This window comes from Actinokineospora globicatena, from assembly GCF_024171945.1.
Taxonomy (GTDB): domain Bacteria; phylum Actinomycetota; class Actinomycetes; order Mycobacteriales; family Pseudonocardiaceae; genus Actinokineospora; species Actinokineospora globicatena.
This window is the reverse complement of sequence record NZ_JAMTCR010000004.1, coordinates 749,731-807,401: the sequence shown is the minus strand read 5'-3', so window position 1 is coordinate 807,401 and position 57,671 is coordinate 749,731. Positions and strand designations below refer to the sequence as shown.

Sequence of the window (57,671 nt, the reverse complement as noted above, 5' to 3'; positions counted from 1 at the left end):
GAACGACGGCCTGAGAAACTCCGGAGCGCTCGGCTAGCACCTTCTGGGGCAACTTGAGCGAGTTCATGCAGTCGTTGATTACCGTCGCAACTGCTACCCAGTTCTCCCTGCCGCCTCCGCCTTCCCGAATTCTCACGGGTCCGCAATCCGCGCGAGCAGCAATCGAGTCTGTTCTTCGTTGATGGCAGCGGCGTCAATCTCTTTTATTAACTTCTGATGGTGCCTGACATCGCCCAGCGACTCCAAAACCATCCCCATGCCCGAAAGATCGACCTTGACGAGCTTTCGGCCTTCGACCAAGTCGAAAAGACGAAATGGCGCGACAGTTCCAGGGTCTGGTACGACTCGAATAGTCACCAGCGGACTCGCTTCAAGCCAGAAGAGAAGTCTGGCTTGCTCCTGCGCGACACTGGTTGTCAAACCTAGTCGCCGCAAAGCAGGAAGGCCCAGATAGTACGTTCGATGCGGCCCCTGACCTAGATTTCGCTCGACACGGCCAGGTCCCGGGTGACAGTCCGTCCGCAGTTCCGGTGGGATTTCGTGGGGTGCGTAACTGACCACAGTACAAGAAGAATCTTCGAGGTATACATCCGCCTTGTCTTGAAGATCCTTGTCAGCAGGGCCTAGCCACCACTCCAACTTTTCGCGATCTCGGTGAAGACCTACGAGCATCGCGCGTTCCTTTCGCGACCTAAAGCCACACACACCGGCGAGCGTGACGAGATCGGGCTCCGAAATCGACCGCTTGCCAGCAAGGAAGCGCGAGAGATCAGATCTGTGCAAGTCGCAGCGTTCAGCTACAACCTGATGAGTATCTGACAGTTTGTCGAGCGCTTCTCTGATCATCGATCCGAGTACTATAGCCCGAGCAATGGGGATTCGGACGTTCACCACCACACCTCATATTTCGTTAGCAGAATCCGCAGTGGGCCAGCAAGATGGGCATATCTCGCTGGCCCACCCGACTCGGAGGACGACGACCTTTGTCAAAGGTCATCCGACGGACTAGGCCGACTTTGCTGTTTCCTCCCCAGTCCCGCGTGCACGGCTGTGGAGGCTAACCAGTCGGGTACACACCGCGCACGGAGCGCAGGGTGGGACAAACAGTGGCTCTGGGAGTAGCCCCGTGGTACCGCATACCGATGTGTAGACGCCATGGTTTCCGCATGTCGCCGCTTGGTTCTCGGCGACAAGATGCTGAGAACCGTTGGTAAACGTCATCGAAATGACACCAAGGTCTGCGAGCAAATGTGACGCGGGGCGGGTTTGGTAGGGGGTTCGATGGGGTCTATTCGAGGGGGTGAACGCCCACAGGATAAGCGCCACTGCCGACACGCCGAGCAGAATGATGACAAAGTATATCCCGGTACTCAAGTTCAAGCCCTCCTTTCATGGGCACGTTTTTCTCTAAGAGAACGGGCGCCACTGGAGACTGGTCGGGCGCCGCCGGAGGTGCAGCCATTCGACCAAAGCGAGATGTGCCGACTCAATGCTGACTGCACATCCGAATGGAAAGGTCATCCCGGTACTCCCGCTAAAGATCAGTTCCGCCCCTGCCTGCGGGTGGCCCGGGTTGTGCGTGACGGCTATCGGCATGTCGCGATCGTCGTGGTCGGTGTAGTTGAGCGCCGCCACACCGAGGGATGGACGCACGCTGACCCGAAACTGACTGTTGGGCACGGGTCCCGCCAGGGTTGTGCGGTACTCGTGGTCGCCGATCAGCAGGATCGTTTCCCACGTCACGTGTTCGGTTTCGAGTACCTCCTCAATGAGGTTGATCGACTCGCGCAGGCCGTTGGTCACACGGGATATACCCGTGGTGAGCGTCGCGGTGACAATCATGGGCGGGTCATCGTCGACCATCGCCGAACGCTCCCTTGCTACGGACGTACCGCTCGTCCCCGGTGGACGGGCACGACAAGTAAGCACCACCCCCGGGGAATGTCTATGCCAGTGCGGGAATACCACATTCCCGTGGCGGCATAACACCTGTTCAGGGCTACCGCCGAAATCGACAGACAGTGCGACCCCAGGCGGATGTTCACCCATTCGCGCTAACGCGCCGCGCGGTGACAAGAGATCGACTATTCTCGGCTGGAATATTCGCGCCCCGATATTCTTTTCCGGAATATTTTCATGCCGCCCACGCGGCTCGACCAGGGGATATTCCGAGCGAGGAATACCAGTATTCCCGCGTCGGCATAGTAGGCGTTCAGGTTCGGCGCCTTACTGGTTGTACCGCTCCCCGGACGGGGATCGGAACAACCGAGCAAAGGACCAATAATCGATGAGATTCACACGCTCTGATCATCTGTCCATTGGTCAGGTGGCATGGCTTCTGGGTGCGAGCAAGGCGAATGTGTGTCGTGCCGTACGGGTGGGTGTTCTGCCCGTGGTGCAGACCCGGGATGGTCTGCGGGTTCCGGTGTGCGCGGTGGCACAACTGGCGACAGTTCCGGCCGGGGGTGAGGCCCTGTGAAGCGGCAGGTAGTCGAGTGGGTCGTCACCGATCTGGACCGGGTGGCGCCGATGTCTGACGACGAGCTAGCGGACGTGGTGCGCCGGGACGGTACGTGCGGCTGGTTGATGACCATGGAGCGGACACCGGAGTGGACCGGTGACAACCGCGCCGATCGGGAGCTGGTCGCGCCGATCTGCGGGTCATGCCCGGTGCAGCGTGAGTGCCTGGAATGGGACCTGCGGGCCTACGGCTATGCCATCAGCGGGGTATGGGGGCCGCTGCCGGAGGACGAGCGGCGGGCGGTGTTCGCGCTCTGGTCACAACGGCGTGCCGACGCGGCCGGTGGGGTCGGTGGTGGCCTGTGACGACGGGATCGAGTGCGGCGCCTGCCGTGGTCGTGGGCCTGGTCGCCGTGATTGTGGTCGCACTGCTGCCGCGGGCGTGGCGTGCCTCGGCTCGCAGGGCCCGTGACGCGGCACTGCTAGCCGGTGTGGGCGGTGGGTCGGTGTCGTTGGTGGGGCGGACGGTGGCCGGGGCGCTGCTGATCGTCGGTGTGCAGTGGTTGGTGTTGACCCACCCCACCGTGACGGGGTGGGCGCGGGTGGCGGCGTTGGGGGTGCCCGCGCTGGTCGCGTCGTGGGCGTTGGTTCGGGCGCTGAGCGGGAGCACCGTTCATGAACGGCGACATCGTCGGGGGCGTCGATGAACGCGGCGATGGACAGGGCGGACCGTCTTGCCCAGGACGCGGCGGTTGCGGCGCGGGTGCGGGCCTACCGGATGCACCCGGACGTGGTGGCGTTGCGGGTGGAGCAGGTCCGTGCCCAGGTGGACCGGTTGTGTTGGGCCGGTATCGGGTTGGGGTTGGCGTTCACGATGACCAACGTCCAGCAGTTCGCCGCTAACGGGGCCGCGCCGTGGTCGTTGGTGTGGTTGGCGGCGTGGTTGCTGGATCCCACGGTGTCGCTGGTGTTGCTGGCGATCCTGCGGGCCGAACAGCTCACCGCCCGGTACCAGGTCGTGACCGGGCCGTGGGTGCGGCGGGCGAAGTGGTTCACCCTGGCCGCTACCTATGTGATGAACACGTGGGCGTCGTACGCGGTCGGGTCCCTCTCAGGGATCGTGCTGCACTCGGTACCGCCGCTGGTGGTGTTCGTGGCCGCAGAGGCGATCACCGACCTGCGCGACAAGCTCACCGAGACGGTCTCCGCCGCGTTCACCCACGCCACGCACCTACACCAGACCACCCGGCCGGACCTGGCCGTGAACGGCCCCGACGCGTTCACGGACGGCGATCCGGCGCCCGGCGACAACACCGCTGCCGTGGACGCGGCACCGGTTCATGAACGGCCAGACGATCCCGCCCCCGGGTCGCGTCGCCGGAAGTTGCTCGCCGACTACGTAGCCGACGCACGCGCCGCGTGGGCGCCCGGGGTCACGGTGACAGCGGCGTGGGCCCGATCAGTGACGGAGTGTTCGCGGGGGCTGTCCTCCCGGGTCGCCGCTGAGGTTCTCGCCGGTCTCGACTCGCCCGACATCGGCCCCGAGGTCGACGGCCCGACCACCACAGTGGACATGGGCGGGCCGGGGAAGCGGGGTGGTGTAAGCGATGTCTCGTCGTGAACTGGCCCGTAAGGTGTTCGATGCGGAGCTACTGAGCGAGGAACCCGTTGCGGCACAACGGAACTGGTCGCTGCGGCTTGGGATGACCAAGGTGACCCGACAGGCTGTTTCCGCAGGTCGCGACATGTTCGCCAGGGGGCGACCGGTGGTCTCGTACCGTTTCCGGAAGGCTCCCCGCGACCTGGGCCGGTTGCTGTGGTTCCTCGTGCGTGGTGCGGGTCGGTGGGTCGATCGGGGGTGGCGTTGGGCGTCCTACGCGGACTTGCGGGCCGATGCCCGCGCGGCACGGGTCGCCGGTGATCCGCAGGCGCGGCGTACCGCCCAGGAACTCATCCGCGCCGACGCGCGGGCCCGCTGGGTCAAGCTCGGCGCGGCCCTGCGCCGTGTGCTGATCACCGCCGCCGTCGTGACCGCCTTGGTGGTGCTGCTGGCACTGCTCGATGCCCTGGTCGACCGGGTGGACATGCCCGGGTGGCTACGGGCGCTCTACGACGTGCGAGACGCGATCACCGGCGCCGTGGTGGCGGTGTGGTCGTGGCTGCCGTGGCCGGCCACACTCGGCGCGGTCGGGGCGGCCGTGTGGGAGGGCCGTGACCGCACCCCCGGGGCCGGGTGGCTCACCCGCCCGGACCGCGCCGACTCCGACTCCTGGGTGGACGAACGGATGATCTCCAAAGCCTTGGCGCACCTGGGGATCGCACCACTGTCCGCGTTCTTCAAGAAGGGCGGGGAACTGCTCTACAGCGTCCCCGCGCGCAAGGACGGCGACGGAACCCACGCACAGGTCCGCCTACCCCTCGGGGTCACCGCAGAGATGGTCACCGACCGCCGCAAGGTACTCGCCGCCAACCTGGGCCGGGCCGCGTTGGAGACCTGGCCCACCACCGGCGAGGAAGACGGGGTGTTGGACCTGTGGGTCGCCGACAAGGGCACCCTGTCCGGCGGGGCCGGTGACTGGCCCCTGCTGCACGAGGGGACCGTGGACCTGTTCGACGGGGTGCCGTTCGGCCTGTCCCAACGCGGCGCCGTGATCAACGCACCCCTCATCGAAACCAACTGGCTGGCGGGCGGCCGACCCGGACAGGGCAAGACCAACGTCCTGCGGGTGCTGATGCTCGGGGCTGCCCTGGACCCCACGGCGGAACTGTGGACCTACGTCATGGGCGAGAGCCCCGATTTCGAGCCCCTGGCGCCTCGTCTGAGCCGCTACCGCGTCGGGATGGACGACTCAGTCGCCGCTGACGCCGTACAGGCCCTGGACGATCTCCTGCGGGAGATGGAGCGACGCGGCAAGGTCCTCGGTGAGCAACCCGGCCGACCCCCGAAGGTCTCCCGCCGACTCGCCGACAACCCACGCCTTGGCCTGCACCCACTCCTCGCGGCCATCGACGAATGCCACGAACTGTTCCAACACCCCCGCTACGGCAAACAAGCACAAGAAGCGGCCGTCCGACTCATCAAACGCGGCCGCAAATACGGCATCATCCTGCTACTCGCCACCCAATCACCCACCAAGGACAGCATCCCCAAGGAGATCACCCGCAACATCTCCTGCGGAGTCGCGTTCGCCGTGGCCGACCACATCGCCAACGACGGACTACTCGGATCCGGCAAGTACCGCGCCGGAATCCGCGCCACGGAACTACGCATGAAGACCGACCGAGGCACCTGCGTCGCGGTCGGAGTCACCGACAACACCTTCGAACTCATCCGCACCTTCTACGTGCCGTTCGAGGACGGCAGCGACATGGTCACCCCGGTCATCCACCGCGCCATGGCACTACGCGCCAACCACTCACACGCCCTCACCACCACCCGCGCCCACCTGGCGATCGAGGCCCCACCACCCGACCCCCTTGCCGACATTCACCACGTCCTCAACCACGAACCCCGCGTACGCACACAGACCGTCCTAGCCCGACTCGCAGCACTCAACCCCACCACCTACGAACCCTGGACCGCCCGCGACCTACGCGCCCTACTCGACCAACACGGCATCCCACCCCGCAAGTCCGACGGCCACATGGTCATCCGCACCAACGACATCACCACCGCCATCACCTACCGGGATCACACCAGGGAACACCCCGGGAGCCAGGGAACTCCCCCTACCTCCTCCCTGCACCAAAATCCCTCTCCTGACCAGCACAAACCCCCACCAGGGACCCACCTCCGCCACACCTACCACACCCGCACAACCCACCCGGAACCAACCTCAACGACCGGACAACCCGCCTCCCTCCCGAACCAAGAGGGGAGCGAACACCACGACGACTAGACCACGATCCGACACCCCCGGCGGCAACGCCCACCGAAAGCAGCCCGAGCCATCCAACACACCTCGCACAGCAGAGGCCGACTGGATCAGTCAGTTCGTCGCAAAACTGGCAGACAATGGATTCTTCGATGAAGAGAAAGCAAGAGATATTCAAATCATATTGCGGAGCACGTCAACGTAAGGAAATGGCCTCGACCAGCAGTGGTCGGGGCCATCTCTTTATCCGAAGTTGTCCGACTTACTTGTGACCCTCCGCGTTTTCAAACCCGCCATCAGGGAATACCAGCTGATCCGGCTTAAATCGGACACCCTTCCCGGCCTTCTTCAAGCCGATCACCGGCCAAAGTCGCCGGATGGTGTCGCGCTGGGAGTCCATATCCGCACCCAGGAATGCGTCTGCACTATCAATAGGCATTGCCTCTGCTTCACTGCTTCTCGCAAGCTCGACAATACGCTCCGTCATCTCGTTACGCACATCAACAAAATCGTCCAAGCCGATCTGGTCTGCTTTGTATGCCGCCCGCGCCTCAGCAATCTTATCCTTTGCCTGCTCGATAAGCTTCCGCTGATTGGCAGGCTTTGACCCCCCGACCGGCCGAGGAAGGCGCTTAAGCGCTTCGTATGTCAGATTGACCATGAACCTGTCAAGCGTCATACCGTCGCGAGCAACACCACCACAAGCCCATGGCTTTTGTTTGTCGCACTTATAGACAAAGTACTTGACCTTGGGTCGGTCTTTACTTCCGTACCTGAGTCCGCGCTGAAGTTGGATCACATACCCAGTCGAAAGCTTGGTCCCACACTCGTCGCACACGAGAACCCCCAGGAGCAACCTCTTTGCCTCCTTGCCGCCAGGGTGATACGACTTCTTGCCAGCCAAGATTTCTCGCAGTTCGTCGATCTCCTCGCGGGTCGCAATAGCAGGCCAAGTCCCTTTGGCAATGGGCTGCCCTTTTGGTACCGCCACTCCATTGATCTCAAGATCGCGCGAGAACACCCGCCACGCGGCATAGGTGTAGTCAACAAGCATTCGCTTCAACCGCGAGATATCAAGTTGCGAACCCGCTGTCATAGTTGCTTCTCCGCGCCTCCGCAGCGCTTGCACGATCCGGTGGAGAGACCAGCCCGCGAGTACCCATCTCCTGGCTCTGCGCCAAGTCTTCGCTTCCTCCCACACGATCTGAGTATAACCATGAGCGTAGCCGAAACGACGATGGCTTGAGCGTGGCGTAGTCCCCTGGAGTGCACGCAACTCTTTATTGTTGGAAATCAGGATCGACGTTCGTTTTCTATCCTGCCTGGCGATGACGGCCAGCACACCCGAAGTCAAGTCGTCCTTTATTTCGCGGCCAGTAGTGGCATCAAATATGCGTACGCCCGACTTTTCAGCATTGTAGGCGACTTCCTCGAAGCGCGAGGATTCACCACGAGTCAAACGCTCTTGATCGCGCACGATCAAGAAGTAGCCTTTAAGTTTCCCTGTGACGATGTCAGCAAGCAAAGCGTTATATCCTTTACGGTCATCACGACCGCCTGAAATATTCGCATCCTGATACACGCCAGATTCCCCAAGCGACGGGTCTAGCGTGAGCCCCATGCGCGCTTCGTACTGCCCACAGCGCATCTCTTGCGTGGCGAAGTCATCCCCAGAAGACTTCCGGTAGTACCGGACGCACCGCTGCATAGCGACTCCCTTGGCCTGCCCTTACCGCGCCCTGAACCTCCATCTTGGACCAGAGCTGATTAGTATGCAGGTCAAGGATGTGCTAGTGGTTGCTCTCCAGGTAGTAGACGTTGCCGCTACCCGCGCGCCACTTGTTGCCGCCGATGGAGGTGAAGGTGCCCTTGATGTAGTTGGTCAGGCAACTGCTCAGGGCGAAGTCGAGCTTGTAGCCGTTGTAGTGGCTGTAGGTGCCGCTGGCGTGGCCGACCTCGGTGCCGCCGGTGACGTTGAGGGCGCAGCCGGTGGCGCTCTTGAGGGTCTGGGCGCCCTGGATGGTGGCGAGGTTGACCTGGTCGAACGAGGTGCAGTTCGGCTTGGACCGGTCGCTGCAGTTGCCGCTGGAGGACCAGGTGATGCCGGATGAGCGCAGGCGGGACGCGGCGTCGCTGTGGGTCAGCTTGGTGACCAGCACGGACGCGGTGGTGGCGTCGGGGGCGGACACCGGGTCGTGCTCGGTGCCGGTCGAGGCACCGGCGGACCCGGTGGCCAGTAAGAGGGCGGTCGCGGCGGCGGCCAGGACGGCGGCCGCGCGGGCGATGGCGCGCATGGGAGGACCTTTCGCCGGGGACTGGGTGTGATCAACTCCGACGGCTAGCGTAATAAACACCGACGGGAAAACCCAGCGACCGTACGGAAACTTTCCCACTCAGCCGCCTTGCGGCACCCGGGTCGACACCCGCCAGTCGCGCACGGCGAGCACGAACGCGACGGCCACCAGGGCGACGGCGGCGAACAGCGCCACCGCGATCGCCGCCGGGTAGCGGCCGGTCCCGCCGAGCACCGCGTGGAACACCGCGGCCAGCGTCGCCGTGCCCACCGCCGTGCCGATGCGCTGCCCGGTCTGCAGCACCCCGCCCGCGACCCCGGCCAGTCGGTTGGGCACCGAGGTGAGGGTCAACGTGGTGTTCGGGGAGATCACCGCGCCACCACCGACGCCGGCGAGCACCATCGGGACCACGATCCACACCCCGGCAGCCGGGCCAGGCACCAAGAGCAACAGCACCGCGACGGCGGCAAGACCGACACCGACCGCCGTGAGCCCCAGCACGGTGATCAGCCGTCCCCAGCGCGCGACGAGCCTGCCCGCGACGGCGGCGGCCACCGCGGACCCGATGGCGAACGGGGTGACGGCCAACCCGGACTCCAGCGGGGTGTAGCCGAGACCGGCCTGGAAGAAGACCGCGAACACCAGCCAGATCCCGGAGAACCCGCAGAAGTAGGCGAGCCCGATGCCCGCGCCCGCGACGTAACCGGGGGTCTCGGTGAACAGCCGCGAGTCCAGCAGCGGCGCCCGGCCGCGCCGGACCACCCGCCGCTCCCACCGCACGAACGCCCAGCCGAGCGCGACGGCGACCGGGAACAGCCACCACAGCCCGACCAGTCCCCCGCTCTCGGCCCTGACCAGCGGGAACAGCACGGCCAGCACGGTCGCGCCGAGCAGCGCCGCACCGAGGACGTCGATGTCGGCGCGACCGGACGGCTTGTCCTTGGGCAGCAGCCGCATGGCGAGCACGAGCGCCACGACACCGATCGGCAGGTTGACGTAGAACACCCACGGCCAGCCCTCGGGATCGCCGAACCAGGCCAGGATCAGCCCACCCGCGATCGGGCCGACCGCCGTGGACACCCCGATGGTCGCGCCGAGCACGCCGAAGGCCTTGCCCCGCTCCGCGCCCTGGAACAGGTCCTGGATCAACCCGGAGTTCTGCGGGGTGAGCAGGCCACCGGCGAGCCCCTGCGCCAGCCGGGCCAGCACCAGCCAGGTGAGGTTCGGCGCCGCCCCGGCCAGCGCGCTGGTCAGCACGAACACCGACAGCGCGATCAGGAACATCCGCCTGCGGCCCAGCGCGTCGCCCAGCCGCCCGCCCGCGACCAGCGACAACCCGAAGGTCAGCGCGTAGCCGGAGACGACCCACTGGATGCCGCCCGCGCCCGCGCCGAGGTCGGTCTGCATGGACGGGAGGGCGACGTTGACGATGCTGACGTCGAGCAGGCTCATGAACCCCGCGGTCTGGGTCACCGCGAGCGCGCGCCACCGGCGGGGATCGGGGTCGGTCACCCCATCGTCCTACCCGTCGCGGGCGCTGTTCGCACGATCAGGTGACGTCGACCGGCACTCCGAGTTCGGCGGACCGGAAGGCCGCGTCGATCGTGTCCGCGACGTCGGCGGTCTCCTCCGGCGGCACCGGGTTCGGGCCCGCACCGCGCAGGCAAGCCGCCAGGGCCGCGTAGAACCCCAGGTAGTCGCCGTCGAGGGTCGGGACGCGGCGGCTGCCGGACGCGGTGACCACCTCGCCCCACTGGGACTCCGGGTAGGCGCCGAAACCCGGCTCGGTCGGCAGCCGACCGGACCGCGACGCCGCTTCCTGCGGGTCGAGCCCCCAGCAGTGGTACCCCACATCGGGACCCGCCACGGCGAACCGGGGGCCGACCGGCGCGGACGCCTTGCTGACCCGCAGGTACGAGCGGACCCCACCCGCGTGCGTGAGCAGGATGGTCGCGTCCTCCGGCGACGGCGCACCCGCGCGGGTCGCCTGGACCTCGGCGAAGACCGTGCGCGGCCGACCGAACAGCACGACCGCTTGGTCGATGAGGTGGCTGCCCAGGTCGTAGCGGATGTCGGCGAGGTCGGCCGGGTCGGCGCTGCCCTTCCAGCCGGACTTGACCGGCGCGGCGGCGCGCTCGAACCGCGACTCGAACCGGGTCACGCCCGCCAGGTCGCCGTCGTCGAGCAGCCGCCGCACGGTGCGGAAGTCGCCGTCCCAGCGCCGGTTCTGGAAGGTGGTGAACACCCGCCCCACGCGCGCGGCGGTGGCGGCGAGGTCGCGGACCTGCGCGCCAGTGGCGGCGGCGGGTTTGTCGACGACGACCGAGAGCCCGGCGGTCAACGCGGCGGTCGCCTGGTCGTGGTGGTGCCGGTTCGGTGACGCGACGACGGCGAGGTCGTACTCCCCAGCGCGCCGCCACAGCTCGTCGACCGACCCGATCACCTCGGTGTCCGGATAGCGCTGGCGCACCTCGGCGGCGCGACCGGCGTCGCCGGTGACGACGGCGGCCAGCCGCAGGCCCGCGGTGGCGGCGATGAACGGCGCGTGGAACGCGCTGCCCGCCAGCCCGTACCCGATCAGGGCCACTCCCGCGTCGGTCGTCATCCGCGCTCCTCCCGCTCGTTACTGGTGGGTACCCCGCCGGTGCGGCATCCCGAACCCGCCCGGACCCGCGATCGCGCCGCGCCCGGCCGCTTCCTTACGACGCCACGGGTGCACAGCTTGGTACACGCAGAGCATCGCCCACAGCTCTTGCGCCACGCCGTGCGGATCCTGCGACCGCAGCGCGACCGGTCCCGCCTCGAGCGATTCGAACAGCGCCTCGAACCGCCACCTGCTGCGGTGCAGCGCCGCGAGCTCGGCGGCGGGCGCCTGGTCCGGGTCGAGCAGCGTGGTGACCAATACCGCGTCCGGTGACTGCAGCACGCGCACCGCGAGCGAGTCGGTCACCGGATCGCCGTCGGCGAGCATCCTGGACAGGAACGAGCCGTCCGGCAGCACGTGCAGCCGGGGCAGCGCGATCGGCGCGCGCGCCCGCCACAGCAGGTCAGCGCCCCGGTTGGCCGCCGCCCGCCACAGGTCCTGCTCGCCGGCGCCGCGGTGGGCGACGACCAGGGTGCCCGGGCTGATCGTGTCGAGCACCCTGGTGCCCAACTCCTCTTGCGGCGACCCGACCGCGACATCGAGCAGCGAGCCGGTGTCGTGGCCCGCCAGCACCGAGACCCGGACCTTGGAGTGGTCGTACGCGGCGAGGTTGGCGGCGGTGTCGGGGATGTCGACCACGCCCGCGTCGAGCGTGCAGACCCGCATCCCGCGCCAGCGCGCCGCCTCGGCCCGGTCGGCGGCCGCCCGGCCGAGGAACAGCCTGCGCATCACCTCGGGCCCGAGCCGCTTGCGGGCCTTGGTGATCGACCCGGTGCTCGGCGCCGAGCGGGTCCCGGTCGCCACCCCGGCCCAGCGCATGCCCGCGGTCAGCCTGGCCAGCACCGCGTCGTACCCGGCCCCGCCGAAGAGCCATAAGGCGAGGGTGAAGTAGACCATTGTCCGCGCGGGCAGCGCGCGCGAGCGCTGCTCCCGCGCGCCCGCCGCGTCGATCGCGGCGTCGACCTCCTCGGGCGGGAACGCCTTGAGCAGCATGCCGATCGCGACCCGGTCGGACAAACGGTCCCGCGACGCCTTAGCCGCACGTGTAATTCCGCCCACAGAAAGGACCCCTCACCCAAGCCTACTTAAGGAAGTAACGACCAGTCGATCTTGTCGACGAGTGCGGCGACATGAATAGCATCGGGGAGCACCCGAGCGCCAGAGGCCCCGGACCGCGAGACAATTCCGGAAGACCTACCCTCGGAATCGTCCGGTTCGTCGACCTCCGGCCGGGCCGTGTTTTCCCTACACCCATTCGGCGGGTAAAGCAGGCCGCCGAGAAGGAGTGATCCGACATGTCCGCAAAGTCCCTCGCTGTCGCGGCCGCGTGCGCCGCGGTGGCCGCGCTGGTACCCGCGACGACCGCCCAGGCGACCATAGCCCCGGTCCGCGCCGGGTTCGTGCTGACCGTCAGCCGCGCCGGTGACCTGCCAAGACTCGGGGTGCTGCGCTGCGCGCCCGACGGCGGCTCGCACACCGACGCGGTCACCGCGTGCGCGCAGCTCTCGCAGGTCAACGGCCGGTTCGAGAAGCTCAACGTGCGCCCGGACGCGATGTGCACGCTGGAGTACGACCCGGTGACCGTGGTCGCCGTCGGCCTGTGGGGCCGCAAGCCGGTGCATTACCGCGCGGTGTTCGGCAACCGCTGCCAGCTGGCGACCGCGACCGGCGCCGTGTTCGCCATCTGAGTACCGCCCACACCGGACCGCGCGCACCCGGCCCGGCATTGCGGCACCGAACCGATGAGTAGTTCACGGTGGCTTCGACTAACCGTCATCATTCACCTCATCGGGTGGCACCACATCGAATGAGTGGTAGCGGAATTGCCCCCGTGGGCGATCGGGTATTCCCGGAGGTGACCACCGCCACCGCTGCTCGACCGAATGGCCTTACCGCCACGGGTTCGGCGGCGTGGTCCGCACACGGAACGCATTGCGGCCCCGCCGCCGGACCGTCCGCGGCGATTCTGCCTTATGGCTTTACCCTGTGACCCGATCGAGTGAGACTTGCCGGGGTCACCCGAGCGGGCGGGTAGGTTCTGCCGGGTGACCGGTCCGACCTGGGCACCGCCCGTCCACCCCGCGGTGTCCGCTCTCCCCGCGCCCTCGGTACCCCCCACCCCGCCGGTGTCGTCCGCGCCGCCCGCGCTCCCGGAGCCCGCGCCGACCAGTCTCCCGGTGCCCGCCGTCCCCGCGGCCACCCAGGCGCGATGTCCGGTCCCGACCGCCGCCACCCCGCTCATCCCCGCGCAGACCGGCACCTGGGCACCACCCGCAGAGCAGCGGACCTCGGTGCGGCCCGACGGCGTGGCCGACGTGGACGAGGCGGTGGAATTCCTCGAGCTGTTCCACGCCGAGAACCCCGGCGCGGGTCCGGCGGCGAAGCGGATCGCCTGGGTGCGCGCCGAGATCGAGCTGACCGGCAGCTACCGGCACACCACCGCGGAACTCGCGCACGGCGCCCGGGTCGCCTGGCGCAACAGTGCCCGCTGCATCGGGCGGCTCTACTGGCGGAGCATGCGGGTCCGTGACATGCGCGCCGTGCACCACCCGGTCGAGGTAGCCAAGCAGTGTGAGCAGCATCTGCGACTGGCTACCAACGGTGGCCGCATCCGACCGTTGATCACCATCTTCGCGCCGGACGCCCCCGGCAGGCCCGGCCCCCGGATCTGGAACGAGCAGCTGATCCGCTACGCGGGCTACCCGGCGGCGACCGAGGGCGGGCGCCCGCTGGGCGACCCCCGCTACGCCGCGTTCACCGACGCCGTCACGAAGCTGGGGTGGTGGCCACCGGCGCGCCGCGGCGGGTTCGACGTGCTGCCGCTGGTGGTGTCCGGCCCGGACGGCCGCCCCCGGCTGTTCACCCTGCCCCCGGACGTGGTCGCCGAGGTCGAGCTGACCCACCCGGAGCACCCGTGGTTCGCCGAGCTGGGCCTGCGCTGGCACGCGGTGCCGACGATCAGCTCGATGCGGCTGCGCGTGGGCGGCGTCGACTACCCGGCCGCCCCGTTCAACGGCTGGTACCTGGGCACCGAGATCGGCGCCCGCAACCTCGCCGACCACGACCGCTACGACCTGCTGCCGGTGCTGGCCGCCCGGCTCGGCCTGGACACCTCCCGGGAGACCACGCTGTGGCGGGACCGGGCGCTGGTGGAGCTCAACATCGCCGTGCTGCACTCGTTCGCCGAGGCGGGCGTCACCATCAGCGACCACCACACCGAGTCCGCGCGGTTCCTCAAGCACCTGGAGCGCGAGGAGAGCGCGGGCAGGCGGTGCCCGGCGGACTGGAGCTGGATCGTGCCGCCGATGTCGGGCGGGCAGACACCGGTGTTCCACCGCTACTACGACACCGACCACCTGCGCCCGGAGTTCGTCGCCGACGACGACGCGACCAGGGCCGCGCTGCACGGGATCCCGCCGACGCTGCCGGTCGGGGTGGAGCACGGCCCGCCGCTGTGGTCCTACCTGCGGGGCACCCGCTCGCCGATCAGCTGAACGGCACCCAGGCCAGCTGGGACGCGGTGTCCAGGTCCGCCGCCTGGACGCCCGCCGACGAGACCGTCCACAGCGCGCCCCCCGCGACCAGGGTCCGGCGCACCCGGCTGTCGATCCGGGAGGGCTCCGGGTGCCGGAGCGTGCCGACCTCGGTGATCTTGTCGCCCGCGACGCGCAGCACCAGGACGCCGCCGGAGCCGCGCGCGGTGTCGACCGGGATGACGACCAACCCCTTGTCCGGCCAGTGCAGGAACGCGTGCGCGTCGAACTCGACCTCGGAGTTGGCGCCGGGCAGGTGGAACTGGGTGATCCGGCTCGCGGGGGCGGCCGTGGTGTCGAACAGCGACACCTGGGTGCCGGTCACGCGCCCCTGCTCGGTCGCCTCCTGGCCGACGCCGAGCAGCCTGCCCTGGCCGAGCGGGTGCAGGTAGGCGGAGTAGCCGGTGATCTTCAACTCGCCGGTGACCCTCGGCGCGGTCGGGTCGGCCAGGTCCACGGTGTAGAGCGGGTCGGTGCGGCGGAAGGTGACCACGTAGGCGGTGTCGCCGAGGTAGCGCACGGACTGGATCCGCTCCCCCACCCCGAGCCCGCCGACCCGGCCGATCCTGGCCAGTCCGGCACCGCGCCTGGCCAGGACGCTGACCGCGCTGTCCTTGGCCGTTGTGGTGGCGACCCGGAGGTTCCCCTTGTGCTCGGAGAGCGCGTACTGGTTGACCAGCGCCCCCTCCACCGACCCGGACGCGACGTAGGTCGGCTTGCCCGGCGCGGAGATGTCGAACTGGTGGATGTCGGTGTTCTCGGCGGCCTGCCGCGCGTCGGCGGGCACGATCCCGACCCGCTGCCGCTGGTCGTCGGCGAGGTAGAGGCTGGTCGCGGTGCCGTAGAGGGTGTCGCCGTCGGCCGCGATCGTCACCGGCTCACCGGTGCCCAGCGGCGCGCGGAGGTCCACTGTGTACACGGTGAGCATCGCGGTCCCGGTGTAGCCCGAGGGCCTGCTGATCGACCCGCAGTCGACCTTCGCCTCCGTCCGCTGTCCGTCCCGGTCCAGGGTCGCGCGCGGCAACCACCGGTCGAGCGGCGCCTGCTTGATCACCTCGCGGTTGCGGTCGAGCGACTGGGTCTCCTCGCCGCCCATGGCCGGGTACTGGAATTCCAGACGCGGCCGGGAGCGGGCCACGACCCTCGCGACGGACCCGACCTGCCTGCCGTCGAGGTAGTCGCCGTCGACGGTGAGCGTGCCGGTGACCCTGGCGCCGCCCGCGAGGTCGACCATGACCAGCGAGGTCGTCATCGAGCCGCCGGAGGGGGTGTCGCGGTCCACGGCCTCGTAGCGGGGCACCGCCACCAGGGCGTGGTCGCCGTCGAGCAGCAGCGCGGTCGCCTGGCCGCCGCCGGGCATGGCGAGGCTGGCGGTGAGGGTGCGGGAGGCGGTGTCGACGACGCGCAGGTGGCCGTCCGCGACGGTGACGATCCGCCGCCCGTCGGTCTTGACCAGGTCCGGCTCGTCGGCGGCGGCCTCGTGGTTGTTGGTGCTGGAGTGGTCTGGGGTGCTGGACTGGTCCTTGCGCTGCACGGGCGGTTGGGCCTTCCCGGCGACCGGTGCCGACCCCTCCGCGGGCATCGGCACCACGCCGACGTCGTACATGCGGTTGTCGAACCCGTGGGGCGTCACCCGCTCGAGAGCGGCCTTCTTCAGATCGGCTTCGACGTCGGCGCAGGAGTCGTAGGAGACCAACCGCACCGAGGGCACGTAGGGCGCGGGCCCGGCCACGTCGACCGGCCGCTGGGCGAAGAAAATCCCCCCTGCCACGCACGCACTAGCCACGACCACGGCCCCCAAGGTGAGCCTCTTCGCTCTCATACCCGGATGGACGTACCAACCCCGGCCAACCGTTGCACTACAGTGGGACAACCGTCGGTGTTTGACCGTGTGCGGTGCGTGTCGATCTAGGTGAGTTTTCCCACAAAGGCGCACGAACCCGCACAACCGGGATACCCTAGGCGCATGACGGTCGCGTTGGAGCACGTGCTCGCGAAAGCGGGCCTGAGGGTCAGCCCGGTCGAGTTCCTCGAGCTGGTGGAGGAGGCGGCCAGGCGGTTGTCCCCGGCCAACCCGGACCCGGCCGACTACTTCTCCCCCGACCAGCGCGACGCGCTGACCGACGTCGGGCTCGACCTCACCCCGCGGCGCGGTGACGAGGTCGACTCGCGGGCCCGCGCGGTGGCCGCGCAGGCCGTGCTGCGCGACTCGGCGCTCACCGTGGCCGACGCCGCCGACGCGGTCGGGGTCGACACCAGCCGCATCCGGCACCGGTTGGCCGCGGGTCGGCTGGCCGGGTGGAAGGACCGCGGTGGCTGGCGGTTGCCCGCGTGGCAGTTCGCGCCGTCCGGGGTGCTGCCCGGCCTCGAGGTCGTGCTGGCCGCGGTGCCCGACGACCAGCCGCCGCTGGTGGTCGCCGCGTTCATGACCAGCCCCCAGCCGGACCTGCGGGTCGACGACCAGCCCGCCACGCCCCGGCAGTGGCTGCTCGCGGGCGGCTCGCCCGCCAGGGTCGCCGCGCTGGCGGCGGTGCTGGGCACCCCGGCCTGAGCTGACGAGGCCGACGAACCGAGATGTCCCGGCTCCCCCAGCCGCCCGCCCCAGCCGACCTGCGCACGCTGCTGCGCGTCGACGAGGACGTGGTGGCGCTGCACAGCGGCACGCACCTGGTGCGGGTCTTCGCCGCCGCCGGTGCCCACCGGCAGCGGTGGAACTCCTTCCGCTACACCGGTCCGCTGCCGCACGCCCGCTTCGACCCGCAGCCGCTGGGTCCCGAGGGCGGCCCGGCGACCGCGCCTGGGCACGGCGTGCTCTACTTCGGACTGAGCGTGCGCACCAGCATCGCCGAGGTGTACCAGCAGACCTCCGTGGTGGACCGGACCACCCGCAAGCCGCACATGGTGGTGTTCCGGCCGCGCCGGACGCTGCGGCTGCTCGACCTGTGCGGGCTGTGGCCGACGCGCGCGGGCGCCTCGCAGGAACTGAGCACCGGCAGCAAGTCGGTGACCCAGGCGTGGGCGCGGGCGATCCGCCAGGCGCACCCCGACCTCGACGGCGTCTGGTACCGGTCCTCGATGGACAGCGGCGAACCGGCGGTCTGCTTGTGGGACCCGCCGGGCAGTGGCGCGTTACCGCGAACCCCGGACGTCCTGCTGCCACTGGACTACCCGGGGCTCGATCTTCCGCTCGCCCGGGTCTGCGAGGAATTGAACTACACGTTGCTGTGAATCCGCGACAAGGGACCGCGGTTCCTATTCGGCGAATATCGGCCACCGGCACGCACACGGTTCACAGCCGGTGGGCGAACGCCCTCGCCCACCGGCTGTGAACGGCCCTGGGGTCCTACGCCGTCCCCGGGCCGCACCTGATCACAGGTGCCGTGACCACCACCGCAATACCTCGCGGAAACGTTGCTCGCGGTGGCGGGGCTTGCCGGAGCGAGTCAGCTCGTGACCCTCCCCGGGGAACAGGATCAGCTCGGTCTCCACCCCGTTGCGGTGCAGCGCGACGTACATCCGCTGCGCCTGCTCGACCGGGCAGCGCCAGTCGTGTTCGGAGTGGACGACGGCGAACGGGATGGTGATGCGGTGCGCGTGCGTCAGCGGGCTCATCGCCAGGTGGTCGGCGGGATCGGTGCCGCAGTAGGCCTCGGCGAACCACCAGCCGATGTCGGAGGTGCCCAGGAACGAGTCCCAGGCGTTCACCGCGCGCTCGCTCCACGCGGCGCGGAAGCGATGTCCGTGGTGGCTGGCCAGCCAGCCGGTCATCCAGCCGCCGTACGACCCGCCCATGACGCCGACGTTGGCCGAGTCGAGCTCAGGGCGCTCCAGGGCGGCGTCGAGCACCGAGAGCACGTCATCGACATCGACCGTGCCCAGGGCGCCGATGATGGCCCGACCGTGCGCCTCGCCGTAGCCCGCCGAACCGCGCGGGTTGGGCAGCACGACGGCGTACCCGGCGGCGGCGTACACCTGGGCCTCGTCGAAGAAACCCCAGCCGTAGTACATGAACGGGCCGCCGTGCACCGACAGCAGCACCGGGTGCGGGCCGTCGCCCTCGGGCAGCAGCAGCCAGCCGTGCGTGGCGTACCCGTCCGGCGCGACCCCCTTGACCTCGAGCGGTTGGCGCAGGCCGCGGGCGCGCAGCGGGGCGGAGAAGTCGGTGAGCCTGGTGGTGGTCTCGTCCTCGACCAGCACCACCTCGCCCGGGGTGTCCCAAGTGGACAGGGTGCAGACGATCCGGTCGCCGCTGGCCGCGAAGCCCTTGACGGCGGCCTGGTCCCCGGCCACCAGGGCCAGTTCGGCCAAAGTGGCCCGGTCCGCGTCGAGCGGCACCCGGCGCAGCTCGACCGCGCCCCGGTTGCGCACCGCGATGAGCACGCCAGCCTCGGTCCGCACCGGTCGCCCTGCGGTGATCTCGGCGTCGACGGTCTCGGCGTCGGTGAGCCTGCGCGGCTCAGCGGGCTCACCGTCGAGCACAAGTGGGACGGTCCACAACCCCAGGTTGCGCGCGGTGCAACGGGTATCGGGGAATTCGTCGCCGAGGAAGGCGATCGTGCCGTCGCCGAGCGGGGCGGGGTGCTCGGCGGTCCCCGCGCTGCGGGCGACCAGGACCGGGTCACCACCGTCGGCGGGCACCGCGTAGATGTCGGTGTTCAGCGTTTCCGCCACACCCCAGTCGCGCTGCGCGCGCACCAGGATGTGGTCGCCCTCGAGGGTCCACACGGCGTGGCACGGGGTGGCGAGCCCCTCGGTCAGTTGGCGCGGCGCCGAATTCGCCGTATTGCGGGATCCCGCACCGTCCACACCGGTCACCTGGTCGGTGTCGACCACGAACAGCTGCGGTGGACGGTCGTGCTGGAACCCGATGTCGTCGAACCGGTACTCCAGACGGGTGATCACCCGGGGTGCCTCGGCTGCGGCGTCCGGAGCAGTGCCGTCCGCGTTCGGCACACCGTAGCGACCGGCGTCGGGAACCCGTGCCACAAAAGCGATCCGCCGCGAGTCCGGCGCCCACACCGGGGTGCCCGCGCCCAGCGGCAGGTCGGTGAGCCGCCGGGCCTCACCGCCGTCGACCGGGATCACGTGCAGTTGGGGCGGTTCGCCCGCTTTCGCGGACCGCAGGAACGCCACCTGGGTGCCGTCCGGGGAGATCTCGGGCGCGGAATCGCGGTGTCCCCTGGTGAACTCCCGCACCTCGCCGCCCGCGAGTCCCACCCGGTAGAGACCACCGGCGTAGGAGTTGGTCGGCAGATCGGGGGCGGCGAGACCGACCAGCAGCAGGTCCCCGCGGAGGGCGGGCGCACCGGGCGCCGCCACCAGTTCGATGTCCTCTGGACGCACGCGACGACCGTACCCGAGTTCACGTTAAACCCAGGACCCCTCGATTATTCCCACTCGTCCACAGAAAAGCGGACGTGCATGGTTCGCACGTCCGCTTTTTCGGCCTTCGCCTGCCCCGGTGGCGGTGCGCTTGCGCGGCCGCCGCCGGGGATTGGTTCAGCGCCGGTGGTCGACCGGTTCACCCGTTTCGGTGGGGGATTCTCCGGCTGGGGTTTCCAGCACCGTGGATTCGGCGGTGGTGGCGGTGATCCCCCGCGCTTCGTCCCGCTTGGACTTGAGCAGGCTGGCGACCGTGGTGATGGCCAGCACGCCGACGATGACGGCGAGCGAGACGACGATGTTGGGCACCGGCACCGGCAGCGGCTGGCCGTCGTTGAGGAACGGCAGCGAGTTGGTGTGCAGGGCCTCGAGCACCAGTTTCACGCCGATGAAGGCCAGGATGACCGCCAGCCCGATCGACAGGTACACCAGCTTCTTGAGCAGGCCGCCGAGCAGGAAGTAGAGCTGGCGCAGACCCATGAGCGCGAACGCGTTGGCGGTGAAGACCAGGAATGGTTCCTTGGTCAGGCCGAAGATCGCCGGGATGGAGTCCACAGCGAACAGCAGGTCGGCGGTGCCGATGGCGATCATCACGATGAACATCGGGGTGACGAAGCGCTTGCCGTCGATGCGGACGAACGAGTTGGCGCCGTGGTAGGTGTCGGTCACCGGGAAGATCTTGCGGGCGATCTTGGTGAGGGCGTTCTCCTCGTATTCCTCGTCCTCGCCGAGCCCCTGCCGCGACAGGTTCCACGCGGTGTAGATGAGGAAGGCGCCGAAGAGGTAGAAGACCCAGCTGAACTTGGCGATCGCGACCGCGCCGACGGCGATGAACGCACCGCGCATGACCAGCGCCAGCACGATGCCGATCAGCAGCACCTTGTGCTGGTGGATCCTGGGCACCGAGAACGCGGACATGATGATCAAGAAGATGAACAGGTTGTCCACCGACAGCGAGTACTCGGTGATGTAGCCGGCGAAGAACTCACCGGCGTAGGTGCCGCCGGAGAACGCCCAGATCGCGCCGCCGAAGGCGACCGCGCAGCCGATGTAGAAGGCCACCCACCGCCCGGCCTCGCCGACGGTGACCTCGTGCGGCTTGCGGTCGACGATGAACAGGTCGATCGCGAGCAGCGCGAGCAGCCCGCCGATCGTGGCGAACCAAGCCCAGGTGGGGACGACCATGAAATCAAACCTCCGGTGTACGGGCGCGCGCCGACAACCGGAGGTCTCTTCCGCCGGGGCTAGGCCCTGGCCACCGGTCCCGGGACGCGTGGTCCGTGCTGACGACACCGGTGCGAAGGAATACTCCCCTCCGACACATTCGGTGTCCGATTCTTCCCTGTCGGAGCGCCGCGCACCAGTCGGGGCAGGTCCCCGGTCCGGTCGGATTGGTCACAACCACTCCGGACGCCGTCCGCCGAGGCGGGCGGGCCCCCGCGCAGCCTGCCGTGACCTGGCCGAACCCGATACCCCGGGGGGCCGATGTCACCCGGAGGTGGGCGCCGGGACGGCCTGGGAGCACTCTCAGGAAGAGTCCAATAAGTTCGGTGCGTGCCCTCCATCCCGCGGCCCCGGCCCCGCCAGATCGCCACCGCCCTCGTCGTCGTCGCCGTGGCGGCCGGGGCCCTGGTCTGGTTGAACACCGGGGACGAGCCGCCACCGGTCACCACGCGTGACGCCGCCCTGACGCTGCAGAGCGGTCCCGACCGCGACGAACCGGTCCGGGTCGACACGACCCTGTACCTGCCGGAGACCACACCCGCCCCTGCGGTCCTGGTCGCCCACGGCTTCGGCGGCAGCAAGGAGAGCGTCGACTCCGACGCGCGCGAGTTGGCGCAGCGCGGGTTCGTGGCGTTGGCCTGGTCCGCGCGCGGGTTCGGCCGCAGCGAGGGCCAGATCGGGCTCAACGACCCGGACTACGAGGTCAACGACGCGCGGGCGCTGGTCGACTGGCTGGCGACGCTGCCCGAGGTGACCAAGGACGCGCCCGGCGACCCCAAGGTGGGCGTGACCGGGGGTTCTTACGGTGGCGCGCTGTCGCTGCTGCTCGCCGGGTCGGACAAGCGCGTCGACGCGCTGGCCCCGGTGATCACCTACAACGACCTCGGTCAGGCGCTGCTGCCGAACTCCGCGGGCACCAGCACGGTGGCGGGGACGGCGGCGGCGAACCCGTACGGCGCGGACGGGGTGTTCAAGCGCTCCTGGGCCGGGATCTTCTTCGCGGCGGGCATGGGCGCGGCCGGGTTGGCGAACCCGACCGGGGACGCGTCCGAGCCGGGCACCGAGGACGACGGCTCGAACTCGGCGACGGCGGGCGTGGCGGTGCCGGAGCAGTCGACCGGCGGCGCGGACGAGCGGCAGCCGCGGCCGGGGTCGGCGGACCCCTGCGGGCGCTTCACCCCCGCGGTCTGCACGGCGTACTCGCAGGTCGCGACGACCGGGCGGGCCGACCAGGCGACGGTGGACCTGCTGCGCCGGGTGTCGCCGGTCTCGGTGACCGGCAAGATCACCCAGCCGACGATGGTCGTGCAGGGCGAGCAGGACACGCTGTTCGGGCTCGACCAGGCCGACGCGACCGCGCGGCAGGTCAGCGCGGCGGGCGCCCCGGTGAAGGTCGTCTGGTACACCGGCGGCCACGACGGCGGCAAGCCGGGTCCGGAGCTGCGCGGGGAGATCGCGGACTGGTTCGACTTCCACCTACGCGGCCAGGGCACTGACCCGGGGACCGGGTTTGAGTACGCGGTCCAAGGTGCGTTGCGGGCCCAGGGAGCGCCGTCGGTGCGCACGGTTAGCACCGCCTCTTACCCCGGTCTCGGCAACGCACCGGCCGCGGAACGGCGAGAGTTGGCGCTGTCCGGGCAAGAGCAGACGGTGGTGAACCCTCCGGGCGGTAACCCGGCGTCGATCAGCAGCATGCCCGGGTTGGGCTCGGTGCTGGGCAGTTCGTCGCGGTTGGCCGGTCGGATCGCGGTAGACCTACCTGGGCAGGCGGCGCGGTTCCGCAGTGAGCCGATGACCGGGCAGTTGCTGATCGCGGGCGCGAGCACGGTCGGCCTAGAGGTGGCCAGTGCTCGTGGTGGCGCACCGGATGGCGCGGTGTTGTTCGCGAAGCTCTATGACGTTGGCCCAGACGGGGTTCGAACGTTGCCGGGGTCCGCGGTCTCCGCGCTGCGCACTCCCCCGCTGCCCGCCGACGGTTCCGCTGTCGAGGTCTCGGTAGCGCTACCCGCTGTGGTGCGGCCGATCGAGGCGGATCACCGGGTCGAACTGGTGGTCTCGACCACCGACCAGGCGTACGCGACTCCCGCCGAGCCCGCCGCGTACCGGATCGCGTTGGCACCGGGCGCGGAGTTGGCGGTACCGGTGGTGACCGGGTCGCGGTCGAGTTCCGCGCCGCCCGCCGGGCCGCTGATCGGGATCGGGATCGTGCTGGGCGTGGTCGTCGTCGCGGTGCTGTGGGGTCTGTTGCGGCGCCGCCGCGAGGACGACGTCGACCCGGCGCTGACCGAGGTCCCGCTGGTGATCGACGGGCTGTCGAAGTCCTACCCGGGCGGGCTCAAGGCGGTGAACGCGCTGTCGTTCCAGGTCGAGCGCGGCCAGGTGCTCGGCCTGCTCGGCCCCAACGGCGCGGGCAAGACGACGACGCTGCGGATGCTGATGGGTCTGATCCAGCCGACCGAGGGCTCGATCCGGGTGTTCGGGCACCGGATCCACCCGGGCGCGCCGGTGCTGTCGCGGATCGGGTCGTTCGTGGAGGGCGCGGGCTTCCTGCCGCACCTGTCCGGCCGGGTCAACCTGGAGCTGTACTGGGCGGCGACCGGGCGGCCGGTCGAGCAGGCGCACTTCGCCGAGGCGCTGGAGATCGCCGGGCTCGGCGCGGCGGTGGAGCGCAAGGTCCGCACCTACAGCCAGGGCATGCGGCAGCGGTTGGCGATCGCGCAGGCGATGCTCGGCTTCCCGGACCTGATGGTGCTCGACGAGCCGACCAACGGGCTCGACCCGCCGCAGATCCACCAGATGCGCGAGGTGCTGCGCCGCTACGCCGCGACCGGCCGCACGGTGGTGGTGTCGAGCCACCTGCTCGCCGAGGTGGAGCAGGCGTGCGACCACGTGGTCGTGATGCACAAGGGCAGGTTGGTCGCCTCGGGCGCGGTGGAGGACATCGTGGCGGGCGGCGGTGAGGCGACGTTCCGGGTGGACGACCCGGCGGCGGCCGAGGCGGCGCTGCGCGGGGTCGGCGGCGTGCGCGAGGTCGTCGTCGAGGGCTCGCTGGTGCACGCGGACCTCGACGGGCTGCCGAGGTCGGCGGCGTTGGCGGCACTGGTCACGGCGGGTGTCGCGGTGGAGCAGGCGGGGCCGCGGCGCCGCCTGGAGGACGCGTTCCTGCAGTTGGTCGGAGAGGAGTCGTCCGCGTGAACGACAACGGGCACAGGCCGGACGAGACCCGGGCACCGAGCGTGAGGGACCGCGGCGTTAAGGCAACCGGATCGGCAGCGGTCACCGGATCGGCAGCCGTCACCGGAGCGGGGGTGGTCGCGGCGGAGAACGTGAGCACCGTGCACACCGACCCGGCCGCCATCGAGGAGATGGTCGACGCGGCGTCGCACGAGCACGTCGGGTTCGGCCCCGACGGCGCGGTCACCGGGTTCCGGCAGGGGCGGACGCTGCCGCTGCGGGTGGAGCTGGCCAGGCAGTTGCGGCGGCGCCGCACGCAGATGCTGCTCGGGTTCCTGGTGCTGCTGCCGTTCATCCTGTGGGCGGCCTTCGAGTTCGGCACCAGCGGCAACGCGCGCCGCTCCGGCGGGTTCGTCGACCTGGCCACCGCGAGCGCGCCGAACTTCGTGGTGTTCGTGCTGTTCGCGGCCGGGAGCTTCCTGCTGCCGATGATCGTGGCGCTGTTCTTCGGCGACACGGTGGCCTCCGAGGCGTCCTGGTCGAGCCTGAAGTACCTGCTGGCGATGCCGATCCCGCGCGGTCGGCTGCTGCGGCAGAAGGCCGTCACCTCCGGGCTGCTGTCGCTGTTCGCGCTGGTGCTGCTGCCCGCGGTGGCGCTGCTGGTCGGGGTGATCTTCTACGGCGCGGGTGAGGCGGTGAGCCCCACCGGCGACGCGATCGCGTTCTCCGACTCGCTGCTGGCGATGGTGTTCGCGGTCGCCTACATCGCGGTGAACCTGCTGTGGGTGGCGGCGCTGGCGCTGCTGCTGTCGGTGGTGACCGACGCCCCGCTCGGCGCTGTGGGTGGCGCCGTGCTGGTGTCGATCCTGTCGCAGATCCTGGACCAGATCACCGCGCTGGAGGGCATCCGCGACTTCCTCCCGACGCACTTCGCGTTCGCCTGGTCGGACCTGATCTCGACCGACATCGACTGGTCCAACATGAGCAAGGGCGCGTTCTCGGCGGTGACCTTCGCCGCGGTGTTCGGCCTGCTGGCCGCGCGCCGGTTCCGGACCAAGGACATCACCAGCTAGGTTCGGCCCCGCGTTCGAGGTGAACGCGTGCGGGGTGGGGAACGTGAGCAGGGGTATGACGGAACGGGTTGTTGTGGTGTGCGCGGGCGACGACCCGCCCGCGCAGTGGTCGGCGAGCGTGTTCCTGGCGGGGCCGACCCCGCGCTCGGCCGAGGTGCCGTCGTGGCGGCCCGGGGCCGTCGCGGCGATCACCGCCGGGTGGACCGGTCCTGGCACGCTGGTGGTGTTCGTGCCGGAACCGGCCGACGGGGTGTGGCCGGACTACACCCACCAGCGCACCTGGGAGCTGCGCTGGGGCGACCGGTGCGACGTGGTGCTGTTCTGGATCCCGCGCGGTCCGGGGATGCCCGCGTTGACCACGAACGACGAGTTCGGGCGGTGGAAGGACAGCGGCCGGGTGGTGCTCGGCACGCCACCCGAAGCGGAGAGCGTGCGCTACCAACGCGCGTACGCGAAGGACAACGGCATCCCCACCGCGGACACGTTGGCCGACACCATCGATCTCGCGTTGGCGGAACTCGCGGGTGGCGTCGACCGCGAGGGCGGTTTGCGGTTCGTGCCGCTGCGGGTGTGGCGGACCGAGGCGTTCCGGCGGTGGCGGACCACGGTCGAGCGGTCGGGCAACGAGGTCGTCGACGCGGCGCAGGTCTGGGTGTTCCCCGGGTCCGGGCCGGTGGTGTTCTGGGCGTTGCGGGTATCGATGTGGGTGGCGGCCGAGGACCGGGTCAAGTCCGGCGAGGTCGTGCTGTCGCGGCCGGACCTGGCCTCGGTGGTGGCGTACCTGCCGGGGCGCACGCCGCACGAAACCGAGGTGGTGCTGGTGCGCGAGTTCCGGCCGTCGGCGCGCACGGCGGACGGGTTCGTCCTGGAGCTGCCCGGCGGGTCGCACCAGGCGGTGATCGAGCCGGTGGCGCTGGCCGCGCTGGAGTTCGGCGAGGAGACCGGGCTGGTGGTGGCCGCCGAGCGGTTGGTGGCGCACACCTCGCGGCAGCTGGGCGCGACGATGAGCACGCACCGGCAGGCGGTGTTCTCGGTGCGGCTGACCGAGGCGGAGATGGCCGGGCTGCGCGGCGCGCCGCCGGTGGCCGACGGCACGGAGGTCACCTACCCGGTGGTCTGGCGGGTGGGCGACCTGTTCGCCGACGGCAGCGCCGACTGGACCACGCTCGGCGCGGTGGCCGAGGTGCTCCTCGGAAGTTGATCTTGAGCGTCCGCTACCGTTGTCCGGCCACCGGAGGAGGGGTGCACGCTGGACGACGTCGACTACTACGAGCTGCTCGGCATCCGCAGGGACGCCTCGGCCGGTGAGGTCAAGACCGCGTTCCGCGCCCTGGCGAAGGTCATGCACCCCGACGCGGGCGGGACGGCGGGCACGTTCCGGCTGCTGAAGTCGGCCTACGAGACGCTGTCGGACCCGCGCAGCCGCGCCGAGTACGACCGGGGCGTGGTCGCGGCCCCCGCCGCCGCCCCGACCCCGGCACCCCGGCAGCGGCGGCGGATGTACCGCGACGAACCGGCGTTCGTGCCCGCCGCGTGCGACGTGCCGCCCTCGTCGCTGCCGTGGTGGCACCTGACCAAGCACCAGCCCCGCATCGGCTACGTCCGCACCCCGGGGCACGCGCCCGCGGTGGGGATCGCGCTGACCGGGGCCGTGCTGGCGGTCCCGCTGCTGTTACCGGGGTGGCTGCCGCCGGTGCTGCTGGTGTGCTGGCTGGCCTTGGTCGCCGCGGCGATCGCCGTCGCGGTGCGGCTGGGGCGGCTGTACCTGGCGGCGACGCGGGCGCAGCGGGCCGCGCAGGCGGAGTTCGGCGAGCGCACCGTGTTCGGCGAGGCGGACGAGGAGCCGGTCGGTGAACGGCTGACGGCGGACCTGCTGGTGAACTACCTGGCCCGGCTGCCGGGGGCCCGGGTGTTCCACGGCCTGTCGCAACCCGGCTCGGTGTTCGCCGACGTGGACCACGCCGTGCTGTGCGGCCACCGCCTGGTGCTGGTCGAGTCGAAGCTCTGGCTCCCCGGCCACTACGAGGTCGACGACGACGGCTCCCTGTGGCGCAACGGCCACCCCTTCCGCGGCGGCGCGACCGACCTGTTCGACGCCGTCGCCGCCTTCACCGACCACCTCCCCGGCGTCGAGGTCCGCGGCGTCCTGCTCCTCTACCCCAGCCGCACCGGCGACGTCACCACCGACCCCACCCCCGGCAACGGCGTCTCCGCCATGACCCCACCCACCTTCGTCGACGACATCGGCACCTGGCTCGCCGCCGACTGCGCCACCGTCGACCACCACGTCCTGCGCTCCGTCCGCGCCCGAGTAGTCCGCGAACCCGCCGCCTGATCACTCCACTGTGGACTCCGCGCCGGACCCACCGGCTTCGCCCCACCCAGGCACCGCTTTCGCCACCCAGCAGCCCCGCCCACTCGGCCCCCAGCTCCGCCCACTCGCCCCCGGTTCCGCGCCGCCAGCCCTGGCTCCGCGTCCACCAGCCGCGGCTTCGCCCCGCCCAACCTCGGCTCCGCCACCCGTTCCGGAGGCCGCCCCCACGAACCCAGCCCCCACCCTGTCCCGGGGGGCGTCCCCAGGCCCAGTCTACAGGGACCCCTCTCCCCAAAAGGGTGACGGCCAAAACCTGTGGACAACTCGACCCCTTGTGGACAACGCGACCTGGGCGAACCCGCGCGACGCACAGGACCAAGCGGCGGATTTCACCAGGATGAGGCAGGTGGAGCGGGGGTCCAGACGCCGCCGAGGCGGGGCGTGGGAGAGTCGCGGGGCGGGCGGTGAGCGATCCTGGAGGGCCGATGTTGCTGGAGTTGGCGGTAGGCGACGCGTACGGGGCGGGGTTCGAATACGCGGATCCCGGGTTCGTGGCGGAGTTCAACGACGGTGCCACCTACCGGCAGCACCCGAAGCACACCGACCTGCGGCCCGGCCAGTACACCGATGACACGCAGATGACCCTCGCCATCGCCGAGCTGATGGTCGACGGTGCACTGTGGACGCCGGAGGTGTTGGCGGAGAAGTTCGTCGCCGTGTTCCACCGGGATCCGCGCGTCGGCTACGCGTCCCGGTTCCACGCGCTGCTGTCCGAAGTGCACACCGGTGCCGAGTTATTGGATCGTCTCCGGCCGGAGAGCGACAAGAGCGGTGCCGCGATGCGCGCGACACCCATCGGATTGCTGCCGACTGTCGACGACGTCCTCTACCACGCCGAAGTCCAGGCGCGCGTCACCCACGACACCCCCGCGGGCATCGCCTCAGCACAGGCCGCCGCGCTCGCCGCGCACTACTGCCACCGCGACCTCGGACCGCTGACCGGCGTCGGCCACTGGATCAGCAGCGTGCTCGACGACGACTGGGCGTCCCCGTGGACGGGACCGGTCGGCTCGAAGGGGGCGATGTCCGTGCGCGCCGCGTTGACCGCGATGGGCGCGGGCGGGTTGACCGACATCCTCCGCGCGTGCGTCGCGTTCACCGGCGACGTCGACACCGTCGCCACGGTCGCCCTCGGCGCGGCGTCGCTCGCCGTCCGCAGCGACCTCCCGGCGTCCCTTGTGGACGGGCTGGAGGACCGGGAGTACGGCCGCGCCTACCTCACCGAACTCGATGCTCGACTAACGAGGTGACTGGCACACCAGCCACTTCCCCGATTCCTCGACCATCGGGTAGGTGCGCCGGTCGGTCGCCGTGGTCGCCGAGTCGGTCGCCAGGATGGTGAAGCTGGGCGGGTCGGTCGTGTCGTCCACCGACTCCAGGGTGAACCGCGCGCCGGGGCGCAGGAAGATCTCCGCCGCCCGGGACCGGTCGCGCTCGCAGGTCAGCTGGGCGAGCACGGTGGTGTCGGCGATGTTCACCGCGTCGACGAACTCGCGCGCCGCGGCGGTCGGGTCGGCCGAGGTCGGGTCGAACAGCACGAACCCGGCGACGACGGCGGCGGCGATCACGACCACTCCCCCGCCGATGACCAGCAGGCGGGTGCGGTCTTGGGCGCGGACGACGGCCTTGGACTTCGCGGCGGGACGGGCAGTCGCGGTGGGGCGCGGACGAGCAGGGGTGGGATCACCGGACCACGTGGCCTCCGGCGGCGGGACCCGGCGCTCGTTGAACTCGCGGTTCTCGTGGCGCACCAGGGTGGTCCAGGCCTGGCCGTCCCAGTAGCGCTTCTCCACCCGGCGCTCCGGGTCGGGCTGCCAGCCGGGGGCGAGGACCTTCTCCACCTCGGCGGCCAGCGGCGCGGGCAGGTCGGTGCGGGCGCGCAGCCGCACCAGCAGCCCCCACACCGCGGCGCGCTCGTGCTCGTCGCGCAGCCGTAATCGGAGTTGGCGCAGCAGTTCGCGCAACTCGGCCGGTTCCAGGCCTGGCTCGTCGAGGCGCTGGCGGATCGGGTCGAGGTACGGCACGGCCGGGTCCGGCGGCAACGGGTCGGGCAGCGGGGGCGCGGCGGGCAGCGCCAACAAGACGCCGCGCAACTTGGGCACCCGCTCACTGATCTCCATGCCCGCCGGGGCGAACACGGGCGCGGTCTCGGCGTCGGCGGGCAACCCGGTGGCCACGGCGGTCACCACCAGCACCGGGCGGCGCAGCGCGCGGGCGTAGCGGAGCGTGGCCAGGCACCCGGGCGAGCGAACCGCCGCGGGCGAGGCCACCAGGACGAACACGTCGCAGCGCTGGACCCGCTGCAACACGCCCTCCCACCAGCGCTGACCGGTCGGCTCACCCCGGTCGAGGGAGACCTGGCGACCCAATTGGGCCAGGTCGGCGCGCAGGCCCGCTGCGACGTCGCGATCGGACGGCGCGTGGCTGACGAACACCTGCATGACTCACTCCGCGGTCAGCGACCCGACAGCGCCCGGCTGATGTCGCACACCTTCCACGCGCCGTTCTCGTCGACGAGGGGAATCCGCAACCGCACCGAGGTTGCGCCTACGGTGCGTGTCGCGAGGACGGTGAAACGGGGGTCGGACCCGCTGATGTCGACACTCTCAAGGGTAACGTTAGCCGCGTCAAGGAACGCCGTGTAGAGATGGGCGTTCTTCTCGCGATCCGAGCCGCAGACGTACTGCTGCATGGCGTTCTCGTCGCGGGTGTTGACGGCGTCGACGAAGTTGCGCGCCATGCGGGTCGCGGACACCTCGTCCGGCCCCCCGCCGAGCAGCACGACCCCCGCGGTGACGCCCCCGGCGACCAGCACGGCGGCGCCCGCGCCCAGGGCGATCAGCTTCTTGCGGGTGGCGCGCGGGCGGCGCAGCTTGTGCTTGATCCGGTCGGGCCTGCGCCGCGTCGGCTCGGGTTCCGGCTCGACGACCGGCACCGGTCCGGTGCTCGAGGGCAGGTGCTGGTGCAGCCGGGGCGGGGTGTTGCGGTCGTTGAACTCCTTGCCGTTCTGCCAGACCAGCGTCGTCCAGCTCTGCCCGTCCCAGTACCGCGCCTCGAAGTTCTCCCTGGGGTCCGGTTGCCAGCCCGGGGCCAGGATCTCCTCGATGGCGTTGGCGATGGAGCGGTTGAGCTCGGGGCGGTCGCGCAGCCGCACCAGCAGGTCCCAGACGTCGGCGCGCTCGTCGGCGAGCACCATCCGCTCGCGCAACTGGCCGAGCAGCTCGGCCTGGTCGCGCTCGTCGAGCTGCGGCGCGTCGATGCGCGCGAGGTAGGCGTTGAGGTAGGAGGTGGGGATCTCGGGCTCCTGGGGCAGTCGGGCGGGCAGGGCGCGGGCGGCGGGCAGGGCGCTGAGCGCCTTGCGCAGCCGGATCACGCTCTCCTCGGTCCGGTTGACGTAGTCAACGGGCAACTGGAGGCCGTCGGGGATGTCGCCCCGGTCGACCGGGCGCACCAGGACGGGCAGGATCGGCCTGCGCAGCTCCTTGGCGTAGCGCAGCTCGGCGAGGCACGCCTTGGAGCGCAGCGAGTCGGGTGAGAGCGCGAAGGCGAAGACCACGCACCCGCGCACGTGGCCGAGCACGTCGTCCCACCAGTCCGGACCGCCGTGGCTCTCGCGGTCGTACCACACTCGGTTGCCGAACCGCTCGAAGTCGGCGCGCAGCGTGGTGATCGACGCCTGGTCCCGGCGGGCATAGCTGATGAATACGTGCATCCTCACTTCTCACGTTCACAGGCAGTAGTTCAGGGGTGCACGCACGTTATGTGGGAGTTCGAGGGAATGACAGGGACCAATGGCCCTGGTGGGCCCGCGCCGGTCGCCAAGCGTGGCCGCAACGTCGCAGGCCGGAGGCGTTGCGGGCGTTTCGTCGGGGAGTCACCCGATGATCTTGCAGACGGTCCGGGAATGACCGGGGAGCACACTCCGATGTGATGGCCACCGGTGACTGTGCGTGGTCGAGTTGGCTGGCGGCCGCGGTCCGGGCAGGCTTGTCCGGTGGCGGACGAGCACTCGGCGACAGACCCCGGCGCGGCACTGCGCGCCCAGTTCCGCGGCCCGCTGCCGCCCGCGGTGATGGCGCTGCCGCCCGCGGACGCGCTCGACCTCGCCGACGCCCTGCGCACGGCCCGCAGACGCCAGGCCCGGCACCTGGGCGAGGCGACCGAGGAGTCCCTCGGCCAACTCCCCCGGCTGCTGCGCCCCCTCGTCCGCCGGGCGATCGGCCTGTGAGCGGCACCCGCGCCGAGATCGCCAAACTGGCCCGGCTGCTCGGCGAGCCCGCCACGCGGTTCGGCTACCTGTCGGCGCTGTCGCCTGAGGACGTTCGCGCGGTCCGCGACCAGGCGGCGGAAGTCCTCTTCGGAGCGAACCGCGCGCTGTTCGAGCGGATCGGCCAGGCGAGCAGGCTGGTGCCCGCCGCGCTGACCGCGAGCATCGCCCAGCGCTCGTTCGGCCCCCTGCTCAGCGCCCGGGTGGCCGGTGCCCTGGACCCCGACCGGGCGGTGGACCTGGCCGGGCGGCTACCGGTGTCGTTCCTGGCCGACGTGGCGGCCGAACTGGACCCGCGCCGCATCGCCCCGGTGCTGGGCGTGCTGCCCATCGCCAAGGTCATCGAGGTCGGCCGCGAACTCATCCGCCGCGGCGACCACATCACCACCGGCCGCTTCGTCGGCGACCTCCCAGCGCCCACCCTGCGCGCCATGGTCACCGCCCTGGACGAGGAGTCCCTCCTCCGCACCGCCATCTACACCGACAGCACCGCCCGCCTCCCAGCCCTGTTCGCCCTGATCCCCGACGACCGCCTGCCCGCCATAGCCACCACCATCGCCACCGCGACAGGCGAGTTCGCCGAGGACGTCCTCCCCCTGCTCCTCCACCTGGACACCCCCAGCCTCACCCGCCTGGCCACGGCCATCCGCACCCTCCCAGAGTCCGAACGCGACCAACTAGCCACCACGGCCCGCGCCCTGGGCGTGCTGGACGCCCTGGGCCCAATCGCAGACGCCCTCACCTAGTCACTTCCACCTGACACGAACGCGACCACACCTGTCCCCGCTGCCGGGTCCCGGTGTGTTCGCCACCTACAACTCGGTCGCCACCCCGGCGCAGGGCAAGCTGGATTCGGTCGCGGACGCCGCCATCCACCCCGACGCCAGCGGTGATCACCAGGATCAACCGCGAGGGCAGGAACGCTCGCCTACCTCCGGCGGGTGCGTAAGTAGTCGCTCACCACGGCGCTGCCCAGGCCGTCCAGGTCGGGGGCTACTACGCGGCCGCCGCCGCGTTTGGCGACTAGGTCTACGAAGGCGGCTAGTTTGGGGTCTTCGCCGAGCATGAAGACGGTGACGGAGGCGCCTAGGCGGGCGAGGGAGTCGACTTCGGCGAGGGTTCGGCGGAGGGTGTCCTCTGTGGTGGGGTAGTGGAAGACGGCCTCGCCGTCGGGGTCGAGGTGGGCGGTGGGTTCGCCGTCGGTGACGACGAGGACGACGGGGTGGGCGTCGGGGTTGCGGCGCAGGTGCCTGCCCGCGAGCAGCAGGGCGTGGTGCAGGTTGGTGCCCTGCTCCCAGGTGCCCTCCAGGGCCGTCAGCTCGGCGATGTCCACGGTGGCGGCGTGCCGGCCGAAGGTGATCAGCTGGAGCTCGTCGGCGCGGAACCGGGTGCTGACCAGGTGGTGCAGGGCCAGAGCGGTGCGCTTCATCGGCACCCACCGGCCGTCCTGGACCATCGACCAGGACGTGTCGACGCACAGCGCGACGGCGGCACGGGCCCGCTGCTCGGTCTCGGAGACCTCCACGTCCGTGACGTCGAGCCGCACGCTGCCTTCGCCGACGGACAGGGTGCGCAGCACGGCGTTGCGGACCGTGCGGGCGACGTCCCACGGCTCGGTCGCGCCGAAGGTCCACGCGCGGGTCGAGCCGGTCAGCTCACCCGACGCACCCGCGTTCGCCGTGTCGCGCTCCCCCCGGTTGGCCCGAGCGGAACCGACGACCTCGGCGAGAGCGGCCTCACCCAACCGCCGCATGGCCTTGGGGGACAACGTGAGCGAGCCGTCCGGCGCGCGGTCGAGCAGGCCCTGCCGCCGCAGCTCACGCTCCAGTTCGGACAGACGGCGGGCGTCCACACCGGCCTCGTCGCCGAGCTGGCGGTTCAGCGCCTCCAGGTCGATGTCCTCCAGCCGGGCACCCGGGTACGACTGGCCGAGCTGCTCGGCGAGCGCGTCCAGCTCGGCGAGGTCGGCCATGGCCTGCGCGCCCTCACCGAGACCGAGCGGGTCCTGGCCGCGGAACCGCGCCGAGGACGTCCAGTCCTCGTCGGGGCGCAGCGCGCGCAGGTTCGCGTCCAGGGTGGCGACCTGGTCGGCGAAGCGCGGGTCGCCGAACGCGCCCGCCATCAGCTCGCCGAGTTCCTGGCGTTGCTGGGCGCTCATCGAGTTCATCATCCGCTGCGCCGCGGCGGCCCGGGCGGCCAGCGCGTCGACCAACTCCTGCACGGTGCGCGGGTTCTCGGGGAAGAACTCGCCGTGGTCGCGCATGAACTGGTCGAACCGCTCGTCGGTGTCCTCGCCGCGCAGGTGGGCCAGCAGCAGCGCGTTCAGGTCCGCCATCATCTCGCGGATGCGCTCGGTGTCCTGGGGCTGCATCTCCCGCAGGGCCTGCTTCATGCCCTGGAACCGGGACTCCACCAGGTCCTTGCCGAGCTTCTCCCGGATCTGCTCGTAGGCCTCGCGCGCCGCCGGTGAGCGCCAGTCGTAGTTGGCGAGTTCGCGCACGGCGGCCGCGGTGCCGGACGGGAGCGCGTCGAGCTGCGCCTCCCGGAAGCGGGCGTCGTCGGCCGGGTCGGGGAACAGCTCGGTCCGCTCCGCCGCCAGCGCCTGCTCCAGCAGCCGCTTGACCTCGGTGAGCGTGCCGTCGAGCCGGTGGCGGCGCTGGATGCGCGAGCGCCGCTCCCACAGCCTGCGGGTCAGGTCGTCGAGCCCGGCCTGGTCGCCTGCGCCGCGGCGCAGCAGCTCCTGCAGCGCGGCGCGCGGGGACGCGCCCTCCATCACGTCGCGGCCGAGCGCCTCCAGGGCGGCCCGCAGGTCGACCGGGGGTGCGAGCGGGTCCGGGCCGTCGTGCCACGGCCCGTAGCGGTAGCTCACGGTCCGTACACCGCCTCCCCGTCGGCCGAGTCCTTGGCCAGCTTCCTGGTCAGGTACAGGTACTCCAGCGCCAGCTCCACCGCGGCGGCGATGCGCCCCGGCGGGTCACCGGCGCGCACGTCGAGCCGGGCGGCGACCTCGTGCAGCAGCGGCAGCTCCGGCAGCGCGGCCAGCACCTCCGAGCCGGGCACCCGCTCCCCGGTGGCCACCAGGTGCCCGTCGACGACGGCGTCCACCAGCGGACCGAGGTCGATGCCAGCGAAGCGGTCGCGGGCGGTCTCGGCGACGGCCCGGCGCAGCAGGTGCTCGAGGTGCTCGACCTCGCGGCCCTCCTCGCCGGACTCGAACTCCAGCTTGCCGCGCAGCACGGCGGGCACCGCGTCCAGGTCGATCGGGCGGGCCACGGCGGGCTCCTCGCCGATCAGCGCGGAGCGGCGCAGCGCGGCGGCGGCGACCGTCTCGGCGGCGGCCACGGCGAACCGGGCAGACACCCCGGAGCGCTGGTCGATGGCGCTGGACTCGCGCAGGTTGCGGACGAACCGGGCCAGCACCTCCAGCAGCGAGTCGCCGACCTCGGCCACCAGCTCGGCCTCCTGGCGCACCACGTCGACCTCGGCCTGGACACCGCGCGGGTAGTGGGTGCGGACCTCGGCGCCGAAGCGGTCCTTGAGCGGGGTGATGATGCGGCCCCGGTTCGTGTAGTCCTCCGGGTTCGCGGTGGCCACCAGCAGCACGTCCAGCGGCAGCCGCAGCGTGTAGCCGCGGACCTGGATGTCGCGCTCCTCCATCACGTTGAGCAGCGCCACCTGGATCCGCTCGGCGAGGTCGGGCAGCTCGTTGATGGTGACGACACCGCGGTGGGCGCGCGGCACGAGTCCGAAGTGGATGGTCTCCGGGTCGCCGAGCGCGCGGCCCTCCGCGACCTTGACCGGGTCGACGTCACCGATGAGGTCGCCGACGGCGGTGTCGGGGGTGGCCAGCTTCTCGGTGTAGCGCTCGCTTCGGTGCCGCCAGTCGACCGGCAGGTCGTCGCCGAGCTCGGCGGCGAGCCGCAGCGAACGCGGGGTGATCGGCGCCAGCGGGTGCTCGCCGAGCTCGGAGCCCGCGATCACCGGGGTCCACTCGTCGAGCAGACCCGCGATGGTGCGGGCGAGCCGGGTCTTGCCCTGCCCGCGTTCGCCGAGCAGCACCACGTCGTGCCCGGCCAGCAGCGCGCGTTCCAACTGCGGCACCACGGTCTGGCCGAACCCGACGATCCCCGGCCACGGATCCCGCCCGGCGCGCAACGCGTCGAGCAGGTTGGCGCGGATCTCGTCCTTCACTCCCTTGGGGAGGTGGCCTGCCGCCCGCACGGCGCCCGCGGTCCGGGGCAGGTGCGCTGGGGGTGTGGGTACCGGCGTGTTCACGACTGTCACACCTTGACGCTACGCAGGTTCGAGCACGGGGTCGACGTGGAGTGGCTCCAGCTGTGGACAACTCGGGCATTGTGGATAACTCAGCGTGGATGACTCAGCCGCGAAGGCCGCCTGCTCAGGCCTCGGCGTGGGCGGACTCGTGTTCGGCGTGCCGGATCTCGTCGCGGTCAGCCCGGTAGTGCACCCACTCGTAGGCGATAAGAGCGATGAGCACTGCGGCCAGCACGGCGAGCGCGACCAACGCGGGCAGGAACGCGGCCAGCGGCGTGACCGCGATGAGGAGGGCGCCGACCGCGAGCCGCTGGGGCTTGAGGTTGCGGCCGCAGCGCCAGGAAACCCCGGCCTGGGCGAACAGGTAGAGCGCCGAGCCGCCGAACAACGCCCACAGCGGCGGCCCGTAGAGGTGGTCGGCGACGGTGTGGCCGTTGGCCCCGGCCACGTAGTTGAGCACCTTCTTGAGGCCGAGGGCCGACATCACGATGCCCACGACGAGCGGCAGGTGCAGGAAGCTGAACGCCGACCGCGCCATGCTCGCCCGCTCCACCCCCGTCGCCCGCGCCAGCGCGCGTTCGGCGATGAGCACGTGCGTGTCGAAGTAGGCCCACCACAGGCAGGCGGCGACGGTCAGCCCGAGCGTGGCCGCGGCGATGACCGGCCAGGAGATGGGCAGCGCGGTGACCCCTACGCCGATGGCCACGATCGACTCGCCGAGCGCGATGATGACGATCAGGCCGTGCCGCTCCGCGAAGTGCTTGGCGGAGTTGAGCCGCCACCCCGACGCGCCGATGGCGAACGTGCCGCCGTAGTCGGCGGCGACCGCGGCCACCCACAGGCCGATCTGCGCCGCGCCGCTGGTCTGGGCGGCGAGCAGGAGCAGCAAGGTGCCGCCGAGCATGGTCGGGGCGAACCGCAGCAACTGCTTGCGCAGGCCGGGGTCGTCCGCGGCGCTGATCCAGAACAGCACCAGGTGCACGGCGCGGACCAGCAGGTAGCAGAAGGCGAACACGACCGGCCCGGACAGCCCGCCCGGCAGGTCGTCGAACGCCTCGGGGATGGCCAGCGCGATGAGGAACATGGCGGCCATGGCGCCCAGCATCGCCGTGCGCGCGGTCCCCTCGTCGGCCTTCACCAGGTTCGACAGCCACGAGTAGCCGACCCAGCACCACCACACGACGGCGAGCACGAGCGTGCCGCGCAGCAGGCCGAGCCAGGTGGGGTCCTCGGCCATCAGCGCGGTCACCTGGGTCAGCGCGAAGACGAACACCAGGTCGAAGAACAGCTCCAGGGTGGTGGCCGTCGCCGACTCGCCCACCCGCTCCAACCTGGACCGGTACGGCTTGCTCATGGCGCAGATGGTGGCACGCCCGCCGGACCGAGGGTGCGGGTGAGCAGGTCGCGGAAGGCGTCGATGTCCTCGGTGGTGTCGAAAGCGCGCCCCGGCACCGGGTGGAAGCCAGAGGGGCCGGTGCGCAGTAAGAAGCTGCGCTCTGTCTCAACCCAGCCAGTGAGGTCGGTGAGGACGACGTCGCTGTAAGCGCTACCGTCGGCGGTCATCATCCGCACGGAGTGCTCGTCTACGTCAGCGGTCACGGTCCGACCAGCGACGGGGTTACCGCGGAACGCGTGCCTGATCGCGGCGAACGGGATGACAGCGATGACCGCCGCGCTGATCACCCCGAACACCCCGGGCGGGGTCAGGCCCAGCACGAGCAGCACGACGGAGAACGCCCCGAGGGCCGCGGCGAACCACGGTACCCATCGGGTGAACGGCACCACGGCCCGCACTCCGTCGGCCCAGTCGGCGGGCACCGGGGTCCAGCGCAGTCGCATGGGGGGCAGCTTAGGGAGCTGATCCGCCCCGCCGGGACCGGGTCGCGTACCCTCGGTCCCCGTGTCAACTCCCAGTGCCACCTTCTCGGTGTGGGTTTCGGCGTGGCTGAACGGCTCGGCCGCCTCGGACGACGTCCTCGACGCGCTCACCCACTGGGCGCCCCTGCATGACGTGGTCGCGGTCGGCCAGTCCACCGCGGACTCCCTCGACGTCCCTCTGCGCGGTCAGGCAGGTGGCCAGGTGGCCGGTCTGCTCGCCGCGGTCCGCCGGGCCGAGTGCACCGGCGGGCGGCTCGTGCTGCCGGTCCCCGGTGACGTTCGCGGCCTCGGCGGCCGCAGCGAGTTCGCCGGTACCGCCCTGCACGCCGGTGAGGCCGTGGTGCTGCTCGGCGCCCCCATCGGCCTGGTCCCCGAGCCCATCGCGGACGGCGTGCTGCGCTGGACCGCCTTCGACATCGGCGACGCCCCCGCCGCCGAGCACATGCCCCTCGGCGAGGCCGAGCACGAGCTGACCGGCGCCATGCGGGTCGCCGCGGGCGTGCTGACCGAGATGGGCGTGGCCAAGCACCGCTCCGGGGTCCGCGAGGAGATCACCGCCCGCGTCGCGCACCGCTCGGCGGCGCCGTGGCCCGAGGGCACCCCGCCGCGGGCGCTGCGCGTGCTGCAGCGGGCCAACGAGGTGTCGGCGATCCTGGACCTGGCGGCGGAGGACGCGCCGGGCGGCGCGCTGTCGTCGTCCTCGGCCCGTAGGCGCGCCGACGCGCTGCGCCCGCTGTTCGACGCGGTCCGGGTCGCGCGCCTGGCCGCGGTCGACGAGGCCGTGCGGGTCTTCTCCGACCACGCCGACAAGCACTGAGCCGGGACCATTCCCGATCTGACCGGCGGCTCGCCCGGGCTGGGTGCACACCGGGGCGGGTCGCCGGGGCTTGATTTCCGGTGGATTGCCGGTTACCGCGTTCCCAGGGGCGTTGACCTGCGGTTTCACTGATGGTCGTCGCCCCATCAGGGGCTCTGGGCACCCTGCGTGACCACACGTGCCTCGGCGTGCCCGGTAGGGCCGGTGGTCTCTAGACCAATCCCGATCTGAGCGGTGCACCGCGGAGCCGGTGGCCCACGGGGCACTACACGGGTTTGCGAACCGCATCTTGCACGGAGACGAACGTCCGCTGCGGCCCGTCGGGTGAGCGTTCACCGGTGCGGCGCCGGGGAAGAACCACCCGATCACCGCGCGTGCGACCCGCCGGTCGGCGAATTCCCCCGTCCGCCAAGGTGATACCCCCGGGCGCGGCCGGGAACCGCCGCCCCCGTAGATCTTCCCGGTCGAGCTCCGGGGAAACCCTTGTCTTCACGACGATTGCCGTCGCTAACGATCGGCTTTGCGGCTCCCAGCTGCGTCAACGCGGTCATCACGCGCGACATAACCCGGTGCTATGGGTCTTTGGGATGAGCGCTGCCGCTCCGCGTCGCCGATAGTGATCGCACTGGACCAACCGCTGTCACCGGAGTCACACCATGACCGCACAACTACTCGACCCCAAGCAGGCCGCCCGGCCGCTGGCGCTGGACACCAACCACCTGGGTGCCCTGCAGATGGTCGCGCGCGGCGAGGTCGGCGCCTACGGTGCTGCGGCGGCGTTGCGCCACCGCACCGACGACCTCGGCGTGCTGATGGTGAGCGCCCTGTTCACCCTGCGCCGCGACGGCTTCGTCGGCTTCGGCGACGCGGTCCCCGACCCGCGCGACGGCTGGCTGCAGGCCGGTCTCACCTCCGCGGGCGAACGGCTGCTCGACATCTGGCTGCGCCGCGGCCGCCGCTCCCCAGACGAGGCCGCCCGCACCCGCGACTGGTTCGTCCTGCTCCGCTGCGCCCAGCGCGGCGACCTGGGCATGACCGAGGCCAACCAGGTGGTCGACCGCGGCACCCCGGTGGAGAGCAGGCTAGCCGCCAGGATGCGCGAGCTGGTGAGCGCGGGCCACCTGGTCATCGGCGCCGCCCGCTTGCGCGACTGCCGCATGATCACCCTCAGCGACACCGGTCGGGCACTGCACTCGCGCCTCGACCTCTCCCAGAGCAACCACGGGTGAGGCCCATGATGACGACTCCGAACGCCCAGGTCTGCTGGGGCACCAACACCACCCACGGCGGCCGCGCCCACGTGGTCCTGCACGGCACCGCCACCGGCCTCTGCGGCCAACCCGTCGACACCCGCTACCAGGACCGCCCCACGGCCCGCCCGGTCTGCCCGGACTGCGCCATCTCCTACGTGGCCGCCGTCTTCCCCACCGAGGTGACAGCGCCAGACCTCCGGCACGAGGTCCGGCTGCGCGCCTGAGTAAAACCCGAAACGCGGCGTCGGAGGTCCCCCTGCACCCCCGACGCCGCGTTTCGGCGTTCCCAGCCCAGCCCCAGTTCTCCCACACCTTCACCGCGTACCGATGGGCCACACCGAGCGGGGAGGCTGAAAGTCGACCCTGTGGACGACCCAGCCCCATGTGGACAACCACCCGCCACTAGCTATGGCCGGGCCGGCCGCTTTGCCGGTTCACAACACAGCGGCGCGCAGAGGGTTCCGTTGCGGGTGCAGCCAGCGCCAGGGAATGCCGAGAGCTTGGCCGGTGCGACACCGTCCAGGTATTCCTCCACAAGCGACACCACCAGCTCAGCGAACCGCGGATCACCGTTAGGCGTAGCAGCCCGAGCGAACGGAATACCAAGGGCCGCAGCCCTCTCCGCAGCCTCCGTGTCCAAGTCCCACACGACTTCCAGATGGTCGCTCACGAACCCGATCGGGCAGACGACGATGCCCGGCACGCCAACAAGCGTATCGATGTGGTCGACGATGTCAGGGTCAAGCCACGGAACCTGAGGTGGGCCAGACCGAGACTGCCACACCACGTCATACGACGACGCGCCAACGGATTCGGCGACCAGGCGGGCGGCTTCGGCGACCTGGCGGGAGTAGCGGCGGCCGCCCTCCTCCGGGGGACCGGCGGCGCGGTCGGCGGAGTCTGGGACCGAGTGGGCGGTGAAGATCAGGCGGCTGTCAGGGGGAACCTGGGCCTGGGCGGCGCGGACGGCGTCGGATACGGCGGCGATGAACAGCGGGTGGTCGAAGAACTGGCGCAGCTTCACCAGGTCCGGCGCGTCCTCGCCGACCGACGCACGCGCGCGGGCGATGTCCTCGTGGTACTGCCTGCACGCCGAGTACCCGCCATACGCGCTGGTGGGGAACACGAGCGCGTGCCGGACACCGTCGGCCTTCATCTGGGCGACGGTGTCCTCGACCATGGGGTGCCAGTTGCGGTTGCCGAAGTACACCGGCAGGTCCAGGCCGCGCCGGGCCAGTTCGGCGCGGACGGCGGTGATGGCCTCGTGGTTGAGCCGGTTGATCGGCGACACCCCGCCGAAGTGCTGGTAGTGGGCCTCGACCTCGTCCAGCCGCTCCGGCGGGACACCGCGGCCCCTGGTGACGTTCTCCAGGAACGGCCGGACCTCGGCGGGCCCCTCAGGCCCGCCGAAGGACAGCCACAGCAGCGCGTCGACCATCACAACCCCAGGGCGTGCACGCCCCCGTCGACCCACACCATCGAGCCGGTGGTGGCGGGCAACCAGTCCGAGAGCAGCGCGCAGACCGACTTGGCGACCGGGGTGGCGTCGTTGACGTCCCAGCCCAGCGGGGCGCGGTCGGCCCAGCCCGCCTCCAGCTCGGCGAAGCCGGGGATGGACTTGGCGGCCATGGTGCGCACCGGACCGGCGGCGACCAGGTTGACCCGCACGCCCTTGGGGCCCAGCTCGCGCGCCAGGTAGCGGTTGGTGGACTCGAACGCGGCCTTCGCCACGCCCATCCAGTTGTAGGCGGGCCAGGCGACCCGGGCGTCGAAGTCGAGCCCGACGATCGACGAGCCCTCGCCCAGCAGCGGCAGCGCGGCGACCGAGAGCGACTTGAGCGAGTACGCCGAGACCTCCAGCGCCACCGACACGTCCGACCACGGCGCGTCCAGGAAGGGCTCACCGAGGCAGCTCTTGGGCGCGAACCCGATGGCGTGCACGAGGCCGTCCAGGCCGTCGACGTGCTCGCGGACCCGGTCGGCGAGGGTGTCGAGGTGCTCCTGGTTCTGCACGTCGAGCTCGACCACCGGCGCGGGCTGGGGCAGCCGCTTGGCGATCCGCTCGACCAGGCTGAGCCTGCCGAACCCGGTCAGCACGACCTGGGCGCCCTGCTCCTGGGCTGCCTTGGCGACGTGGAAGGCGATGGAGGCGTCGGTGATCACACCGGTGATCAGCAGCCGCTTGCCCTCGAGCAGTCCGGTCATGGCTTCCTTCCTGGGGAGAGACTTCGGTCAGTGGCCCATGCCGAGGCCGCCGTCGACCGGCAGCACGGCACCGGTGATGTACCCGGCGGCGTCGGAGGTGAGGAAGGTGACCGCGGCGGCGACCTCCTCGGGCGAGGCGTAGCGGCCCGAGGGGATGGTCGCGAGGATCTGCTGCTTGCGCTCCTCGGTGAGCGCGTCGGTCATGTCGGTGGCGACGAAGCCGGGCGCGACGACGTTGGCGGTGATGTCGCGCGAGCCCAGTTCGCGGGCGATCGAGCGCGCCATGCCGACCAGGGCGGCCTTGCTGGCGGCGTAGTTGACCTGCCCCGGGGAGCCCATCAGGCCCACCACCGAGGAGATGTAGACGATGCGGCCGAAGCGGGCCTTGAGCATGCCGCGGGTGGCGCGCTTGGTGACCCGCCACGCGCCGGTGAGGTTGGCGTCGATGACCCGGGTGAACTGGTCCTCGGACATGCGCATCAGCAGCGTGTCGTCGGTGATGCCCGCGTTGGCGATGAGCACCTCGACCGGCCCGTGCGCGTTCTCCACCTCGGTGAACGCGGCGTCGACGGCGGCGGCGTCGGTCACGTCGCAGTGGACGCCGAGCAGGCCCTCCGGCGCGCCGGAGCCCCGGTGGGTGACCGCGACCTTGTGGCCCTGCTCCTGGTAGGCGCGCGCGATGGCCAACCCGATGCCCCGGTTGCCGCCCGTGACCAGTACCGACCGTCCCATTGCCATCCCATCCACCCGGTGACCACGTCCGCACGGAGGCTATCGGGCGGCGCTGACACGGGGGTGGCCCGGGGCGGACCGGCGGCCCCGGGCAGGGGTGAGCCACGACACAACAACGGCCGGTTCCGTTGTCCTGACTCGATTGGCGCAACGGCAGCGCGGTATTTCCGGTGTCCGGATAGGTCGCTCACCGAGAGACGAGTGCGCCATTACCCGGTCAGCCGAGGCGAATCCGCTATTCGGCACTGTCAGTATTCGATTGGCCACACTTTCGTGGGCGCGCCGCGCGCCTAGAATCGAACCATGCCCCGACGGTTCACCGGGTGGCCGGTGCAGGCGCTCGACGTGTTGCTCAAGCTGGAGGGCGTCCCCACGACCCAGGTGCGCGAGCGGCACCGCGCGGACCGGGAGCGGTTGGTGCGGGCGCCGATGGTGGCCCTGCTCTCGGACCTGGCCGACGCGGACCCGCGCTACGCCGATTTCTCGGTGTGGCACTTCGCGAAGGACCCGTTCTGGTGGCAGCACCAGGGCGCGGTGGTGCGGCTGGCCCGCAACGTGGAGATCGGCCTGCGGTTCGACCTCGACGGTTTACACGTCAAGGGCGCCTGGCACTACCCGGACCCCGGTCAGGTGCGCCAGTTCCGCAGCGCGGTCGCCGAGGACACCAGTGGCGCGCGGCTCGTGGAGATCCTGGCGGCGCTGCCGGAGCAATTCGAGGTGACCGGGGACGTCATGAAACGCGGCCCGCGCGAATACCCGCCGGACCACCCGCGCGCCGAACTCTTGCGCTACCGGTCGTTGGTCGCGACCCGTCCAGTGTGGCCAGAAGACGCGGTGCACACCGCGGACGCCGTCGACCAAGTCCTCACCGTGGCACACGAACTCGATGACCTGCTGTCCTGGCTCGCCCGCCACGTCCAAGTCCCCGCCCCGCGACGGTCCTCGACCTGACCGACGCGCGCTAGGGCAGGCGTTGGCCGAACAGCAGCGACAGCGCGGCGGAGATGAGCGCGGCCAGGGTGCCCAGGATCAGCCACGGTCTGCTGGCGTCGGCTTCCTTGATCTCGTAGCCGATCTGCTCGCCGAGGGTGTCGTAGACCTTGCGGAGCTGGTCGGCGGTGGCGGCCTTGTAGAAGTCGCCGCCCGAGAGCGTGGCTATCTCCTCCATGGCGCCGTCGTCGACGGCCACCGACTGCACCCGGCCCTCGATCTCCACGGTGCCGTCGGCGGTGCCGAAGGAGATGGTGGTGATCGGGATCTTGCGGTCGGCGGCGGCCTTGGCGGCGGTGAACGAGCCGCGCGGGTCTTCCTCGTTCTCGGTCGGGATGGTCTGCTTGCCGTCCGACATCAGCACGATGCGCGCGGGCGGTGGTCCCTCCGGGCCGCCGACGACCTGGGAGAAGCCCTCGATCGACTGCAGCGCCGCGAAGATGGCCTCGCCGGTGGCGGTCGACTGGGCGAGCTTGAGGTTGTCGATCGCCTTGGCCACCCCGCCGCGGTCGGTGGTCGGGGCGACCAGCACGGTGGCGGTGCCCGCGAAGGTGATCAGCCCGAGGTTGACCCCCGGGGTCAGCCCCTGGGCGAACGACTTGGCCGCGACCTGGGCCGCCTTGAGCCGGGTCGGCGCGACGTCGGTGGCCTCCATCGACAGCGAGACGTCGATCACCAGCATCACGGTGGCCCGGTTGCGCGGGACCCGCTGCTCGGCGGTCGGCCCGGCCATCGCGGTGGTCAGCAGCAGCAGCGCCGCGACCAGCACCACCGCGGGCACGTGCCGCCACCGGCTCGGCCCGCTGGAGGCGACCCGCTCGAGCAGTTCGAGGTTGGTGAACCGCAGGGTCCGCCTGCGCCGGGAGCGCTGCACGAGCACGTAGCCCACGACGAGCGCGGCGACGGCGATCAGCAGCAGGAACCACAGCGGCGCGGAGAAGTTGCGCAGGCTCAGGGTCACGCCGCACCCCCGGACCACCGGCGTTTGCGGGCGACGACGAAGCGCACGGTGTCGGCGATCCAATCGGAGTCGGTGCGCAGCACCAGGTGCCCGCTGCCCGCGCGCCGGATCCCGGCGGCCACGGCGGCCCGGTGCTCGGCGGCGGCCGCGGCGAACTCCTTGCGCAGCAACGGGGACGCGGTCACCTCGCGCTGGCGCCCGGTCTCCGGGTCGGCCAGCACGACGGTCCCGACGTCGGGCAGGTCGACGTCGCGCGGGTCGACGACCTCGACCGCGACGAGTTCGTGGCGCAGCGACAGCGCGCGCATCGGGCGCTGCCACTCGGTGGCGCCGAGGAAGTCGGAGATCACCACGGCCAGGCCCCGGCGACGCGGCGGCCTGCGCAGCTGCTCGATGGCCTCCGCGAGGTCACCGCGCACCCCCTCGGTGGCGCGCGGGGTCTCGGCGACCTTGCGCACCAGTCCCCTGGCGTGCGCGAGACCGCCGCGGGCGGGCACCCGGATCATCCGCTCGCCGGTGGAGATCAGCGCGCCGACGCGGTTGCCGCCGCCCCTGGTCAGGTGCGTGATGGCGGCGACGGCGGCGACGGCGAGGTCGCGCTTCTCGCAGCCCGCGGTGCCGAAGTCGAGGCTGGCCGAGAGGTCGACCACCAGCCAGGTCTCCAGTTCGCGGTCGGCGACGGTCTCCCGGATGTGCGGGACCGTGGTGCGCGCGGTGACCGCCCAGTCCATCCGGCGCACGTCGTCGCCGGGCTGGTAGGGGCGCGCCTCGCCGGGTTCGGAGCCGGGCCCGGGGACCAGGCCGAGGTGGTTGCCCTGCAGCAGGCCGTCGAGCCTGCGCCGGACGTCGATCTCCAGCAGCCGCAGCCCGGCCTCCATCCGGTCGCCGCGCAGCACCGGGGGGACCCAGCTGGGCCGGTCGCCGTCGGTGGACCTCTGCTTGCTCACGGCCTGCCGTTCACCCCGGCCGGGGTCGGGTGGCCTGCGGTCGGCTGCTGCGGGCGGGCCGAGACCTGCGGCAGCGGCACCGTCTGCAGCACCCGGGAGATCATGTGGTCGATCGGCACCCCGTCGGCGAGCGCGTCGTAGGACAGCACGAGCCGGTGGCGCAGCACGTCGGGCACCACGTCGACGACGTCCTGGGGCAGCACGTAGTCGCGGCCGCGGACCAGGGCGAGCGCGCGGGAGGCGGCGACGATGCCGAGGCTGGCGCGCGGCGAGGCGCCGTAGGCGATCCAGCCCGCGACGTCGGTGAGGCCGTGCTCGGCCGGGGTGCGGGTCGCGAGCACCAGCCGGACGGTGTAGTCGACCAGCGCGTGGTGCACGAAGACGTTGGCGGCCACCGACTGCAGGCGGCTGAGCTCCTCGGGGGTGAGCACCTGGCTCGGCTCCGGCGGGGTCACACCCATCCGGTAGACGATCTCGCGCTCCTCCTCCACCGTCGGGTACTCGACGATGATCTTGAAGAGGAAGCGGTCGCGCTGGGCCTCGGGCAGCGGGTAGACGCCCTCGTTCTCGATCGGGTTCTGGGTGGCCAGCACCAGGAACGGGGTGGGCATCGGGAAGGTCTTGCCGCCGATGGACACGTGCCGCTCGGCCATCACCTCGAGCATCGCCGACTGCACCTTGGCTGGCGCGCGGTTGATCTCGTCGGCGAGCACGAAGTTGGCCACCACCGGGCCGAGCTCGACGTCGAAGCGCTCGCTGCCCTGGCGGTAGATGCGGGTGCCGAGGATGTCGGCGGGTACCAGGTCCGGGGTGAACTGGACGCGGGAGAAGGACCCGCCGACGACCCTGGCGAAGGTCTCCACCGCGAGGGTCTTGGCCACGCCGGGCACGCCCTCGAGCAGCAGGTGCCCCTTGGCCAGCAGGCCGACCAGCATCCGCTCGACCAGGCGGTCCTGCCCGACGATCACCCGCTTGACCTCGAACACGGTGCGTTCGAGCAGCTGCGCGTCGCGCGCGGGGGTCGTGGGCGCCTCGGCCTGCCCGGGGTCGGTCACCGGCAATCCTCCTCGTGGATCTCGCGACAGACCTCGCGGTCTACCGCGTACAGCCAACCGGACCGCCGGTGTGAGCCCTGTGAACTCACTCTGGGAACGGGGTGCCGGTTCTGGGAACGGGGTCGGCCAGGTCCGACGGCTGGTCGACGTCGCGCGCGCTGCCGTCGACGTCACCGAGGCGGACCGGCGCGAGTCCTGTGAGGACCCTACGCAGTGCGGCGTTGGCGGGCTCGGCGGGCGTCGCCGCCCGGAGAGCGGCGGTCGGCCAGGCGCCGAGCAGCCACTGGTCGCGCCCGTCGGCGTCCACCAGGACGGCTGGTGGTGCCGCGCGCAAGCGGTCGACGGTGGCGCGGGTGAGCGCGGGGAGATCGGCCGCGAGCAGCACGACGACCTCGGCGGTGACGAGGTCGAGCCCGGCTGCCATGCCCGCCACCGGACCGGAGCCGGGTTCGGGCTCGCGGGTCCACCGGACAGGGTGGACGGTCGGGCGCGGTGGGCCGACGACGATGATCTCGTCGGCGTGCGCGACGGCGGAGATCACCCGGTCGAGCAGGGTGCGGCCGCCGACGACGAGCGCGGGCTTGTCCACCCCGCCCATCCGGGCCGCCTTGCCCCCGGCCAGGACCACCGCCGCCCACCGCACCCCGCCGAGCCTAGGCGCTGTCCCGCAAGTCCGGCACGCGCTATCCGCGCCCGCGCGGCCCCTGGCCGCACGGCCGGAAAACCCCAGTACAACCCGGTACGAGTGGCTTCCCGTCCGCGCACCCAGGAACCACGCGGATCACGAATCCCACCCACCGGACTTACAGGACAGCGCCTAGGCGCCGACCCGCTCGTCCCAGTCGATGGTGTGCGCGTGGATGTCGCCGAAGATCCGCTTGGGGGTGAACAGGGTGCGGGTCAGCACCGGGGTCAGCGCGCGGCTGACGGCCCTGGCGACCGGCCCGGCGGCCTTGGTGTTGTTGGTCCGGCGCGCGCCCGCGATGATCTTGTCGGTGCGGGCCCGGCGCAGTCCCTCGTAGGCGGCGAACGCACGTGGCAGGTCCGGCAGGTCGCGCAGGCACCTGGCCAGCTGGACGGCGCTCTCCGCGGTGATCGACGCGCCCTGGCCGGAACTGGGCGACGGGGCGTGCGCGGAGTCGCCGACCAGCACCATCCGGCCGCGGTACCAGTGCCGCACCGCGGGCAGGATCTCCAGCGCGCCGGTGATCTGCAGGTCCCGCGCGCCCGCCAGCACCTGCTCGGCCGGGTGGTCGCCCTCGTGGGCGGCGCGGAGTCGGCGCAGCCAGTCCTCGGCGGGCACCTCGCGGGCCTGCGCGCTCGACATCGCGCCGGGGTGCGGCAGGTTGCTGAACCAGGCCGTGTCGCCCTCGGCCGTGGCCCAGTAGCCGAAGAAGGCGCGCTTGCCCTGGGCGAAGTGCATGACGCCGGGGTCGCCGATGCCCGGGACCGGCGGTCCCCAGCCGCCGAGGCCGAGCAGGCCGACGGGCTCGGGGCCGGGGGCGTCGGGGGCGATCAGCGCGCGGACGGTCGAGCGGATGCCGTCGGCGCCGATCAGCACGTCGGCGGTGGCGGTGGTGCCGTCGGCGAACACGGCGGTGATCGAGTCCTCGTCCTCCTCGACGCCGACCAGCCGCTTGCCGTGCTCGACGGTCGCGCCCAACTCCACGGCGCGGTCGTGCAGCACGCGGTAGAGGTCGGACCGCCACAGCGTGCGGCTGGCGGGGAGGCCGGGCAGCCCGTCGAAGGCGAACACCTTCCGGCCGCGGAAGTCCTCCATGACCATGGTGCTGGTCGGCTGCCCGAGCGCGCCGACCCGCTCCCCCACCCCGACGGCGGCGAACGCGTCGAGCCCGTTGGGCGCGACCATCAGCATCCCGCCGACCCCGTCGGCCGCCCCGGCGTGCGCCTCGAACACCCTCACCGCCACCCCGGCCTGCCTCAGCGCGGCGGCGGTGACCGCTCCCGCGATACCGCCCCCGACGACCAACGCCGTGGCTACTGCTCCCCGCTCCATGGTTTCCCCTCTCCGAACGCGTCCTGCCAGGCGCGGACGTACTCCGGCGCCGTGAGGCCGTCGATGAGGGCGGTGACGAAGCGGCGTTCGGCGTCGAGCAGCGCGAGCCGGTAGTCCTCCTCCACGAGGAACACCCACAGCACGCCCTGCTCCTTGGCCCGCGCGGTGTCGGCCGTGATCTCCGCGGCCTCGCGGTCGAGCGCGACCACCCGGCGCCCGAGCAGCTCGACCGCCTCCGCGGGGTCGAGCACGCCGAGCAGCGACAGCGCGACCCCGAACCTCGGGTACTCGTGCTCGGGTTCGGCGACGAGTTCGCGCATCCAGTCGTAGAGCTCCGCCCTGCCGGTGCCGGTGAGCGCGTAGACGGTGCGCTCGGGCCGGGCCGTGTCCCGCACCGTCTCCTGCTCGGCGATGAACCCGGCCTTGGCCAGCTGCTCCACCACCATGTAGAGCGAGCCCCGGTTGTACTTGATGTTGCGGTCCTTGCCGGTCTCCTTGAGCCTGCGCCCCATCTCGTAGGGGTGCATGGGCTCCAGCAGCAGACCGGAGAGCACCGCGAGCGCCAGCGGGTTGCCCACCGCGCGTCGCTTGGCCACCACGTCCTCATCTCTAGCCGAAACCAACTATCCCGACTCGACTAGTCAGTGTCAACTAATTAGTTCCGGACCACGTCCCGCACAGCCTGGCAGGGGGGCGCCGCGCTGGTTACGTTGTGCCCATGGCGGACGCCCCGGCGGTCGAGATCGAGGTCGGCGAGCACACCGTCCGGGTGTCCAATCCGGACCGGGTGTACTTCCCCGCGCTCGGGGTGACCAAGCTCGACCTGGTCGACTACTACCTCTCGGTGGGCGAGGGCATCGTGCGCGCGCTGCGGGAGCGGCCGTGCATGCTGCACCGCTTCCCCAAGGGCGTCACCGGCGACAAGGTCCACCAGAAGCGCGTCCCGCACGGCGCACCACCGTGGTTGGAGACGGTGCGGCTGCACTTCCCCCGGTACAACCGGCACGCCGACGAGCTGTGCGTCACCAAGCTGGCCGACGTCGCCTGGGCCGTGCAGATGTCGACTGTGGAGTTCCACCCGTGGAACTCCCGCCGCGCCGACACCGAACGGCCCGACGAGTGGCGCATCGACCTCGACCCGATGCCCGAGTGCGGCTTCGACCGGGTCCGCCGGGTCGCCGGGGTGGTCCACGAGGTGCTCGACGAGCTGGGCGCGGTGGGCTGGCCGAAGACGTCCGGCGGCACCGGGCTGCACGTCTACGTGCGCATCGCCCCGGAGTGGTCCTTCACCGACGTCCGCCGCGCGGCCCTGGCCTTCGCCCGCGAGGTCGAGCGGCGCGCCCCGGTCGACGTGACCACCGCGTGGTGGCGCAAGGACCGCGACCCGGCGGCGCTGTTCGTCGACTACAACCAGAACGCCCGCGACCACACGATCGCCTCGGCGTACTCGGTGCGCGGCGTCCCGGAAGCGACTGTGTCCACTCCCCTGCACTGGGACGAGATCAACACCGTCGACCCCCGCGACTGCACCATCGCCACCGTGCCCGCCCGCTTCGCCGAACTAGGCGACCCGCACGCGGGCATAGACGACTCTGTCTACCGCCTCGACACCCTGCTGGAATGGGCAGAACGCGACGAACAAGCAGGCGCCCCCGACCCCGGCGACCCCGAATAGCCCTTCCCGCAACACCTCCAGCGGGCTAGTCGGCGTCGTCGTGCTGGTCGCTGGCACCATCGGGCTCGGGGAGGCGCTCGACTGTGCCCTTGGCTCCGTTGACGCGGATCAGGTCGCCGGTGGCGAGGTGGGTGGTGGCGTTGCCGCAGCCGACGACGGCGGGGATGCCGAGTTCTCGGGCGACGATGGCGGCGTGGGACAGCGGGGCGCCGACGTCGGTGATGATCGCGGCGGCGCGGGGGAACACCGGGGTCCAGCCGACGTTGGTGGACGGTGCGACCAGGATTTCGCTTTGCTTCAGGGCTTCCGCTTCATCCACTGTGGACACGACACGCACGCGGCCGGTGATGATGCCGGGAACGCCGGGGAATCCGGTGATCGTGCCGTCCACTGGTTCGTGGTCGGTCGCTGACCAGGACAGCGGGTCGAACTGGCCGCTGATCAACGTCGGGTAGGGCGGCAGCGAGCGGTAGAGCCGGTAGGCGGCCCTGCGCGCGGGGGCGGCCGCGAGCGGGGTCTCGTCGCCGGTCAGCACCGTGAGGATGTCGTCGATCGGCAGCATGAACAGGTCGTCGCCGTGGCCGGTCAGCTCGCCCGCGCGCACGATGAACGCGCGGAACACCGAGAACGTCCGCACCATCTCTGACCGTGCCCGCTCACGCACCCGACCAGCCTCGGCCGCCTTCTCCAGCGCGCGCCGAATCCCCGGGGCTCGATGCGGGTGCGCGGCGGTGAACCGCTCCCACGCCGCCGCCCGGGCCTCGGACTGCCGGTCGAGCAGGCCGACCGGGTCGCCGAGGGCAGCGAGTTCCCGGTCGAGCCACTCCGGGTCCTCGAACGGGCGCGGGACGGACACCTCGTACTCGTCCGCGCACCGGTGACCCCATTGCCGCGCATAGGTTTCCCGGTCGATCTCCCCGGCCCGCAACCGCGCCAGCCCCACCAGCGGACCGAGGCTGGCGAGATCCTCGTCGGCACTGTGCAGACCGGTGGCCAACACCGCGGCGTCGTCCGGGGCGAGCTTGCGCAGCTGGGCGGCGACCCGCTCCCCCGCCCGCGCCGTCCGCCCACCGGCGTCGAGGATGGCGCAGTCGGTCCGCAGCAGTGAGTCCACATCGGACCGCCACAGCGCCAGCAACTCCCCCGTCCCGGTCACTTTCGCGATCCGCTCGCGCAGCACCGCGCACCGACCGGGCGTGCGGGCCAGCAGTTCGGGCAAGCGCCGCTGGAACTCGCGGCCCTGGCGGACGAACGGGACCATCGCGTCGGCGGCGGCTCGCAGCACGGCCCCGCGAGTCATCGGCAGCGGCGGCACCTCGACATCCCCCGGGATGCGGCCGAACATCCGCCCGACCACACGACGGGCGGGCCTACGCAACCCCAGTGCGCCACCAACGGCCAACGGGACGCTGAGGTTCAGGTAGCAGCGGCCGCCGATGTTGCCCTTGCTCGGGTGCGGCCCCAGGCCCGGCGCGGGCGTGGACCGCACCAGCGACCACGTGGCCGGGGTCATTACGCTCGGGATGGCCTCGCCGATGTTGGCGGAGGTCCACAGGTAGTCGCCGAGCAGCGAGTCGTTCCACACCTCGGCGGCCTGGGTGGTGATCGGCCGGGCCTGCAGCAGGGCGAACCCGTCGGCGTCGCGCGCCCACTCGAGGTCGACCTCGCCGCCGTGCAGCTCGCGCACTCGGGCACCCAGCGCAGCCAACTCCAGGACCTGCCGGGTGTCCAGAGCGGCGGCCCGGCGTAAGGAAGGCGGGACTGGGACATCCTCGGTGCCGGACGCGGTCTGGACGGTCATGACCGCCTTGTCCGCGATCTCCCGGCGCACCTCGGCCCCACCCGCCACGACGTAGGTATCCGCGGTGACCCGCCCACCCACGACGGCCTCGCCCAGCCCCCAAGCGGCGTTGACGACAGTCTCCGATGGGTCGACCGGGTTCGCGGTGAACAGCACCCCGGCCGCGGTCGCCCGCACCATCCGCTGGACGACCACCGCGAGCGCGAGACCGTCCTCGGACACCCCGTGCCGCTCCCGGTAGGCCACCGCCCGGTCGGTCCACAGCGAGGCCCAACACCGGCGGACCGCGTCCAGCACCGCCTCCGCCCCGACCACGCCGAGGAAGCTGTCGTGCTGACCGGCGAAGGACAGGTCCGCGAGGTCTTCAGCGGTGGCCGAGGAGCGCACCGCCACCGGACCGCCGCCGAGCGCGGTGTACGCGTGCTCGACGGCGGTCGCGACGGACGGGGGCATGGCCGAGCGGATGAACGCCGCCGGGTCACCCAGGCGGGTGTCCGGGAACAGGAACGCCCGGTAGGCGGCGGTGGTGATGTGGAACCCCGGCGGCACCGGCAACCCGGCCCTGGCCAGCGCCGCCAGCGACGCGCCCTTGCCGCCGACGGCCGCCAGGTCCGCCGCCGGGTCGCCCAGCGCGAGCACCAGCGGTTCCGGCGGCCGGACCAGCCACAACGGCTCGGGGGCCTGCGGGGATCGCGGTTGCTCGGGGTCGGTCATGGCGACATCGTGGCAGGCGCGCCGATCAGGCCGGGCCGAGGTCCGCGGAGGTCCAGTGCTCGACCTTGAGCCGGAACACCGTCTGCTGGCCCTCCTTCTTCAGGTAGGCCAGGTAGGCGTCGAGCCGCTCGGGGCGCACGTACCGCGACGCCATCTCGCGCAGGTGCTCGTCGGACCCGGGCTCGCCGACCGCGGGGCCCTCCACCGACACGTACCGGATGGTCGGCTCCAGCCGCTCCACGAGCAGCGAGAACCGGCCCGCGCGCTCGATCAGCCCCGCCTTGCGGGAGGTGGCCTTGGTGGTGATCCAGAGCTGGCCACCGCGCTCGTACTTGTACCAGATCGGCACCTGCAGCGGGCCGCGGCCGTCCTCAGCGGCGACGGCGAGGGACCCGATCTGCGGCTCGAGGAGGAACTGCTCACGTTCGTCAAGAGTCAGCGGCATGGTGCCGACCCTACCGGCAATTCACCGACAACCCCGAACCCGCAACGGTTTCCGCCCGATCCGTGCCCTGACCACGCGGTTCAGGGGTCCCCCTACGCACCCGCGCGGGACCGTCCCAGCCGGTGGGCCGAGGACCTGGCGGGCGCGCGAGCGGCCCGGGTTCGGTATAAGGAGACGTGATCTTCGACGACGCCGAGGACCAGCTGCCCGCCGGGCCGCTGGCCGATCTTGACGCCTTCGTGCGGATGCCGCAGGTGGCCGGGCTGTGGCTGTCCCACGACGGGGCCCGGCTGGTCGTCGGGGTCTCGCTGCCCGACGAGTCGGGTACCCGCTACACCCGCTCCCTGTGGGAGGTCGACCCGCGCGGTGAGCGGGCCGCGCGCAGGCTGACCAGGGGCGCGGAGGGCGAGACCGGCGCGGGCTTCACCCCGTCGGGTGATGTGCTGTTCACCTCCACCCGGTCGGAGCCGGGCGCGGACGACGGACTGGCGCTGTGGTCGCTGCCCGCCACCGGGGGCGACCCGGTGCCGCTGGTCCGACCGGGCGGCGGGGTGCGCGGCGTGCTCAGCGGCGCGGACGGGTCCATCGTGTTCGGTTCCGCGCTGCTGCCCTCGGCGGTGGACCTGGAGTCCGACCGGGTGCTGCGCGACGGCCGGGCCGACGCGTGCGTGACCGCGGTGCTGCACGAGGAGTTCCCGATCCGGCACTGGGACCACGACCTGGGGCCGGAGCGCACCCGGTTGCTGGTGCGCGGACCGGGCGGGGTGCGCGACCTGACCGGGCACGTCGGCCGCGCGCTGGGCGAGGAGTGCGGCTGGGACCTCAGCCCGGACGGCCGGACCGTGGTGGCGATGTGGGCGGTCGGCGAGCCGGGCGGGTCGCAGCGGCACACCGTGGTCGCCATCGACGTGGCCACCGGCGCCCGGCGGGTGCTCGCCGACGACCACGACCACGAGTACGAGTCGCCCCGGGTCTCCCCGGACGGCACCCGGGTCGCGCTGGTGGTGCAGCGGCGCAAGTGCCCCGACGACCCCGGCGACCGCTGGCTCGGCGTCGTGCCGCTGGCGGGCGGGCCGGTGGAGGCGCTGACCTCGGCGTGGGACCGGTGGCCGCACACCGCGCGGTGGACCCCGGACGGCACCGCGCTCGTGGTGTCCGCCGACGACCACGGCCGGTCGCCGCTGTGGCTGGTCGACGCGACCACCGGCGAACCGACCAAGCTCACCACCGACGACGCCGCCTACACCGACACCTGCGTCTCCCCCGACGGCCAGTGGCTCTACGCGTTGCGCTCCACGATCGACAGCCCGCCCGTCCCGGTCCGGGTCTCCCTGCCCGGCGGCGTGGTCACCCCGTTGCCCGACCCGGCTGCCGCGCTGGGCATCGCCACCCAGGTGCGCGGCAGGCTGACCGAGGTCACCACGACCGCGTCGGACGGGACGGCGCTGCGGGCGTGGCTGACGCTGCCCGCGACCGCGAGCCCGGAGTCACCGGCGCCGCTGCTGCTGTGGATCCACGGTGGACCGGTGCTCTCGCGCAACAACTGGTCGTGGCGGTGGAACCCGTGGATCGCGGCGGCGCGCGGCTACGCGGTGCTGATGCCCGACCCGGCGCTGTCCACCGGGTACGGCATCGACTTCATCCGGCGCGGCTGGAGCGCGTGGGGCGACACCCCGTACACCGACCTGATGGAGATCACCGACGCCGCGCTGCGCCGCCCCGACCTGGACCCGACCAGGACCGCGGCCATGGGCGGCTCGTTCGGCGGCTACATGGCCAACTGGATCGCCGGGCACACCGACCGCTTCGCCGCCATCGTCACGCACGCCTCGGTGTGGGACCTCGACCACTCCACCGACACCGCCGACATCGCCTACGACTTCCGCCGCGAGATGACCCCGCAGGTCGCCGAGGCCAACTCCCCGCACCACCACGCCGACGCGATCACCACACCGATGCTGGTCATCCACGGCGCCCGCGACTTCCGGGTACCGATCAGCGAGGCCCTGCGCCTGTGGTGGGACCTGTCGGCCCGCTGCGCGGACGGCACCGGCCCGCACCGGTTCCTGTACTTCCCGGACGAGAACCACTTCGTGCTGGCCCCCAACAACGTGCGCATCTGGTACGCCACCGTGCTGGCCTTCCTCGCCGAACACGTACTCGGCGAGGAGTGGCACCGACCAGCGCTGCTCGGCTAGACCGCCCTGACTGCTGGGCCTTGGTCGCTCAGCTGGGTCCTAGTCGTTCGGCTGGGCCCTGGCCATGATGGCGGCGACGACCTCGGTCTTGGCCTCGGCGTAGTCCTGCACGTGCCGCCAGGTCCTGGTGGCCAGGGCGCGCTTGGTCGCGGCGTAGTGGTCGCGGTCGTCGTCGTTGGCGCGCAACCAGTCGCGGAACCGGAGCATGCGGTCGGCCTCGGGGCAGCCGTCGGTGAACACGTGCAGGTTGATGTTGGTGTCCGGCCCCTTGAACAGGCGGTGCTCGAACCAGTCGGGCTCGCGCACCCGCAGGGGGTACCCGGCCGCTTCCATGGCGGGCACGTAGGCGGCCTCGTCGGCGGAGTCGGGGACCAGCAACAGCATGTCGATGATCGGCTTGGCGGCCAACCCGGGGACCGAGGTCGACCCCACGTGCTCCAGGCGCCGCACGACCGGCCCGAGGACAGCGCGGACCCGCTGCTCCTCACCGGCGTAGCGGGCGGGCCACTGAGGGTCGTAGTCGGCGAGCTCGATGGGCGCCGAGTGCGGCCGGACCTCGCCGACGATCACCCGCTGGAGGTCGTCGTCGCTGATGGGGGGCATGGGGAGTGCTCCTTCACGGTGTCGGGACGAAGGCAGCGGGCCAACGTAACACGTGACCCCCGAAAGACCGTCATGGCTTCCCCCGCCCGACGCGGTGTACTGGTCGCACCGGGATCCCCAGCCGCACGAGGAGAGCACCATGCGGCCGCACACCAGAACACTAGGCGCAGTCGCCCTCCTACTGGCGACCCTCCCCATGACGGCGGCCGCCCACCAGGCCACCCCCGCCACCCACACCCCCCACGGCAGCGCCCGCCCCACCCCACCCCCCGTGCTCAGCCCCACCGAGCCCACCCACTGCCCCCTGCTGGACTGACCCCCAGTCCCCAGTGGACCCATCCACAACCCGGCCAGCCATCCACAGGGCCAACTTTCACCCGCGCTCCCACCGCCACGGGCTCGGTAGGCTGTATATCGGGGGCTGCTCAGCTCGGCGTGATCTTGAGCATGATCGACCTACCCCAGCCGGCCACCTCGCGGGTCGGCCAAGTCGACCGACCCGCGAGGGGTGTCAGCCGCGCAGGGCCGCCGCGAACCACTCGAAGGCTGGGACTCTCGGCTCGAACGGGGTGGAGCCGTTGAGGATTCCCAGGAGTTGCCAGTAGCGCTCGACCCGGCGGTCGCTGAAGGTCTCGATGGACTCGGCGAGCCGCAGCCTGTCCTCAGTGGACAACCCGCCCGCGATCCTGGCGAGGATCTCCTGTCCCCGCGGCGATGCCGGGTCGATCCCGGCGGCCTCGGCGGGGGCGGCGTGCTCGACCACCAGTGCCGGGTCGTGGGCGACGGGTGGCGCACCGGCGGCGCC

Annotated in this window: 51 protein-coding genes (2 of these 51 only partly in view); 21 read left to right on the top strand and 30 right to left on the bottom strand. The window is 71.3% G+C overall.

Features of this window, described 5'->3' with window-relative positions:
• The 3 genes from LV79_RS22540 to LV79_RS22530 form a co-directional block, all read right to left on the bottom strand.
• Positions 1-136, bottom strand: partial view of a helix-turn-helix domain-containing protein gene (locus tag LV79_RS22540; protein WP_253840163.1) — the 5' end (the start) only. 248 nt of this gene lie to the left of the window's left edge; the window shows 136 of its 384 coding nt (coding positions 1-136); it begins with the start codon at positions 134-136; its stop codon lies off the left edge, out of view.
• Entirely contained in the window at positions 133-846 is a 714-nt protein-coding gene (locus LV79_RS22535; RefSeq protein ID WP_253840162.1) for a Scr1 family TA system antitoxin-like transcriptional regulator, read from the bottom strand. The genes LV79_RS22540 and LV79_RS22535 overlap by 4 nt, the downstream gene beginning before the upstream one ends.
• A 561-nt stretch (positions 847-1,407) precedes the next feature.
• Positions 1,408-1,863: an Imm1 family immunity protein gene (locus tag LV79_RS22530; RefSeq protein WP_253840161.1), complete on the bottom strand. Its 456-nt coding sequence runs from the start codon at positions 1,861-1,863 to the stop codon at positions 1,408-1,410.
• 612 nt (positions 1,864-2,475) lie between these two features.
• On the opposite strand from LV79_RS22530, the gene LV79_RS22525 reads away from it, so the two are divergent.
• From LV79_RS22525 to LV79_RS22510, 4 genes are all read left to right on the top strand, one after another.
• Positions 2,476-2,826, top strand: coding sequence for a WhiB family transcriptional regulator (locus LV79_RS22525; RefSeq protein ID WP_253840160.1), 351 nt, complete (start codon positions 2,476-2,478; stop codon positions 2,824-2,826).
• A complete protein-coding gene (locus tag LV79_RS22520; RefSeq protein ID WP_253840159.1) occupies positions 2,823-3,167 on the top strand; it encodes a hypothetical protein in 345 nt (114 codons plus the stop codon). The genes LV79_RS22525 and LV79_RS22520 overlap by 4 nt, the downstream gene beginning before the upstream one ends.
• A gap of 8 nt (positions 3,168-3,175) precedes the next feature.
• A complete protein-coding gene (locus LV79_RS22515; RefSeq protein WP_253840158.1) occupies positions 3,176-4,081 on the top strand; it encodes a hypothetical protein in 906 nt (301 codons plus the stop codon).
• A 145-nt stretch (positions 4,082-4,226) separates the two neighbouring features.
• Positions 4,227-6,359 carry a P-loop NTPase family protein gene (locus LV79_RS22510; RefSeq protein ID WP_253840157.1) on the top strand — a complete coding sequence of 711 codons (2,133 nt, stop codon included), beginning with the start codon at positions 4,227-4,229 and terminating at the stop codon, positions 6,357-6,359.
• Between the two features lie 238 nt (positions 6,360-6,597).
• On the opposite strand, the gene LV79_RS22505 is transcribed toward LV79_RS22510, so the two are convergent.
• The 5 genes from LV79_RS22505 to LV79_RS22485 all read right to left on the bottom strand — a co-directional run bounded on the left by LV79_RS22505 (position 6,598) and on the right by LV79_RS22485 (position 12,290).
• Complete coding sequence (locus LV79_RS22505) at positions 6,598-8,043, bottom strand: recombinase family protein (RefSeq protein ID WP_285469913.1); 1,446 nt, start codon at positions 8,041-8,043, stop codon at positions 6,598-6,600.
• A gap of 82 nt (positions 8,044-8,125) precedes the next feature.
• Entirely contained in the window at positions 8,126-8,629 is a 504-nt protein-coding gene (locus tag LV79_RS22500; RefSeq protein WP_253840156.1) for a hypothetical protein, read from the bottom strand.
• Between the two features lie 99 nt (positions 8,630-8,728).
• The gene (locus LV79_RS22495; protein WP_253840404.1) at positions 8,729-10,081 is read right to left on the bottom strand and encodes an MFS transporter; all 1,353 of its coding nucleotides are present in this window, start codon (positions 10,079-10,081) and stop codon (positions 8,729-8,731) included.
• Between the two features lie 97 nt (positions 10,082-10,178).
• Positions 10,179-11,234 carry a Gfo/Idh/MocA family oxidoreductase gene (locus tag LV79_RS22490; RefSeq protein ID WP_253840155.1) on the bottom strand — a complete coding sequence of 352 codons (1,056 nt, stop codon included), beginning with the start codon at positions 11,232-11,234 and terminating at the stop codon, positions 10,179-10,181.
• 18 nt (positions 11,235-11,252) lie between these two features.
• The gene (locus tag LV79_RS22485) at positions 11,253-12,290 is read right to left on the bottom strand and encodes a transposase domain-containing protein (protein WP_253840154.1); all 1,038 of its coding nucleotides are present in this window, start codon (positions 12,288-12,290) and stop codon (positions 11,253-11,255) included.
• 278 nt (positions 12,291-12,568) lie between these two features.
• Between LV79_RS22485 and LV79_RS22480 the strand changes: the two genes are divergently transcribed.
• Both LV79_RS22480 and LV79_RS22475 read left to right on the top strand, forming a co-directional pair.
• Positions 12,569-12,961: an SSI family serine proteinase inhibitor gene (locus tag LV79_RS22480; protein WP_253840153.1), complete on the top strand. Its 393-nt coding sequence runs from the start codon at positions 12,569-12,571 to the stop codon at positions 12,959-12,961.
• Positions 12,962-13,513: 552 nt separating this feature from the next.
• Positions 13,514-14,767, top strand: a complete 1,254-nt coding sequence (locus LV79_RS22475; protein ID WP_372495424.1) for a nitric oxide synthase oxygenase — start codon at positions 13,514-13,516, stop codon at positions 14,765-14,767.
• On the opposite strand, the gene LV79_RS22470 is transcribed toward LV79_RS22475, so the two are convergent.
• Entirely contained in the window at positions 14,760-16,577 is a 1,818-nt protein-coding gene (locus tag LV79_RS22470; protein ID WP_253840152.1) for a beta-propeller domain-containing protein, read from the bottom strand. The genes LV79_RS22475 and LV79_RS22470 overlap by 8 nt on opposite strands.
• A 195-nt stretch (positions 16,578-16,772) precedes the next feature.
• Here LV79_RS22470 and LV79_RS22465 point away from each other — a divergent pair, with 195 nt between their 5' ends.
• Together LV79_RS22465 and LV79_RS22460 are read left to right on the top strand one after the other, a co-directional pair.
• Positions 16,773-17,357 carry a DNA-binding protein gene (locus tag LV79_RS22465; RefSeq protein ID WP_253840151.1) on the top strand — a complete coding sequence of 195 codons (585 nt, stop codon included), beginning with the start codon at positions 16,773-16,775 and terminating at the stop codon, positions 17,355-17,357.
• Between the two features lie 23 nt (positions 17,358-17,380).
• The gene (locus LV79_RS22460; RefSeq protein WP_253840150.1) at positions 17,381-18,034 is read left to right on the top strand and encodes an RES family NAD+ phosphorylase; all 654 of its coding nucleotides are present in this window, start codon (positions 17,381-17,383) and stop codon (positions 18,032-18,034) included.
• Between the two features lie 141 nt (positions 18,035-18,175).
• On the opposite strand, the gene LV79_RS22455 is transcribed toward LV79_RS22460, so the two are convergent.
• Positions 18,176-20,149 (bottom strand): S9 family peptidase, encoded by a 1,974-nt coding sequence (locus tag LV79_RS22455; RefSeq protein ID WP_253840149.1) that lies wholly within the window; start codon positions 20,147-20,149, stop codon positions 18,176-18,178.
• A gap of 156 nt (positions 20,150-20,305) precedes the next feature.
• Positions 20,306-21,373: a TerC family protein gene (locus LV79_RS22450; protein ID WP_253840148.1), complete on the bottom strand. Its 1,068-nt coding sequence runs from the start codon at positions 21,371-21,373 to the stop codon at positions 20,306-20,308.
• A 369-nt stretch (positions 21,374-21,742) separates the two neighbouring features.
• Here LV79_RS22450 and LV79_RS22445 point away from each other — a divergent pair, with 369 nt between their 5' ends.
• The 5 genes from LV79_RS22445 (at position 21,743) to LV79_RS22425 (ending at position 29,283) form a co-directional block, all read left to right on the top strand.
• Positions 21,743-24,607: an alpha/beta fold hydrolase gene (locus LV79_RS22445; RefSeq protein ID WP_253840147.1), complete on the top strand. Its 2,865-nt coding sequence runs from the start codon at positions 21,743-21,745 to the stop codon at positions 24,605-24,607.
• A gap of 170 nt (positions 24,608-24,777) precedes the next feature.
• Positions 24,778-25,659 carry a DUF2705 family protein gene (locus tag LV79_RS22440; protein WP_253840399.1) on the top strand — a complete coding sequence of 294 codons (882 nt, stop codon included), beginning with the start codon at positions 24,778-24,780 and terminating at the stop codon, positions 25,657-25,659.
• Between the two features lie 43 nt (positions 25,660-25,702).
• Positions 25,703-26,860 (top strand): nucleoside 2-deoxyribosyltransferase domain-containing protein, encoded by a 1,158-nt coding sequence (locus tag LV79_RS22435; RefSeq protein ID WP_253840146.1) that lies wholly within the window; start codon positions 25,703-25,705, stop codon positions 26,858-26,860.
• Positions 26,861-26,908: 48 nt separating this feature from the next.
• Positions 26,909-27,994 (top strand): J domain-containing protein, encoded by a 1,086-nt coding sequence (locus LV79_RS22430; RefSeq protein ID WP_253840397.1) that lies wholly within the window; start codon positions 26,909-26,911, stop codon positions 27,992-27,994.
• Positions 27,995-28,458: 464 nt separating this feature from the next.
• Positions 28,459-29,283, top strand: a complete 825-nt coding sequence (locus LV79_RS22425; RefSeq protein WP_253840145.1) for an ADP-ribosylglycohydrolase family protein — start codon at positions 28,459-28,461, stop codon at positions 29,281-29,283.
• Here LV79_RS22425 and LV79_RS22420 read toward each other — a convergent pair.
• Entirely contained in the window at positions 29,272-30,474 is a 1,203-nt protein-coding gene (locus tag LV79_RS22420; protein WP_253840144.1) for a toll/interleukin-1 receptor domain-containing protein, read from the bottom strand. The genes LV79_RS22425 and LV79_RS22420 overlap by 12 nt on opposite strands.
• A gap of 14 nt (positions 30,475-30,488) precedes the next feature.
• Positions 30,489-31,745: an Rv0361 family membrane protein gene (locus LV79_RS22415; RefSeq protein ID WP_253840143.1), complete on the bottom strand. Its 1,257-nt coding sequence runs from the start codon at positions 31,743-31,745 to the stop codon at positions 30,489-30,491.
• A 282-nt stretch (positions 31,746-32,027) separates the two neighbouring features.
• Here LV79_RS22415 and LV79_RS22410 point away from each other — a divergent pair, with 282 nt between their 5' ends.
• Together LV79_RS22410 and LV79_RS22405 are read left to right on the top strand one after the other, a co-directional pair.
• A complete protein-coding gene (locus tag LV79_RS22410; protein WP_253840142.1) occupies positions 32,028-32,261 on the top strand; it encodes a hypothetical protein in 234 nt (77 codons plus the stop codon).
• Entirely contained in the window at positions 32,258-33,046 is a 789-nt protein-coding gene (locus LV79_RS22405) for a hypothetical protein (RefSeq protein ID WP_253840141.1), read from the top strand. The genes LV79_RS22410 and LV79_RS22405 overlap by 4 nt, the downstream gene beginning before the upstream one ends.
• Before the next feature lie 182 nt (positions 33,047-33,228).
• On the opposite strand, the gene LV79_RS22400 is transcribed toward LV79_RS22405, so the two are convergent.
• From LV79_RS22400 to LV79_RS22385, 4 genes are all read right to left on the bottom strand, one after another.
• Entirely contained in the window at positions 33,229-35,169 is a 1,941-nt protein-coding gene (locus LV79_RS22400) for a vWA domain-containing protein (RefSeq protein ID WP_253840140.1), read from the bottom strand.
• A complete protein-coding gene (locus LV79_RS22395; RefSeq protein ID WP_253840139.1) occupies positions 35,166-36,584 on the bottom strand; it encodes an ATP-binding protein in 1,419 nt (472 codons plus the stop codon). The genes LV79_RS22400 and LV79_RS22395 overlap by 4 nt, the downstream gene beginning before the upstream one ends.
• A gap of 115 nt (positions 36,585-36,699) precedes the next feature.
• Positions 36,700-37,929 carry a low temperature requirement protein A gene (locus LV79_RS22390; protein WP_253840138.1) on the bottom strand — a complete coding sequence of 410 codons (1,230 nt, stop codon included), beginning with the start codon at positions 37,927-37,929 and terminating at the stop codon, positions 36,700-36,702.
• Entirely contained in the window at positions 37,926-38,414 is a 489-nt protein-coding gene (locus LV79_RS22385; RefSeq protein ID WP_253840137.1) for a YcxB family protein, read from the bottom strand. Before LV79_RS22385 ends, LV79_RS22390 begins: the two co-directional genes overlap by 4 nt.
• A 61-nt stretch (positions 38,415-38,475) precedes the next feature.
• On the opposite strand from LV79_RS22385, the gene LV79_RS22380 reads away from it, so the two are divergent.
• From LV79_RS22380 to LV79_RS22370, 3 genes are all read left to right on the top strand, one after another.
• Entirely contained in the window at positions 38,476-39,270 is a 795-nt protein-coding gene (locus tag LV79_RS22380; protein ID WP_253840136.1) for an Rv1486c family protein, read from the top strand.
• A gap of 656 nt (positions 39,271-39,926) precedes the next feature.
• Complete coding sequence (locus LV79_RS22375; RefSeq protein WP_253840135.1) at positions 39,927-40,499, top strand: hypothetical protein; 573 nt, start codon at positions 39,927-39,929, stop codon at positions 40,497-40,499.
• Positions 40,500-40,504: 5 nt separating this feature from the next.
• Positions 40,505-40,747 (top strand): hypothetical protein, encoded by a 243-nt coding sequence (locus LV79_RS22370; protein ID WP_253840134.1) that lies wholly within the window; start codon positions 40,505-40,507, stop codon positions 40,745-40,747.
• A gap of 182 nt (positions 40,748-40,929) precedes the next feature.
• Here the strand turns inward: LV79_RS22370 and LV79_RS22365 are convergent, their stop codons facing one another.
• The 3 genes from LV79_RS22365 to fabG are packed head-to-tail and all read right to left on the bottom strand — an operon-like array spanning position 40,930 to position 43,460.
• Complete coding sequence (locus LV79_RS22365) at positions 40,930-41,964, bottom strand: ferrochelatase (RefSeq protein WP_253840133.1); 1,035 nt, start codon at positions 41,962-41,964, stop codon at positions 40,930-40,932.
• On the bottom strand, positions 41,961-42,728 hold the full coding sequence (gene fabI / locus LV79_RS22360) for an enoyl-ACP reductase FabI (RefSeq protein WP_253840132.1): 768 nt from the start codon (positions 42,726-42,728) through the stop codon (positions 41,961-41,963). The genes LV79_RS22365 and fabI overlap by 4 nt, the downstream gene beginning before the upstream one ends.
• A gap of 27 nt (positions 42,729-42,755) precedes the next feature.
• Positions 42,756-43,460 (bottom strand): 3-oxoacyl-ACP reductase FabG, encoded by a 705-nt coding sequence (gene fabG / locus LV79_RS22355; RefSeq protein WP_253840394.1) that lies wholly within the window; start codon positions 43,458-43,460, stop codon positions 42,756-42,758.
• Between the two features lie 303 nt (positions 43,461-43,763).
• Between fabG and LV79_RS22350 the strand changes: the two genes are divergently transcribed.
• Complete coding sequence (locus LV79_RS22350) at positions 43,764-44,411, top strand: DUF2461 family protein (RefSeq protein ID WP_253840131.1); 648 nt, start codon at positions 43,764-43,766, stop codon at positions 44,409-44,411.
• Between the two features lie 10 nt (positions 44,412-44,421).
• Here the strand turns inward: LV79_RS22350 and LV79_RS22345 are convergent, their stop codons facing one another.
• The 6 genes from LV79_RS22345 to LV79_RS22320 all read right to left on the bottom strand — a co-directional run bounded on the left by LV79_RS22345 (position 44,422) and on the right by LV79_RS22320 (position 50,026).
• Positions 44,422-45,405 (bottom strand): VWA domain-containing protein, encoded by a 984-nt coding sequence (locus LV79_RS22345; RefSeq protein WP_253840393.1) that lies wholly within the window; start codon positions 45,403-45,405, stop codon positions 44,422-44,424.
• A gap of 2 nt (positions 45,406-45,407) precedes the next feature.
• Positions 45,408-46,289: a DUF58 domain-containing protein gene (locus LV79_RS22340; protein ID WP_253840391.1), complete on the bottom strand. Its 882-nt coding sequence runs from the start codon at positions 46,287-46,289 to the stop codon at positions 45,408-45,410.
• Positions 46,290-46,354: 65 nt separating this feature from the next.
• A complete protein-coding gene (locus LV79_RS22335) occupies positions 46,355-47,413 on the bottom strand; it encodes an AAA family ATPase (protein ID WP_253840130.1) in 1,059 nt (352 codons plus the stop codon).
• Between the two features lie 85 nt (positions 47,414-47,498).
• Positions 47,499-48,056, bottom strand: coding sequence for a molybdenum cofactor guanylyltransferase (gene mobA / locus LV79_RS22330; RefSeq protein ID WP_253840129.1), 558 nt, complete (start codon positions 48,054-48,056; stop codon positions 47,499-47,501).
• A gap of 174 nt (positions 48,057-48,230) precedes the next feature.
• A complete protein-coding gene (locus LV79_RS22325) occupies positions 48,231-49,430 on the bottom strand; it encodes an FAD-dependent monooxygenase (RefSeq protein ID WP_253840128.1) in 1,200 nt (399 codons plus the stop codon).
• On the bottom strand, positions 49,412-50,026 hold the full coding sequence (locus tag LV79_RS22320) for a PadR family transcriptional regulator (protein WP_253840127.1): 615 nt from the start codon (positions 50,024-50,026) through the stop codon (positions 49,412-49,414). Before LV79_RS22320 ends, LV79_RS22325 begins: the two co-directional genes overlap by 19 nt.
• 122 nt (positions 50,027-50,148) lie before the next feature.
• Here LV79_RS22320 and ligD point away from each other — a divergent pair, with 122 nt between their 5' ends.
• The gene (gene ligD, locus LV79_RS22315; RefSeq protein ID WP_253840126.1) at positions 50,149-51,105 is read left to right on the top strand and encodes a non-homologous end-joining DNA ligase; all 957 of its coding nucleotides are present in this window, start codon (positions 50,149-50,151) and stop codon (positions 51,103-51,105) included.
• A gap of 25 nt (positions 51,106-51,130) precedes the next feature.
• On the opposite strand, the gene LV79_RS22310 is transcribed toward ligD, so the two are convergent.
• Positions 51,131-53,620, bottom strand: coding sequence for a PEP/pyruvate-binding domain-containing protein (locus LV79_RS22310; protein WP_285469914.1), 2,490 nt, complete (start codon positions 53,618-53,620; stop codon positions 51,131-51,133).
• Between the two features lie 25 nt (positions 53,621-53,645).
• Complete coding sequence (locus tag LV79_RS22305) at positions 53,646-54,065, bottom strand: pyridoxamine 5'-phosphate oxidase family protein (protein ID WP_253840125.1); 420 nt, start codon at positions 54,063-54,065, stop codon at positions 53,646-53,648.
• Between the two features lie 176 nt (positions 54,066-54,241).
• Here LV79_RS22305 and LV79_RS22300 point away from each other — a divergent pair, with 176 nt between their 5' ends.
• Positions 54,242-56,263 (top strand): S9 family peptidase, encoded by a 2,022-nt coding sequence (locus tag LV79_RS22300; RefSeq protein WP_253840124.1) that lies wholly within the window; start codon positions 54,242-54,244, stop codon positions 56,261-56,263.
• Between the two features lie 39 nt (positions 56,264-56,302).
• On the opposite strand, the gene LV79_RS22295 is transcribed toward LV79_RS22300, so the two are convergent.
• Together LV79_RS22295 and LV79_RS22290 are read right to left on the bottom strand one after the other, a co-directional pair.
• Complete coding sequence (locus LV79_RS22295) at positions 56,303-56,866, bottom strand: GrpB family protein (RefSeq protein ID WP_253840123.1); 564 nt, start codon at positions 56,864-56,866, stop codon at positions 56,303-56,305.
• Between the two features lie 511 nt (positions 56,867-57,377).
• A protein-coding gene (locus tag LV79_RS22290; RefSeq protein ID WP_253840122.1) for a MerR family transcriptional regulator crosses the window boundary here: on the bottom strand, positions 57,378-57,671 show its 3' end. 603 nt of this gene lie beyond the right edge of the window; 294 of the gene's 897 nt are visible here — the last part of the coding sequence; the start codon falls outside the window, past its right edge; its stop codon occupies positions 57,378-57,380.

Bases quoted from the DNA above. Each gene is read 5' to 3' on its own strand.
- LV79_RS22390 (WP_253840138.1), bottom strand. From the start codon at position 37,929: ATGAGCAAGCCGTACCGGTCCAGGTTGGAGCGGGTGGGCGAGTCGGCG.
- LV79_RS22350 (WP_253840131.1), top strand. From the start codon at position 43,764: ATGCCCCGACGGTTCACCGGGTGGCCGGTGCAGGCGCTCGACGTGTTG.
- LV79_RS22415 (WP_253840143.1), bottom strand. From the start codon at position 31,745: ATGCACGTATTCATCAGCTATGCCCGCCGGGACCAGGCGTCGATCACC.
- LV79_RS22500 (WP_253840156.1), bottom strand. From the start codon at position 8,629: ATGCGCGCCATCGCCCGCGCGGCCGCCGTCCTGGCCGCCGCCGCGACC.
- LV79_RS22515 (WP_253840158.1), top strand. From the start codon at position 3,176: ATGGACAGGGCGGACCGTCTTGCCCAGGACGCGGCGGTTGCGGCGCGG.
- ligD (WP_253840126.1), top strand. From the start codon at position 50,149: ATGGCGGACGCCCCGGCGGTCGAGATCGAGGTCGGCGAGCACACCGTC.
- LV79_RS22505 (WP_285469913.1), bottom strand. From the start codon at position 8,043: ATGCAGCGGTGCGTCCGGTACTACCGGAAGTCTTCTGGGGATGACTTC.
- LV79_RS22450 (WP_253840148.1), bottom strand. From the start codon at position 21,373: ATGGTCGTCCCCACCTGGGCTTGGTTCGCCACGATCGGCGGGCTGCTC.
- LV79_RS22465 (WP_253840151.1), top strand. From the start codon at position 16,773: ATGACGGTCGCGTTGGAGCACGTGCTCGCGAAAGCGGGCCTGAGGGTC.
- LV79_RS22535 (WP_253840162.1), bottom strand. From the start codon at position 846: ATGATCAGAGAAGCGCTCGACAAACTGTCAGATACTCATCAGGTTGTA.
- LV79_RS22480 (WP_253840153.1), top strand. From the start codon at position 12,569: ATGTCCGCAAAGTCCCTCGCTGTCGCGGCCGCGTGCGCCGCGGTGGCC.
- LV79_RS22490 (WP_253840155.1), bottom strand. From the start codon at position 11,234: ATGACGACCGACGCGGGAGTGGCCCTGATCGGGTACGGGCTGGCGGGC.
- LV79_RS22530 (WP_253840161.1), bottom strand. From the start codon at position 1,863: ATGGTCGACGATGACCCGCCCATGATTGTCACCGCGACGCTCACCACG.
- LV79_RS22305 (WP_253840125.1), bottom strand. From the start codon at position 54,065: ATGCCGCTGACTCTTGACGAACGTGAGCAGTTCCTCCTCGAGCCGCAG.
- LV79_RS22295 (WP_253840123.1), bottom strand. From the start codon at position 56,866: ATGCCCCCCATCAGCGACGACGACCTCCAGCGGGTGATCGTCGGCGAG.
- LV79_RS22385 (WP_253840137.1), bottom strand. From the start codon at position 38,414: ATGCGACTGCGCTGGACCCCGGTGCCCGCCGACTGGGCCGACGGAGTG.
- LV79_RS22420 (WP_253840144.1), bottom strand. From the start codon at position 30,474: ATGCAGGTGTTCGTCAGCCACGCGCCGTCCGATCGCGACGTCGCAGCG.
- LV79_RS22340 (WP_253840391.1), bottom strand. From the start codon at position 46,289: ATGGAGGCCGGGCTGCGGCTGCTGGAGATCGACGTCCGGCGCAGGCTC.
- LV79_RS22375 (WP_253840135.1), top strand. From the start codon at position 39,927: ATGACCGCACAACTACTCGACCCCAAGCAGGCCGCCCGGCCGCTGGCG.
- LV79_RS22310 (WP_285469914.1), bottom strand. From the start codon at position 53,620: ATGACCGACCCCGAGCAACCGCGATCCCCGCAGGCCCCCGAGCCGTTG.
- fabG (WP_253840394.1), bottom strand. From the start codon at position 43,460: ATGGGACGGTCGGTACTGGTCACGGGCGGCAACCGGGGCATCGGGTTG.
- LV79_RS22425 (WP_253840145.1), top strand. From the start codon at position 28,459: ATGTTGCTGGAGTTGGCGGTAGGCGACGCGTACGGGGCGGGGTTCGAA.
- LV79_RS22440 (WP_253840399.1), top strand. From the start codon at position 24,778: ATGGTCGACGCGGCGTCGCACGAGCACGTCGGGTTCGGCCCCGACGGC.
- LV79_RS22495 (WP_253840404.1), bottom strand. From the start codon at position 10,081: ATGAGCCTGCTCGACGTCAGCATCGTCAACGTCGCCCTCCCGTCCATG.
- LV79_RS22460 (WP_253840150.1), top strand. From the start codon at position 17,381: ATGTCCCGGCTCCCCCAGCCGCCCGCCCCAGCCGACCTGCGCACGCTG.
- fabI (WP_253840132.1), bottom strand. From the start codon at position 42,728: ATGACCGGACTGCTCGAGGGCAAGCGGCTGCTGATCACCGGTGTGATC.
- LV79_RS22370 (WP_253840134.1), top strand. From the start codon at position 40,505: ATGATGACGACTCCGAACGCCCAGGTCTGCTGGGGCACCAACACCACC.
- LV79_RS22325 (WP_253840128.1), bottom strand. From the start codon at position 49,430: ATGGAGCGGGGAGCAGTAGCCACGGCGTTGGTCGTCGGGGGCGGTATC.